The sequence below is a fragment of the Georgenia ruanii genome, assembly GCF_009193175.1.
Lineage (GTDB): Bacteria > Actinomycetota > Actinomycetes > Actinomycetales > Actinomycetaceae > Georgenia > Georgenia ruanii.
This window is the reverse complement of record NZ_VUKE01000016.1, coordinates 1-54,336: the sequence shown is the minus strand read 5'-3', so window position 1 is coordinate 54,336 and position 54,336 is coordinate 1. Positions and strand designations below refer to the sequence as shown.

Sequence of the window (54,336 nt, the reverse complement as noted above, 5' to 3'; positions counted from 1 at the left end):
TCGCTGGTGCGGCAGGCGCGCGGCGTGACCCTGGACATCGGCTCCGGGGTCGGCCACAACCTGGCACATCTCCCTGCCGCGGTGGCCGAGGTGCACCTGATCGAGCCAGACCCTTACATGCGCACGCGACTCGCAGCGGGCATGGATGAGTCCATGCAGCTTCATCCGGTGGGTGCCGAATCGCTGCCGCTGGACGACGAGTCGGCCGACATCGGCATCACCACGCTCACGATGTGCAGCGTCGATGACGTCGACGCCGTGGCTCGGGAACTGCACCGGGTACTGCGGCCCGGCGGGAAGCTTCTGGTGATGGAGCATGTGCGCAGCGCGGATGACCGAGTTGTGCGTCGGCAGGATCGTCTCGACCGACTCTGGCCAGCGTTCAGTGGTGGCTGCCACATCAACCGGGACACCGGAGCCTCGCTGCAAGCGGCCGGTTTCGACACCGCAGCGCTGCGACGTGTGGAACTGCCCGGAACCCCGGCAGTGACTCGCGAACTCATCATTGGCGCGTTGGCGCGCCGCTGAGACGACGCACCCCTGCCGCAATCGAACACGGCAGGGGTGAGGTCTATTGAGGCTCCTGATTATCGCTTGAGGTTGACGAGCTCCTGAAGCAGCTCATCGGAAGTGGTGATCACGCGCGAGCCGGCCTGGAAGCCGCGCTGGGCGATGATGAGGTTGGTGAACTCCTGAGAGAGGTCCACGTTAGACATCTCCAGAGCTCGGCTGCTCAGCGAACCACGACCACCGGTTCCCGCTGTGCCAACCTGCGCCTCTCCCGAGTTCACCGTGCTGCGGAATGCGGTACCGCCAGCCTTCTCGAGACCAGCCGCGTTAGCGAAGTTTGCCAATGCGATTCGTCCGACTGGCTCCTTGAAGCCGTTGGAGAACGACCCGATCAGCGTGCCGTCTGCGTTCATGCTGAACGACTGCAGCGTGCCGGCCCCCATGCCGTCCTGACTCTTCGCCTCGAGAGTGCTCAAGTTTCCGAACCCGCTGACGCGCGAGAGGTCAATAGTGACTCCGCCGACCTTCCACGGGGCAACGGGGCTCATGTCGAATGTTCCAGCAGGAACCGCCTCGACAGGAGGTGTGGCGTTCGGGTCGGCCTTAACTGCTGGGACCGGAGTAAGCGTCAGTTCGACGGCTGTTGCGGCGCCATCCCCGGCGTTTACCTTCCATGAGCCGTCAGCCTGCTTGGCGAAAGTGACCTTCAAATCACGGGCAACGCCAAGCTCGTTGTAGATCTGAATGGTTCGGTCTATCGTGGTTCCACCAGCAACTTCCGCAGGAAGGTTGCCCTCGAAGACTGCCTCCGCCGTCGCCCGCGCTCCCATCGTCGTGGAAACAGGCAGCGAGATATTTCCGAACTTGGTGGGATCGACTTTCCCATTCGCGTCGACTCCCCACCCCTGCACCAGCGCCCCACCCGGCGTCGTGAGCTGCCCCAGCGCATCAAGCGTGAACGCACCCGCGCGCGTGTACAGCTGCTCGGTGCCGCTGTTGATGATGAAGAACCCGTCGCCGGTGATCTTCATGTCGAGAGGGCTGCCGGTCTGCTGCGTCGCCCCGTCGGTGAAGTTGTTGGTGATCGCTGCGACCTGCACCCCCAGCCCGACCTGCGCCGGGTTGGTGCCGCCCTGGCCCGCCTGCGGCGCGCCGGCGTTCTGAAGCACCTGCGACAGGGTGTCCTCGAACTGCGTGCGGGCGGCCTTGTAGCCGGTGGTGTTGACGTTGGCGATGTTGTTGCCGGTCACGTCGAGCATGGTCTGGTGCGACCTCAGGCTCGAGATGCCGGAGAAGAGCGAGCGGAGCATGGGGAAGGTCCCTTCTGGTGGGGCGGGTCAGGCCTGGACGGTGTTGCCGGACGACGTCGTCTGGCTGGTGGAGGGGTTAGGGGCCGGGTCGGCAGGCTTGCTGACGACGCCGGAAATGTAGTGCAGCGACACGTACGCGTCGCCGATCTTCAGCAGCGGGTCCGCGCTCGTGAGGTCGACGGACTTCACCAGCCCCTCGACCGTCTTGCCCTTGTCGTCGACGTAGCTCACGTACTGCCCGACCAGCGCCGCGGCCGAGCTGCGCTGCTGCAGCGCGAAACTCTGCTGGGCCATGGTCGTCAGCGAGACGAGCTGCTCCATGGTGGACAGCTGCGTCGTCTGCGCCATGAGCTCTGAGGTGTTCATCGGCGCGCTGGGGTCCTGGTACTTCAGCGACGCGACGAGCAGCTGCAGGAACGCGTCCTTGTCGAGCGTCTGCTCCCCCGCGGCGGTCGCGGCGGCATCGGTGTTGCGGGTCGCGCCGACGTTCGCGTAGAAGTCTGACGCGCCGGACACGGCGGGGACGGACATGGTGTCTCCTTACGCGAAGAGGTCGATCCCGCCGGGGCGCGTGGCACCGGTCGGCATGGTGGAGGTGGACGACGGCGGAGCTTGGGTTTCGCCGCGCGTCGCGGTGGCGGGCCGTGCCCCGCCGGGCTGGTCGCCGCCGTCATCGGGTCCCTGACCGCCGGTCTGCAGGCCCGACTGCCGGTCGCCCCGGTCCTGACCGAGCTGCAGGTCGGCGTTGAGCCCGGTGGCCGCGAGGTCGCGCCGCAGGTCTGTCAGCGCCACGCGTAGCGCCTCGCGGGAGGCGTCGGTGGCGCCGAGCAGCTCGATGCGCACGCCCTCGCCGGTGATGTGGGCGCGCACCCGCACCGGCCCGAGGTCCTCGGGGGTGACGTGCACGGTGAGCACGTGGGTGCCCTCGGGTGCCTCGCGCAGCCGTGCGAGCGGGCCGACGAGCTGGTCGGTGAACGGCACCGGCGCCGCGGCGGTCACCGGGGCCGCCGGCTCGGCGGGGGCCGCGGCGGCGGTGCCGGTGACGAGCACCTGCGGGGTGGCCGAAGGCGCAGCGGGGGTCGCCGGGGCAGCGACCGACGCGTCCGGGGCCGATGCCGGCGAGGTCGCGGGCCGCGTCGCCGTGTCGGCCGGTGCCGGGGTGGTAGCTGGTCCGGCGATTGGCGTGGCAGAGCCGTTCGCTCGATCGGCGACCGGGCTCTCGTCGCCGAGCGCAGTGTCGGGGGACGCCGGTCCGGCGACCGAACCGGAACCCGGCATCGCGGCGAGGTTGGCTGCCTCGCCGCCGGCCGTCGGCGAGGGGGTCAGTGTGGGCGTGGTCTCGGTTCCTCCCGCGGTCGTTCCGGGTGCGACCGCAGCTAGCTCGAACGAGCCAGCAACGCCCGCGGCTGGGACGGGGGCGGAGGGCGAGGTGGAAGCGGGAATGCCTCCAGCGACCGGGCGCAAGCTCGGGCCGTCCACCCCGTGCAGGTCCGCTTCACCGTCGGTCACGACGGTCGCCCCAAGGTCGGCGACAACAGTCACCGCCTCCGAGACAGTCATAGCGACTGACGCGGTCACCGCATCGCCCGGGACGGCGTCGCTCTCGGAAGCCATTTGGGTGACGTCCACGCCGGCTGTCGGCACCGGCGTCGTTGGCACAGTGAGCACCGTCGCAGCTGCCGCCGCCGTTGTGCCGGGGAGGACCACACCATCAGCGCCCGGCTTCGCAGCCGCGTCGTCGGCGGCGTCCGTCGTCGGGTCCTGTGCACCGGAGGGGGAACCGCTGGTGCCCCTGGCCATGTCGTGCTCGGGTCGGGCCTTCGGGCCCCCGGCTTCGCGCGGTCCGCCGGGGCGCTTCGCGGTGCGGTCGGCGTCCGGCTTCGCGGCGCGGGCGTCGCGGGGGTCCAGCGCGGCCGCTAACGCTGAGGCGAACGCGTCATCGCTTCCTCGGCGAGCGGCACCGCGCGCCGCTGCCGGCGGAGTGGTCGTCGCCGGCGCGGGCGCCGGTGGCAGCATGCCGATGCTCATCACAGGCCTCCCGTCGAGAGCTGCAGGGCCAGGCGCGCCGAGTCGAGCGCTGTCGCGCCGGAGGTGCCGAGGCCGGGGACCGCCAGCGAGGCAAGGGCGGCAGTCGCGGCGTTGCCACCGGCCGCCCCGAGACCGGTGAGCCCAGCCGCACCGAGCGCCCCGGCACCGGAACCGGACGTCCCGCTCGGCAGCACCCGGCGGATGGTGTCGATGTCCTTGTCCGTCTCGAACAGCTCGCGGACGGACACCTTCTCCCCCGGCTGCGGCGCGTGCAGGATCTTGTTGTCGCCGAGGTAGATGGCGATGTGGCCGCCGCCGCGGGTGACGATGAGGTCGCCGGGCTGGGCCTGGGCCAACGACGCCACCTCGGTGCCGATGCGCATCTGCTCGCGGGCGGTGCGCGGCACCGAGACGCCGATGTCGGCGAAGGCGCGCTGGACCAGGCCCGAGCAGTCCATCCCGGACGCCGACTCGCCGCCCCACACGTAAGGCACGCCGAGGTACTTCGACGCCGCGGCCACGAACCCCGCCCCGGTCCCGGCCGGCGCGCCGGCGAAGGAGCCAAGCAGCTGGGACGTGGAGAGCCCGGAGCCGGACGAGCCCGTGGCCGCCATCGCGCTGTTCAGCGCCGCGGCGAACGTCGCGTCGGAGTTGACCTCTTGCGCTGCACGGGCGGAGGAAGAGTCAGCGGCGCCGGACGCGGAGTACGCCCCGGTCACCTGCGCGATCCGCGCCTCGATCGCCCCGATGCGCGCCTGGACGGCGGCCACCCCGCTCACGGCCGCTCCTCCCGCCGCCGGGCCGCCCGCTGGGTGGCCAGCTCGTCGAGGACCTGCTGCTCGGCGCGCAGCTCGGCCACGGTCTCCTCCGCGCGGTGCCGCTCGGCCAGCTTCTCGACCGTCTTGGACCGCTTGCGCGCCGTCGTCCACTGCGCCTGGGCCTCGGCCTCGAGTCCGCGCGCGGTCTCCGTGGCGGCTTGGGCGGCCAGCACCAGGGAACTCATCGACGCCCGGGCGGCCACCGCCGCCCGCCAGGTCTGCGGGTCGGCGCTGCCGGCGAACACGGTGCCGGCGAGCTTCTCGCGCGCGTCGGCGGTGCGCCGCTCGGCGCCGCGCCGGTCGGTGGCGCGCCGCGCCAGCTCGGCGGCGGCGTGGTCCTCCTGCAGGCGGCGCAGCCGGCCGAGGCCGGCGAGGCGGAAGGTACTCATGCGGCGACCCCCAGCTGGGACACGAGTGCGGCGAGCTGCTGCCAGGACCGCGCGGCCGGCGCGGCCTCGTCCATGCCCTGGCGCAGGAAGGCGTCGATGGCGCCGGCATGGTTGACCGCGGCGTCCACCTGCGGGTTGGACCCGGCCACGTACGCGCCGACGTCGAGCAGGTCCTGGGCCTGCCGGCGCGCGGCGAGCACCCCGCGCAGCGCCGTCGCCAGCCGCTTCTGCTCGCCGCTGGTGACCCGGGAGGCCACCCGCGAGACGGACCCGACGGCGTCGACGGAGGGGAAGTGCCCGACGACGGCGAGGGACCGGTCGAGCACCACGTGCCCGTCCAGGATGGAGCGGGCGGCGTCGGCGATCGGTTCGTTGTGGTCATCGCCGTCGACCAGCACCGTGTAGATCCCGGTCACCGACCCGGTCGTGCCGGTGCCGGCCCGCTCGAGCAGCTGGGCCAGCATGGAGAAGGTCGACGGCGGGTACCCCCGGGTGGCGGGCGGCTCCCCCACCGACAGCCCGATCTCGCGCTGCGCCATGGCGGCCCGGGTCAGGGAGTCCATCATGAGCACGACGTCGGCCCCGCCGTCGCGGAAGTACTCCGCGATGCGGGTGGAGGTGAAGGCCGCGCGCAGGCGCACCACCGGCGGCTCGTCGGAGGTGGCCACGACGACGACGGAGCGCGCCAGCCCCTCCGGCCCCAGGTCGTCCTCGAGGAACTCGCGCACCTCGCGGCCGCGCTCGCCGACCAGGGCGATGACGTTGACGGCGGCCTCGGTGCCGCGGGCGACCATCGACAACAGCGAGGACTTGCCCACCCCAGAGCCGGCGAACAGCCCGATGCGCTGTCCGCGCCCGACGGTCACCAGCGTGTCGAGCACCCGCACGCCCAGCTCCAGCGGCGTGTCCACGCGGGCGCGGTCCAGCGCCGACGGCGCATGCCCGGCCACCGGCACCGTCTCCACCGCGCCGACCGGGCCGCGCCCGTCGATCGGTCGGCCCAGCCCGTCGAGCACCCGCCCCAGCAGCGACGGCCCCACGCCCACCGACAGCGGCCGGCCGGTGCCGCGCACCGGCGCGCCCACCCGCAGCCCGTCCGTCGGCCCCAGCGGCATGCACCGGGCCACCGCCTGGTCCAGCGCGACCACCTCGGCGCCGATCACGGCCTTGCCGGCGTCGATGTCCACGAGGTCCCCCACCGCGCACGGCAGCCCGCTGACCTCGATGGACAGCCCGACGACGGAGCGCACCGTGCCCACCCGGGTGGGCGCGGCGGCGGCGAGGGTGCGGGCCCAGCGCGGGGTGTCGAGCAGGAGCGTCATCGCCGCACCTCCAGCGCGGCGCGGGCGCGGGCCAGCGCGGCACCGAGGCGCGCGTCGAGGTAGCCCTCGGTCAGCTCGCTGACGGCGTCGCCGCGGGCCAGCGACGGGTCCGGGGCCAGCTCGACGCCGGCCGGGATGTCCAGCTCGCCGGGGTGGGCCTCGAGCATGGCGCGCAGGTGGGCGTGGTCCTCGGGGTTGAGCCGGACCCGGACGACGTCGTCCTCCCCGGCCTCGCCCAGGGCCCGGGCGAGGGCGGTGCGGGCAGAGGTGTCGTCGTCGGCCAGCTCGGCTGCCATCAGCGCCTCGGCCAGCTCGACGGCGGCGCGCGCCAGCGTCTCCACCGCCTCGGTGATCACCGGGGCGGTGCGCGCCCGGGCGGCGGCCGCGGTGGTGGCGAGCACGGCCAGGGCGGCCTCGGCGTCGGCACCCCGGCGGGCGACCCGCTCGGCCTCCTCGGCAACGCGGCGCCGCTCGGCTTCGGCCGCCTGCTCGGCGGCCGCCCGGGAGCCGGCGGTGAACCCGGCGGCGTAGCCGGCCGCGTACCCGCTGGCGCTCGCCGTCGACGCGGCGGCGGTGGGCAGCGCGGCGGCGGTGAACCGGGCCGGGGCGAAGGCCTCCTCAGCTGACATAGTCGTCCTCGCCGTCGCGACGGATGACGATCTGCCCGCTCTCCTCCAGGGTGCGGATCACCGTGATGATCTGCCCGCGGGCCTCCTGGACCTCGGAGAGGCGCACCGGCCCGGCGAGGTCCATCTCCTCGCGCAGGTTCTCCCGGGCGCGCTCGGAGAGGTTGCGGCGGGTCTTGTCCGAGACCGTGGTGGGGGCGCCCTTGAGGGCGACGGCCAGGGTGGCGATGTCGACCTGGCGCAGCACCAGCTGCACCGCGCGGTCGTCGAGCAGGATGATGTCCTCGAAGGTGAACATCATGCCGCGGACCTGGTCGGCGAGCTCGGAGTCGCGCTCGCCGAGGGCGTCGAGGATCTGCTTCTCGGTGCCGGGGTCGGAGCGGTTGAGGATCTCCACCAGCGGCTGCACGCCGCCGACCGCGGTCATGTCGCCCGGGGTGAGCACGGCGGTGGCCTTGCGCTCGATGTTCTCCGCGACGATCTTGACGACCTCGGGCGAGGCCCGCTCCATCAGCGCGATGCGGTGGGCGACGACGGTGCGCAGCGCCGGGTCGAGGCCGGTCATGATCGCTGAGGCCCGGTCCGGGCGCAGGTGGGCAAGCACGAGCGCGATGGTCTGCGGATGCTCGCCGGTGAGGAGGGACTGCACCTGGCGGGCGTCGGCGTGCTGGAGGAAGTCGAAGGGCTGCCCGGCCATCATTGTGCTCAGCCGGTTGAGCACCCCGGCCGCCTTCTCCGGGCCGAAGGAGGCCTCGAGCAGGCGCTGGGCGTAGCTCAGGCCGCCGTGGCCCATGGTGGGGGCGCCGGTGGAGATCTGGCGGTGGAACTCCGCCATGACGGCGTCCGCGGTCCCCTGCGGCACCTCCTCGATGCGGACGATCTCCGCGGTGATCTCCTCGACCTCCTGCTCGGAGAGCTCGGCGAGGACCTTGGCCGCCCGCTCGTGGCCGATCTGCAGGAGCACGACGGCGGCCTTCTGCACCGGGGTCAGCTGCGTCGCGACGGGGCTCATCGGCGCACCGCCAGCCACTCGCGCAGCTGCTTGGCCACCATGGCCGGGTCCTCGGTGGCCAGCGCGGCGATCTCGGCGCGCATGCCGTCCGCCTCGGTGGCCGGTGGCAGCTTGACCGGCTCGGGGATGGCGGGCAGGTAGGCGGTGTCCTCGAGCGGGTTGTCGAGGACGGCGGCCTCCTCGGCCTGCTGGGCCTGAATGAGCTTGAGCTCGCCGAGGTCGATCTCCTCGCGGCGCTCGCGCCGGGCCCGGCGCACGAACATCGCCACGATCAGCACGATGACCAGCAGCACGACGCCGATCGCGATGTTGCGGATGAGGGCGTTGCGCGCCGCCGCGGCGGCCTGGGCCTGCTCGGCGGCCAGGGCCTGGGCGGCGGCGTCGGCGGTGGTGGTGTCGAAGGCCATCCGCGAGACGGCCACCTGGTCCCCGCGGGCGGGGTCGATGCCCGCGGCGGCGGAGACCATGGTCTCCAGCTCGTTGAGGCTCAGCCCGGCGCCGGCCTTGGCGTCGACGACGACGGAGACGGACTGGCGGGCCACGCCGCCGGGGTTGACCGTGGTCTGCTCGGTGACCTTGTTGACCGGATTGTTCTTCACCGAGTCCTCTGAGGTGTAGTTGCCGTCGCCGCCGCCGTTGGGCACGGCGATGTTGTCCGGGCCCAGCACGCCGCCGACCGCCTGGCCGGTGCCGGTGTACTGCTCGGTCTTGGTCGACTCCGACAGCGGCGGGGTGCCGTCCGCGGGGGTGAAGGTCTCGGTGGTGCGCTGGGTCTCGTCCCGGCTCAGCTCGGCCTGGACGGAGACGACGGCGTTGCCCACGCCGACCACCCGGTCGAGCATGGCCTGGACGCTGCGGGTGACGCCGTCCTGGTAGTCCGAGGCCCCGCCCGGGCCGCCGCCCGTGCCGGTGGAGGAGAGCACCCGCCCGGCGGCATCGACCACGGTCACGCCCGCGGGCTTCATGTTCGGCACGGCCGCGGAGACGAGGTTGACGATCGCGTCGACCGAGGCGGACTCGAGCTGCTTGCCGGGCTTGAGGTCGACGAACACCGAGGCGGTGGGGTCGGCGGCCTTGTCGACGAAGACCGACTCCTCCGGCAGGGCGAGGTGCACGGTGGCGGCGGCGACGCCGTCGATCGCCCGGACGGTGTTGGCCAGCTCGCCCTCCAGGGCGCGCTGGTAGGTGACCTGCTGCTGGAAGTCCGAGCTGGTCATGCCCATGCCGTCGAGCAGGGAGTAGCCGTCCTTGGAGGTGGGCACGCCGGAGGCGGCCAGGGCGATGCGCTCCTTGTACAGCTGGTCGCGCGGGACCAGGACGGTGCCGCCGCCGTCGGCGAGCTCGTACGGGACGCCGTCGGCCTCGAGCTGGTCGACGACGGCCTGGGCGTCCTCGGGGGCGAGGTTGGAGAAGACCGGGGCCATGACGGGCTTGGTCGCCCAGGACGTCAGGGCTACGACGCCGAGCACGAGGACGGCCAGGCCGAGGGTGAGCAGGGTGCGCTGGGGCAGGCTGAACTGGTCCCAGCTGGCTTTGGCCTTGCCGAAGAACCCGGTGACGGCGGCGGGCATCAGGCCTGCATCCGCATGATTTCGGTGAAGGCGTCAACGGCCTTGTTGCGCACCGCGGCGGTGAGCTCGAGGGCCACCTGCGCCTCGGTGGCGGCGATGGTGTAGTCGTGGATGTCCTCGAGCTGGCCGGTGACGGCCTGCACGGCCAGGGTGGAGGACTTCTGCTGGGCGGAGGCCAGGCCGTCGACGGCGGAGGCGAGCGAGACGCCGAAGGAGGCGCCGCCGTCGGCCCGGCCGGGCTCGAGGGCGTCGGTGAGGTAGCCGGTGGGGGCAACGTTGGCGACGGCGCCGAGGCCGCCGATGGGGGAAACGGGCATCAGTTCCTCCCGATCTGCAGGGCCGCGGTGTAGGTCTCCTTGGCGCGGTCCACGACGGCGGCGTTGGCCTGGTAGCCGCGCTGGGCCATGATCAGCTGCGTCATCTGGGCGGCCATGTCGATGTCCGGGTAGCGCACGTAGCCGTCGTCGTCGGCGAGCGGGTGGCTGGGGTCGTGGACCAGGCGGCCCTCGGGGTCGCCGAGCTCGATGCCGGCCACCTCGACGCCGCCGGCCTCGCCGTAGTCCATCGCCTGGGCGACGACGTAGCGGGCGCGGAAGGCCTCGCCGTCGGTCGGGGCGGCGTTGTTGATGTTGGCGAGGTTGTCGCTGACCGCGTCGAGCCACTTGCGGTTGACGGTCATGCCGGTGCCGGCGATGCCGATCGCGCCGAAGACGGTCATCAGTTGCTCCTCATCGCGGTGCGGATGCTGGAGAACTGTCCGTCGATGGCGCGGGTGGCCACCTGGTAACGCAGGTTGGTGTCGACGTTGCTCAGGGTCTCGGTGTCGAGGTTGACGTTGTTGCCATTGGTCCGGGTGGGCTCGAGGGAGCGTTCCACGCTGGCCTCGGCGGCGCCGGTGCCGCGGTCGACGGCGCGGGCCAGGGCGTCCTCGAAGGAGACGCGGCCGGCGAGGAAGCCGGGGGTCTGGACGTTGGCGATGTTGTCGGCGATCACACGCTGGCGCAGCGCAAGGGCATCCAGGGCGCTTTTCATCGCCACGGATGTCACGGAGTCGAACATGCCGAGTGGTCCCCATCCAGCTCGCGGGTGTGATCGGCCGATCCGTGGCCTGCTTGTCTGAGCGATCCGTGCTCGGTCGGTCATATCGGCAGGTCAGCGAGCTGGATGAGGGGTTGATGGGGAGAAGTCCCCATGTTTTCCCGTTGCCGCCTTGTTCGGTTTCTGTTAGGCGACTCTTCGGCGCGTCCTTGCGGTGGAATGTCCGGTTGGTGCTAGCCGGTGTTACTCGAGGTCGGTGCCGTCGTCCATCACTCAGCCCGCCATGTCGACGTAGACGGGCCGGGCCGGGCCGTTGGCGCGCATGGCTTGGACGGCGCGGGCCTGGCGCCGGCTCATGGAGGCGGCCTCGGTGATCTGGCGGGCAACTTCCGTGTGGCGTTCGAGGAGGGCCTCGGCTCTCGTGCGGAGCGAGGCCGGCATCGGGCCGAGGCCTTCGGGCGGCGTCCAGGGGTCGCGCCGGCTGGGCGTGTGATCGCCGGTCAGGCTGGCTTCGGCGTCGGCGACGTCGAGTTCGAGCTCGGTGAGGGCGTCGACCCAGCGGGCGTGAAAGGCGTCGTCGCCACGGCGGTGTCCGCCCTCACCGCACCAACGCCCCTCCCCCTCTCGCGAGACGTCAACTTCTCGACGGGGTGCGGCGGGATCGGCGGCGTTCGGCTCAGGCAACACCGAGGTCTCCCCGCGGCTGGTAGCCGGCGGGCGCGGCCGGGGCGAACGCCTGCGCCGCGGCGCGTCCCGGCGCGGTGCTTGCCGGAGCAGGTGCGGTCGCCGCCCCCGTACCGACCGCCTGCGAGGCGGCCTCGTGCCATGCGTCCCGCAGCGGGGCCACCAGGTCGCGGCATGCCCTCACCCGCGCGATGTCGCGGGCGATGTTGGCCCCGACGAGCTCGGTGAGCAGATAGCCGTAGAGGTCCATCAGCCCCCGGGCGCCCTCCCAGGCCGAGACGTCGAGGCTGCTACGCAGCTCGTGGATGATTTCCTGGGCGTGGGTGAGCTGGTCGTTGGCCGCAGGTCGGTCTTCCTCCTTGAGGGCCTCGACGGCGCGGTCCAGATCAAGCACGAGCCGGTCGTAGAGCATGATGAGGAGCTGCGCCGGTGTGGCGGTGGAGACGGCCTCGGCGCGAAAACGTCCCAGCAGGGCGGCCTGGTTCATCATGGCTCCTTACTTGCCCGTGTTCGCCTGCGGCAACGTAGCGAGCTGGCCGGCGAGCCAGCTCTGCTGAGACTGCATCCGGCTGAGGGCGACCTCGAGCGCCGAGTAGGTGCGCTGCAGGCCCTCGCGCCGCAGTTCCAGGCGACGGTCCCAGTCGGCGATCTGACGGCCAAGATCCTTGACGGCGTCCTCCTGGGCCGTGACCTTGAGCGTCAGCGTGCCATCGATCGGATCCGATGCGCTCTCCGCCACATCTTGGACGCGCGCGGCGATCGCCATGGCCATCTTCTGGGTACCATCCGGGTCCTTGGCCATGGCGGCGTCGAAGGCTGCCTGGTCGAATGTGATGGCGCCGTATCGGTCGAGTTTGATGCCGATCTCCGACGGGGAGCGGCCCTCCACCGGGTAGGAGACGGCGTTGCGGACGCTGTCCGCAAGCCCGCGGATGGCGGAGTCTCCGGAGAACAGCCCGCCGGTGACGACGGTGCGGCCGTCAGCGTCGGTGGTGGTCGTCGAGGCTGTCCGGGAGGCGATATCCGAGAGCACGACGCCGACCGAGCCGACGACGTCCGAGACAAGCTTGCGCATCGCATCGGCGTCCGGGCTGACCGTGAGGACCGCCGGCGAGCCGGCGCTGGTGGTCGCGCCGACCGTGACGTCCACGCCGGTCATGACGCCGGCGAAGGTGTTGGTCGCGCTGGTGAGCCGGACCGGGTCGGCGGAACCGGCGCTGGGCCACAGCGTGATCTGGGCGTCCTGGGCGGCGATGAGCGGCCTGGCCGGGTCGTCGGCGGCGGGGGGGATACCGTGCGCCAGCCGGATGGCGGCGGCGCCGGCGTTCTCGGTGACTGTCCCCTCACCGTCGTCGGTGACGTAGCCGAGGGCGACGGCGTCGCCGGCGTACACGTCGAAGGCGTTGCCCTGGCCGGAGATGCCGGACAGCTGGAGGCGGTACTCCGGCTCACCGCCGGCGACGCCGTTGCTGACGCGGACCTTGACGGCGCTGAGGCCGAGGTCCTTGGCCGCGTTGATCGCCTTGGCGATGTCGTCGAGGTCGCCGGTTGCGTCGACGGTGTAGACCTTGCCGTCCCGGACGACCGTCAACCGTGGCGGCGTTCCGAGATCGGCTCCGCCGAGATTCACCATCGACACCTGGCCGGCGCTGAGCCGGTCCACGCTGAACTCGAGGGACCCGGCGGCCGCAGCGCCGGAGGCGGACGCCGTCGCGGCGGCGGAAGAGCTGGCGACCCTGTGAACCTCCCACGAGGTGACCTTCGCTGCGTTGGCGGCGTTGGTGCCGAGCGAGGCTACCTTGGTGTTGAGCGCCTGGAGGGCCGAGACCAGGTTGCTGGTCTCGGTGGACTTCTTTTTGAGCAGAAGCTGGGGCGCCGCCTCGAGCTTCATGAGGTTGTTGATCAGCTCGGTGGTGTTGATTCCGCTGATCAGGCCGTCGATCGCCATGCCCGCCATCGCGTCCACCTTTCCGGTCATGTGGGTGCGGCCGACGACGGGGTGTTCACCCGCCGCCGGCCGCGGTCATGCTGGGATACCGGGACCCACCCGGCGCAGATCAGCGCAGGAGCTGGAGAACGCCCTGCGGGATCTGGTTGGCCTGGGCCAGCATCGCGGTGCCAGCCTGAGAAAGGATCTGCGAGCGGGTGAACGCGGTCATCTCCTGCGCCATGTCGGTGTCGCGGATGCGGCTCTCCGACGCGGACAGGTTCTCGATCGAGACGTTGATGTTCTTGACCGTGTGCTCGAATCGGTTCTGGTAAGCACCAAGGTTGGCTCGGGCCGTGGAGATCTTTTCAATCTGCGTGTCGATGGCGCGAATCGCACTCTGGGCCTTGGTTGCATTATCAAAGGAGATCGCGGCCGCGGCCGTGGTGGTGCCTGCAGCAGGAAGCGAGTCCGCGGCCGGAGCAGTGCCATCAGACTTGAGGTGCACGAACGTGGCCGTGGCGCCCGTTCCGCCAGTGCGCGACAGAACCTCAAGCTTGCCGTCCGCGTTGACGCTTGCGACATACGAGGCACTGAACTGGTCGTTCCCGTTCAGCGTCGCGACGATGTCACCGACGGAGGTGGGGAGCGTTGTGGTCCCCACTGTGACGTCGAGGGGAGTCGCCGCCACCCCTCCCACACCGTCGGGATCAAAGCTGAAGCGGAAGATGTCGTCAGCAGCGATGGAACCTACGTCGACGGTAGACGTTTGACCGGCCTGCGCCTTCAGTGCGTTCGCGACCGCGAGCACGTTGGCACTGCTGATGTCTACGCCGATCTGGCTATTGTTGTTGCCATCGGCACCAACCTGGAAGGTGAGGGTGGTGCTACCAAAATCCGCCCCGCCATCGAGCAGCTTGGTGCCATTGAAGTTCGTGGAATTACCGATCCGCTCGAGTTCCTTGACGAGCTGGTTTGCCTCGGCGGTGATGTTCTCGCGGGCCTTGTCGTTGTTCGAATCGTTCGCGGCCTGAACGCCGAGGTCACGCAGGCGCTGCAGGATCGAGTGGACCTCAGTCAGTGCACCCTCAGCGGTCTGAACGACGGAGATACCGTCCTGGGCGTTGCGGGCAGCGACCTTGAGACCACCGACCTGCGAGCGCAGGCCCTCGGAGATGGCCAGACCGGCAGCGTCATCCGCCGCCCGGTTGATGCGGAAACCGCTGGACAGCTTCTCCAGCGACTTGCTCAGGTCGTTCTGGGTGTTGGACAGGTTGCGGTAGGCGTTAACCGCCGCAATGTTGTTGTTGATGGTGAGAGCCATCGTTCCTCTTCTTCCTGAAGTGGGTCCTGAAACTGCCCATCCGTGGGCGGTCAGCCAGTCAGATCGGCCGGATCAACTCAGGTGTGAGGAATTCGAGCGGGACTTCCGTCAGACGACGTCCACCGCGGCACGAACCGGCAGGGGCGCCGCTACACCCCGAGCAAGGGCCGAGCTTGCCCGCTCCGCAACAGCGGCGTAGTACGCCTGACGCCGACGCTCCGCCACACCAGGCGCGGCCGACGGCGCGGGCGCGAGATCGGGCTCGAGCGACGTATTCATCGCGTCACGCAGCATCCCGAGCGCTTGGGTGCGCAGCTGGCTGATCCGCGACTGCGTCACGCCCATCTCGGCGGCGAGCTCGACCACCGGCCGGTCATGGAAGAACAGCTCCTCCACCACGTGCCGGAGTCGCTCAGGCAGCTCGACGACCCCAGCACCGAGATAACGCAGCCGCTCGTCGATGAGCGCCCGCTCCTCTGGGCCAAATCCGGCGGCCGTCAGCGACTCGGCCGCACCGGCCCCTTCCGCGTCTATGCTGAGAACGCGCCGTTCAGCATCGCTTCGCGTTGCGTCCACGTCGGCCACATCAACGCCAAGCGCCTCAGCCAGTTCGTCGCGGGATGGTGTTCGCCCGAGTGCCGCGGTAAGCCGTTCAGCGGTCTCCGTCAGCTGCCGGGCCCGGTGCCGAGCCCCGCGCGACGCCCAGTCCATTCCACGCAGCTCATCGACGATGGCGCCACGCACGCGCATGGCCGCATACCTGCTGAAGGGAACACCGAGCTCGGGATTGAACGCGCGGGCCGCCTGGACGAGGGCCAACGAGCCAGCTGCAGCGAGTTCATCACGCTGCACGTGCGCCGGTACGCGACGGATCATCTCGGAGACGAGGTAACCGACGAGCGGGAGGTTCTCGACTATGAGCACATCCTGCTCTAAGCGACCGTACGTCACGGCGAATCTCCCTCGGGGGAACCCGGCGTACCGGCAAGGCCGGGACGATCGGACGGCTGTCAGTGGGCATTCTTGCGTCGTCTTCGTGAACGAACGGCGAACGCACCGAAGCCACGATTCTCGCCATCCCCCGAGGGCGTGAACTCCAGCAACCGGACGCTCTCACACCGCAAATGTTCCGGGCAAGCACCGTTTCATCGGTGTGTCGCAGATCACACCAGGAATTGCTCAACGCCTGCTCAGTCCATCAGAAACCGCTCCATCGTCACGTGTCGGGGGATTGCCCCGACCGATGTGCTCATACACCTTCTCCCCCGACCGATGAATGAGTTGACCAGGCACCAGCGACCAGGAGGTGGATGCGTGCCACTGAAGGCCTTGTCAGACATCCTCTGGCGCGAACGCGAACTCCTCGAGCAGCTCCTCTTCAAGCTCGAGGTCGAGCAGCTCTTCCTCATCACGGGGCGGACCACGCGGCTCCCCCTGGCCACCCGCGAGGTTGAGGAGGTCCTCGAGACCATCCGGGCGGCTGAGCTCGGGCGCACCGTCGAGGTGGGCGAAGCGGCGCGCACTCTCGGTCTGCCGACCGGGGTGAGCCTGCTGGACCTCGCACACGCGGCCCCCGCACCCTGGGACGCCATCCTCCTGGAGCACCGCAAGAACTTCGTCCGACTCACGGCGGAGATCAGCGAGCTCGCCCAGAGCAACCGCGACCTTCTCGCCACCACTCACCGCGCCACCCAGGAGACGCTGATGAGCCTGCGGGAGAGTGTGCACACCTACGACCCCAGCGGAGCCGCCGCCGCCAGCGCGACCGGCGCACAGCTGCTCGACGAGACCTTCTGAGGAAGCCCACCCAATGAGCACCTTTTCCGCTCTTAACGGCGCCCTGACGTCGCTGATCGCCCAGCGCCAGGCGCTGGAGATCGCCGGGCAGAACATCGCCAACGTCAACACGCCGGGCTACACCCGTCAGCGTGCCAACCTCCAAGCGATCGAGGGCACGGCGCCGGCGTCGATGCTCGGGGCATCCAGCTCTGTGAACGGAGGCGTCCTCGTGACTTCGATCGACCGGCTCGGCGACGTCTTCCTCGAGGCACGGGTACGCCAGGAGACCTCCTCCGCCGCCTTCCTCGACGCCGTGGCGGAGACCTACTCCCGGCTCCAGTCGACCATCGCCGAGCCCGGGGAGAACGGCCTGGCCGCACAGCTCGACACCTTCTTCAACTCCTGGCAGGACGTCGCCAACCGTCCCGACGACCCCGCCGCCCGCGCCGTCCTGCTCGAGAACGCCAACACGCTGGTCGCGCGGATCGCGAGCGGCTACCGCGCCGCCGCCTCCCAGTGGGAGTCGACCCGGGCCCAGACGCGCGCCCTGGCCACCGACGTCAACACCGCGGCCGACGCCGTCGCCGACCTCAACGCCCGGATCAAGGCCATCACCGTCTCCGGCGGCAGCCCCAACGCGCTGATCGACCAGCGCAACCAGGTCCTGGCGCAGCTCAGCGGGCTCGTGGGCGCCGAGGCCCGCCTACGGGAGGACGGCACCGTCGATGTGATGGTCGGCGGCAACGCGCTCGTCCGCGGCGAGAAGGCCAACCACGTCGACGTCACCGGCGCCGACACCTTCGACACGTTCCTCAGCGATCCCTCGACGCAGACGCCGGCCCTGGTCTGGAAGGCCTCCGGCAGTGCCATCGGCGCGACAGGCGGGCGCCTCACCGGCCTGCTCACCGTGCTCACGCCGGCCACCGCCGACGGAACCGGCGGACCGATCGCCGAGCTCGCCCACAGCTACGACGCACTGGCGGCGCAGCTCGCCGAGAGGGTCAACACCGCCCATGCCCAGGGCGTCGCCCTCAGCGCGACGGACAAAACGCAAGCCTCCAAGTTGCCCTTTTTCACGGACACGAACCCCGTGACGGCGACGAACCTTGCCGTGGCCATCACGAACGTCAACGACATCGCGGCCGGGGCGCCCGGGATGGGCGCTCGTGACGGTTCTGTTGCCGATGCGATTTCGCGGGACCTCTCGGCTCGCAACCCGCCGGTGCCCGGCCACATCGCCGCCTCCTGGTCCCGGACGGTCGTCGACCTGGGCGTCAACGCCCGCACCGCCACCCAACGCTCAACCAACGCCGAGGCCTCTCGCGCCGTCGCCGAGGGGCTACTCACGTCCCAGGCCGGCGTCGACCTCGACGAGGAGACCGTCAACCTCATGGCCTACCAGCGCGCCTACGAGGCGGCGGCCCGTGTCATCACCAGCGTGGACGAGATCCTCGACACGCTCATCAACCGCACCGGCGTGGTCGGGAGGTAATCATGATCGGCCGAGTCACTCAGCAGGGCCTCAAGCAGGCATCGCTGGCGAGCCTGCAGAGCAACCTCTCGCGCATGTCGCAGCTGCAGGAGCAGCTGTCGTCTGGCAAGCGGATCCTCAAGGCGTCCGACGACCCGGCCGGCATGGTCGACGCGATGCGCATCCGCTCCGACCAGCGGGCGAACGCCCAGTACGGGCGCAACGCGGCCGACGGCGTGGGCTGGCTCAGCACGGTCGACAGCGCACTGCAGGGCTCGACGGCGCTGCTCACACGCGCGCGCAACCTCACCGTCCAGGGCGCCAACACCGGTGCACTGGGCCAGGCCGCCCGCGATGCCCTCGCTACAGAGATTCGAGCGACGGCCGAGGCCCTGCGCGAGCAGGCGAACGCCCAGTACCTGGGGCGGTCCGTCTTCGCCGGCACGTCCGACGCCGGTGAGGCTTTCGGTCCCGGCTCGGAGTACCTCTTCCGTGGTGCGACGCCAGATACGGGCGCCGCGTATCCCACCGTCGAGCGCCGCATCTCCGACAACACCACGGTTCGGGTCGACTCCAACGGTAAGACCGTGTTCGGCGAAGGTGCCTGGCCCGAGTACGTCGGCGGTGGCGAGATGACGCCGGCGGATGCAGCGAAGGCCAACGTGTCCGTCTTCGCGCTGCTCGAGCGCGCGGCCCAGGCGATCAGCGACGGCGCGACCGATGTCGCCGACTATCTCGGCGCCATCGACACGCGCATTAACGCAATGCTCGGCGAGGTCGCCGCCGTCGGCACCCGGTACAACCAGGTGCTGGCAGCTCAAGAAACGATCGAGGGCAACAAGGTCACGCTCAAAGCCCAGCTGACGGACGTCGAGGACGTCGACCTCGCCGAGACGATCGTCGAGCTCAAGGCACAAGAGGTCGCCTACCAGTCCGCCCTCAGCGCAACCTCGCGCGCCCTGCAGCCGAGCCTGCTGGATTTCCTCCGATGAGCGCCGACGTCCCCGACACCGCCGCCGCCCCGGCCGCCGTCCTGACCTTCCTTGATCCGCCCCCGGGTCTCGGCCACCTAGACCGCTTCGCCCTGACCCCGCTCGACGAGGCGGGCCAGCTCTTCACGCTGCGCAGCGTCGACGTTCCGGAGACCCGGCTCTTTCTCCTCGACCCCGAGCCGTTCTTCCCCGACTACCAGCCGCAGCTGGCGCGGGAGACCCTCTCTCGGCTGGGTCTGGACGGCAAGCAGCGGCCCGCCACGGTGCTCGTTGTCGTCCACCCGGCCACCGAGGAGCACCCGCACACCGCCAACCTCCTCGCGCCGGTGGTCATCAACCCGGCCACTGCCACCGCGGTGCAGGCGGTGCTCGAGGGCGACGACTGGCCGCTGCGCGCCCCACTCGCTGCGGCTTAGGGCACCACCGAGGAACGTCTAAGGATCCGATGCACCACATTTCCGCCCAACGAGCCCCTGGCGAGCTTTCTTCACCTCTGGCGGGCGCGATCGCCGTCGCTTCCCTGCTGCTGACCTTGGGGATTGTCGGATGGGCGGTGCTTCTCACACTCATCACGCCGGGCGACAAGTCAGATTTCTTAGCTCCGATACTTACTGCCTTCGGCGTCTTCATGGCATCCTTCGCCATCTACACCTGGCGTAACAAGGAGGCGCGCGGGCAAAGTCTGACCCGGCCTGCGTTGCGCAGGTTTGTGCTGTCGGTCAGTCTGTGGGCCCTTCCGGTCGTGTGCGCTTCGTTTCCCACATGGCAGCCATGGATGCTCTTGATCGGCGCTGCGGCCGCCGTGGTGGCGAACGCGCAGACTATTGCTCGTGTACCACCACGAAGTGAACCGGATTCGAAGACGAAACTCTAAGGTTCAATCCTCACGTATGTCCATCACCCCTGCGACGGACGTGACTGCTGCGGAACTCACGTATCCGGTGTCAGCCTCGGCGCCTGCCGGATCCCGAACCGCTGCTTCAGCGCCCGCTGGGCCGCATGCCACCCGCCCATCCCGTGCACGCCGGGCCCCGGGGCGGTTGACTCCGAGCACAGGTACACGCCCGGCACGCCGCCGTCGTAGTAGTCCCACGCCAGCCGGGGGCGGGAGATCATCCGCCACATCGTGATGGCCCCGGCCGCGATGTCCCCGCCGACGTAGTTGGCGTTGTGCTCGTGCATCCGGGCCGCCGGGATGCAGCGCGAAGCCACCACCACGTCCCGGAAGCCGGGGGCGAATCGCGAGATCTGCCGGATCATCGCCTCGGTCATGTCCACGTCGGACCCGGCCGGCACGTGGGCGTAGGTCCACAGCGGCCGCAGCCCGTCCACCATCCGCGAGGGGTCCATCACCGTCGGGTCCGACAGCAGCCCCATCGGCAGTTCGGGGTGGCGCCCGGCCGCCACCGCGTTCTCGGCCGCGGCCATCTCCGCCCTCGTGCCGCCCAGGTGCACGGTCCCCGCGGAGCCCACCCGCAGGTCCGCCCACGGCACCGGCCCGGACAGGGCGAAGTCCACCTTGGCGACGGCGTCGCCGAACGGGAACCGCTCGAGCCCGGCGCGCACCGACGGGCGCATCCGGTCGCCCCAGATCTGCACCAGGGCCGCCGCGCTGACGTCGAACAGGTACGCCCGCGCCCGCGGCAGTTGGCGCCAGTGGGTCACATGGGAATCCACCCGCAGCTCCCCGCCGTGCGCGCGGAGGTCCGCCACGAGGGCGTCGGTGATCGCCTGCGATCCCCCGACCGGAATGGGCCAGCCGGTCGAGTGCGCCAGCGCCCCGAGCATGAGCGCGGTCCCGGCCGCGGCGAGCGCGGGCAGCGGGGAGATGGCATGGGCGGCCACGCCGGTGAGCAGCGCCGGCCCCTCCTCCCCGCGCCAGCGCAGGTTCCACGCCGCGGTGCCCTGCTCCAGCGCGGCCAGCCCGAGCCCCAGCGCCCCCATGAGCCCGCGGGGCCGCAGCGCCTCGCGCGGGATGGACCGGTGGTCGCCGAGCACCACCGCGGCGACGGCGTCGGAACCGGCCACCAGCGGGCCCATGAGGGATCGCCAGGCGGCGCCGTCGGCCCCCAGCCCCTCGACGGTGCGCTCGAGGTCCTTATAGGCCAGCGCCGCCGGCCGCCCCTCGAGCGGCTGGGCGTAGGAGATCTCCGGGACCTTCAGCTCGACCCCGCGCCCGGGCAGGTCGAACTCGTGCAGGAACGGGCTCGCTAACGCGAGGGGATGGACGGCGGAGCAGAGATCGTGCACCATCCCGGGCACCAGCCCGAGATCGAGGGTGCGCGCGCCGCCGCCGAGGGTCGACTCCCCCTCGAGGACGAGCACGTCCAGCCCGGCGCGCGCGAGGGTGACCGCGGCCGCCAGGCCGTTCGGCCCGGCGCCCACGACGACGGCGTCTCGCACCTCGCGCGGGCCCGGCATGGCTTACCTCTTGTAGTCGGCGCGGATGACGACGGCGATGTCGGTGCTCTGCGTGGCGCTGGCGCTCTCCACGAGGTTGCTGATGCCGAGGATCTTGCCCACCTCCTGCGCCGTCGGCCGGAGCTCTGCGTTGTTGTAGTACAGCGTGGTCGTCTGCGGCGCGCCAGAGCGGTAGTCCGCGGCGGTGCCGGAGGCGAAGCCCTCGCTGCTCAGCTTGGCGACGAGCTCGCCCGCCAGCCCGTTGATCCCGGCGCCGTTGAGGACGGCGATGCCGGCGTCGTGGTCGACGGCCGCGCTGGCGCTCTCCTCCTCGGTCGGGGTCGGGGAGGGCTCCGGCGTCGGCTCCGCGGCGGGCTCGCTCGGGGCCTCGGACGGCGCCTCGCTCGGCGCGGACTCGGATGGCTCGGCGGCCGGTGTCGTCGGCGCCTGGCTGGCCGACGGCTGCGCGCCGCCGCTGCCCCCGCCCAGCAGCGTGATGGCACCCCAGGCGAGCAGCGGGGCGAGGATGACGACGGCGAGCACGGGCAGCAGCGCGCGCCACACCGACCCCGGGGAGCGGTGCACGCCCTGGGGGCTGCGGTTTCGACCGGCGCGGTCGAACTCGTCCTCGGGGTAGTCCTCGTGACGCTGCGTACTCACGCTGTGCAGGTTATCCGCTCACGCCTGCCCCGGCCGATTCCGACTCGGCGGGTGTGGTGCGCTCTCGCGGCGGCGAGCGGAGTTGTGAAGGCGGAACTCAGATGCCGGTGAGGCGGCGCGAGGACCGCTCGCGCTGGCGCGCCGAGCGCATGCGGCGCAGCCGCTTGACGAGCATGGGGTCGGCCGCGAGCGCGGCCTCGGAGTCGAGGAGCTGGTTGAGCACCTGGTAGTAGCGGGTGGCGCTCATGTCGAACAGCTCGCGGATCGCGGTCTCCTTGGCGCCGGCGTACTTCCACCACTGGCGCTCGAAGGCGAGGATCTGCGCCTCGGTCTCGCTCAGCCCGGCGGGGACGGCGGACTCCGCGGGCGTGGCGGCCTCATCGGCGTGCGCGGTCATTCGTCCTCCCTCCGGGTGCACCCCCGTTAACGAGCGGGGACCTCACGAGTCTAGGCGTCTAACGACAGTTGTGTCATTCGTCCGGGGTGCGGCTCACGCGTCGATCGCGTCACGAGGCGGCGAGCCGCCGTCGTCGAAAGGCACCGCGTTACCCTGCCCGGGTGAGCGCCGCACCCACCACCACCTTGCGACCCCTCGCCGAGGTCATGGACCCGGGCTGGGCGGCCGCCCTGGCGCCGGTGGAGGCGCAGATCCACGCGATGGGCGCGTTCCTGCGCGAGGAGATCGCCGCCGGGAACGGCTACCTGCCGGCCGGGACGGACGTGCTGCGCGCCTTTACCTACCCGCTCGAGCAGGTGCGGGTGCTCATCGTCGGCCAGGACCCCTACCCCAAGCCGGGGCACCCGATGGGGCTGTCCTTCTCGGTGCAGCCGGACGTGCGCCCGATCCCCCGCTCGCTGCAGAACATCTACCGCGAGCTGCGCGACGACCTCGGCCTGCCCACCCCCGACCACGGCGACCTCACCGCCTGGTCGCGCCACGGCGTCATGCTGCTCAACCGGGTGCTCACCGTCCGGCCCGGCACCCCCGCCTCGCACCGCGGCAAGGGGTGGGAGGCGATCACCGAGCACGCCATCCGCGCCCTGGTGGCCCGCGAGGCGCCGCTCGTGGCGATCCTGTGGGGCCGCGACGCCGCCACCCTGCGGCCCATGCTGGGCACGACGCCGATCATCACCTCCGCGCACCCCAGCCCGCTCTCTGCCTCGCGCGGGTTCTTCGGCTCGCAGCCGTTCTCCCGGGCCAACGCCCTGCTCGCGGAGCAGGGCGCCGATCCGGTGGACTGGTCGCTCGCCTGACCGTCCCGCCCCCAACTCGCCTGCGCCCGGGCACGCCCGGGGCAACGCTTGACTCGTGGTGGGGACGCACTTTGCCGCTCTGGACATGCCGAAAAGTCCGTCCCGTGTATGTGTCGCCCGGCACCGCACGTCCGGTGCATGATCGAGGCAGTGGACCGCGCCCCGGCGCCACGTTGACGCCCGACCCAGGAGGCTGGCATGGAGCCCACCCGCTCGACCGCACGACCCGCGCTCGTCGAGGAGGCGCTCATCCACCGCGGTCTCGTCCAGCCTGAGGGGGTCAACGCCACCGAGGACGCCCGGGTGCGCGACGTGCTCGGCGGCGGGCGGGCGGCCGGCGCCCCGCGCACCGACGCCGACGTCAAGCGCTACGGGCCCGACGCCGAGCTGGTCGGCGCCGGCCCGGACGACGAGGAGGACCTGGTCTACGGCGACTCCGGCCAGGACGACGGCTACATCGACTGACCCGCCGCGCGGGCCCGGCGCCCGTGCGCGAGGTGGTACAGCCCGGCGGACAGGGCCACCACGACGGCGACGGTCAGGTACATCTCCCGGTACCCCGCCGCGCCGACCACGACGCCGAGGACGATGGGCCCCAGCCCGGTGCCGACGTCGAGCATGAAGTAGAAGGTCGAGACCGCCACGCCGATCCGAACCGGCGGCACCTGCCCGACGGCGATGGCCTGCCCGGCGGAGACGAACGTGCCGAATCCGAGGCCTACGAGCGCCGCGGCCAGGACGAGGCCGGCGTCGGTGGTGACCCGGGCGAGCAGCAGCAGGCCCAGCGCGAAGGACGCGATGGCCGGGTAGACGACGACGTTGTCGCCGCGCCGGTCCTGCACGCGGCCCACCAGGAGCCGGGAGACGAACAGCACCGCGGCGTAAGCGAGGAAGAACGCCCCGGTCCCCTCTGCCAGGCCGAGCCCGGTGCCATAGGAGTTCACGAAGGTCACCACGCCCGAGTAGCCGACGCCGAGCACGAGCATGACGCCGGCGACGGGCAGCACCCGGGCGTCGAGCAGATCGGCCGGGTGGAAGCGGCGCAACCGCGCCCGGCGCGCGGGATCCAGGCGGACGACGGGGGCGCGCAGCACCAGCGCGAGCACCATGGCGAGGCCGGAGGCGATCACCGCGGCGGCGAAGAGGGCGGTGTATCCGGGCCCGCGCACGAGCAGCAGGGCGAGGAACGGGCCCGCCGCGGTGGACAGGGTGGTGCTCAGCGCGAAGTAGCCCGTGCCCTCGGCGCGCCGCAGCGGCGGGATGAGGCCCTGGGCGATGCTGATCGCCGCCGTGCTGCCCACGCCGAAGGCGACACCGTGGACGCACCGGACAACCAGCAGCGCGGGCAGCGCCGTGGCCGGCAGGTAGCTCAGCGCCGCGAGGACGTACACGACCAACGCGATCACCAGGACGCGCTTGCGGCCGACGAGGTCGACGAGGTTGCCGGCGAACAGACGGCCCGCGGTGGACCCGACGATGAACATGCCGGCCGCCAGCCCGGCGAGGGCGTCGCTGGCGCCGAAGCGCTCGACGGCGTACAGCGCCATCGTCGTCATGAGCAGCATGTAGACGAGGCCGACGCAGAAGTTGACGAGCGCGGCGAGGACGAAGTCCGGGGTCCACAGCGGCTCGGCCGGCCTCGTCCGGGTCACGACGACATACCTCCTGGTCTCGGGCGCACCGGGAGACGCTACCCCCGACCACCGACGGCCCCGGCCCGGCCCCGCCACGTCCCCGGCTGGCACGCTGGATCGCCCCGCGTGTGCGGTCGCTGCCTGATCCGGCGGCGGCACGCGTGGCGGGCGACCACGCCAGTGCGGGTGACCACGCCAGAACCGTGCGGCTCGTTTTCGCGCCACCAAGTCCCCGCGAGTCGCGGCCGGCGGAGGCGTTCGCGCAGATCGGTTCCGCCCTCGACCGTAGGGGCGGCCGGGTTTGTGGCGCGATCGGGCCTCAGCGCATCGCGGCGATCTGGATCAGGTTGCCGCAGGTGTCGTCGAAGACGGCGGTGGTCACCGGGCCCATGTCGGTGGGCGGCTGGGTGAAGCGCACGCCGAGGCTGCTGAGCCGCTCGTACTCGGCGGCCACGTCCTCGACCGCGAAGGAGGTGAACGGTATCCCGTCCGCCACGAGCGCCTGCTTGAACGGGGCGACGGCCGGGTGGTCGGAGGGCTCGAGGACGAGCTCGACGCCGTCGAGCGCCTGCGGGGAGACGACGGTGAGCCACTTGTGCTCGCCGATCGGGACGTCGTTCTTCTTCACGAACCCGAGCACGTCGGTGTAGAAGGCCAGCGCCTTGTCCTGGTCGTTCACGAACACGCTCGCGAGGGTGATCTTCATGGCCTCTCCTTGGTCCAGCGATCGGTCAGACCCACGAGCGGACGCGGGTCGAGGTGGTGGAAGGTGTAGCGCCCCTCCCGGCGCGCGGTCACCAGAGCGGCATCCTCGAGCACCCGCAGGTGCTGGGACACCGCCTGCCGGGAGGAGCCCAGGCCGTGCTTCATGGACAGGCGGGCGCAGAGCTCGAACAGGGTCTGCCCGTCCCGGTCGGTCAGCTCGTCGAGGATCGCCCGACGGGTGGGATCCGCGAGCGCCTTGAAGACGTCGGCCACGACCCGCACCATAGGCAAGTATTCACTTGCCAGTCAAGGTCTCGGGCCTCCGCTTCGAGGCGGTACAGGGGTTTCGAGCGCGAGGGCACCGAAGCGTCGGGCGCCGCGACCGCACGCGACGCGAACACCGCGAGACCACTCGGTGAACAGTCGCGGGCGCCCGTGCGCCACGACCTGCCGAGATGCCCGACGGAGGGGCGGAACGAGCCTCGGAGCCTGGACGGCCAGTATTTCGGTCGGAATCCGTCGCTAGTATTCCGGCGGCACGACACGCCGCACACCTCCCCCGATTTTCAAAGAGGACCACCTCATGTCGCAGACGCCTCCGCCCTTCGGCGCGCCCGACCAGTCGCCTTACGCCCCGCAGCCCGACCAGTCCCCCTACGCCCAGCAGCCCGGCCAGGCCCCGTACGCCCCGCCCGCCGACGCGTCGCCCTACGCCCCGGAGCACGGCGCCCAGCCCGGCTACGGCGAGGCCCAGGCACCGTTCGCCCCCGGTCAGCCCTACGCCGGGGGCGCCCAGCAGCCCGGCCGCCCCGGCAGCGGCCTGGCTATCGCGGCGTTCGTCATCGGCATCGTCGCGTTCCTGCTGGCATGGATCCCGATCATCAACATCGTGGCCATCGTCGGCGGGATCGTCGCCGTCATCCTCGGCGCCCTTGCCCTGTCGAAGGCGGCCAAGGGCCAGGCGGGCGGCAAGGGCTTCGCGATCGCGGGCCTCGTGCTCTCGGGCATCGCCATCGTCGGCGGCATCCTCATGAACGTCATCTTCGGCGCCGCCATCTCCTCGGCGGTGGACGACGCCGTGCAGGAGTCGATCGCGGACACCGAGAACCAGCTCGAGGACCTGGGCACCGACGTGTCGGCCGAGGAGGAGACCGCGTCGGCCGCGGCGCTGCCCCTGGGCCAGAGCGCGGAGGTGGGCGACTACACGGTCACCGTGCGGAGCGTGAACCCCGACGCCAACGAGATCATGGCGGACGCGAACCTCTACAACGATGCGCCGACCAACCAGTTCGTGCTCGTCGAGGTCAGCGTGGCCTACCACGGCGACGCCGAGGGCGACGCGTGGCTCGACCTCAACCACGTCTTCCAGGGCGCGGACTCGCGCCAGTACGACTGGGCCAGCTGCGACGCCATCGAGCCGAACTCGGTCATGGACGTGCCGACGCTCACCGCCGGTGGCACCGCCGACTACCAGGTGTGCATGGACGTCCCGGCGGCCGCCATCGAGGGCGGCACGGTGTTCGTCGAGGAGGCCTTCTCCTTCGACGGCGCCCGCGCCTACTGGGCCGCCAAGTAACCCAGCAGCGCGAGAGGGGGTGCCGGCCGATGGCCGGCACCCCTCTGTCGTTTCCAGGGCCTTCCCGTGGGGCGGACCTCGCGACGACGATCGGTGCGACGCCGAGTCGGCGCGTACCTCGGAGCGACATGTGCCCCACAATCCGCGGCGGCTCGTCACCATCGGACGCGGGCGGCCTGACGGACGTCGGCGGCGGCATGCCCGGCGGCCGGGTGCGGGTCGATGACGACGCCATTCGGGCGAGCACAGCAGGCCACGTAGCCTGTCAACGTGCCGGAGGAACGAAGGTCGCGCGCCGACCTCGCCCGGCGCCCGAACCCCGACTACCGCACCGGCGCCGTCACCCGTGCCGTCCGCGTCGCCACCTGGGCGATGTTCTTCGCCGGGGTCATGGCGATCGCGGTGCGCTACCCGAGCCTGCCGGCCACCATCCCGACCCACTTCGACGCCGCCGGGACGCCCGACGGCTACGGACCCCGCGCGACCCTGCTGTGGCTCCCGCTCGTGTGGCTCGTCCTCCAGGCCGGCATCGAGGCCCTGTCGCGGCACCCACGGATCTTCAACTACCCGGTGCGGGTCACCGAGGACAACGCCCAGCGCCTCTACCGCGAGGGCGAGCGGCTCATGGTCGGCCTGGGCGCGGGGATGGCGGTGACCTTCCTCGGCGCAATTCTGATGGTGCTCGACGGCGCGGCGGCCGGGCACCTGGCCCTCGGCCGCGGCCCGGTGCTCCTCGGCGCCGGGCTCGTCGCCCTGCTGGTGACGTGCGTCGTCGGCATCGCCCGCATGCTGCGGTGACGCGCCCCGTCCGGGAGGCGGCTATCTCGGCCCGGCGGCCGGGAGGAAGCAGGCCCGCACGTCCTCGTCCGACATGTCGACGCGCTCGAGGAGCCCCCGTACCGCTTCCTCCATGGTGAGCCCCGTCGGGTCGTAGCCGGCCGGCAGGAAGCCTTGACGCTGCAGACACTCGGCGATCACCACGGCGAGCCCCCGGTTCTCCGGGTCGACCTTCATGTTCCAGGCCAGCTCCTCCAGGTGCGCCCGGGTGCTCTCGTAGCACGCGTCCACGACGGGGAGGCCGCTGACGCCCTCCGCCCAATCCGGGTCGACCCCGGCGTCCTGCAGGCACGCCCTCCAGCGCCGCCGGGCCTCCGCGATCTCTGCGTCGGTGATGCGGCGGTCCGCGAGCACCTCGAGCTGGAACGCGGAGGCACCGCGCCGCGCCTCGGCCAGCTCCGCGGCGTAGGGGTTGGTGTCCGGCGCGAAGAGCATCACCCCGCCGACGACGACGGCGACCACGCCGGCGCCCAGCCACTCCTTCGCGCGCCGTCGCATGCGCCGACGGTACTGGTTACCGACGGCGATGAGCGGCAAATCTGAAGGGCCGCCAAGCATCGGATCGATACGGCGCGCGCGCATGCGGCGGCGCGGCGGCGCGCCGGCTCGGCGGCTCGGCGGCCATCCCCGCCACGCGGGGTCCACCCTCCGGATGACGACGCTGCGCCCGTATCCGACTGGGCGGTGACGCGGCGGCCCCCGGAAACCGGCGAGAGTCGGCGACATGAGTCACGTCAGCGCCGATCAGCCTGTCCGCCGCGCCTCCGCGCGCGGCGTCGTCCTCGTCCTGGTCGTCCTCGCGGTCGTGGCCGTGGCGGTCCGGCTCACGACGGGCGACGGCGTGGAGTCCGCCTGGGCGACGCTGCGCGGTTCTCACGCGGGTCAGCCCGCCGCGGCCACCGCGCTGGACGCCGACCTCGACAGCCGCTTCCACGCGGCCCAGCAGGACGCGGCGTCCGCCGGCGTCGAGCTCCGGATCACCTCCGGCTGGCGCAGCGCCCGCGACCAGCAGCGGCTGGTGGACGAGGCCATCACCCAGTACGGCTCCGCCGAGGCAGCCCACCGGTGGGTGCTCCCGCCGGAACGGTCGGCCCACGTCGCCGGCCTGGCGATCGACGTCGGCCCCGCCACCGGGGCGCAGTGGCTCGAGGCGCATGGCAGCACCTACGGCCTGTGCCGGGTCTACCTCAACGAGCCCTGGCACTTCGAGCCCCTCGTCGCGCCCGGGACGACGTGCCCGGAGCTGCAGCCGGACGCCGGCTCGGCGCTGGACTGAGCCAACCGACGCGACTCGAGAGGCGGCAGAAGGAGCTTGAAGCACGAGCAGAAAAGAGAGAGGTCCGGCGCATCGATGTGCCGGACCCTCCCGATGGAGCCGCCTGTCGGATTCGAACCGACGACCGTCCGCTTACAAGGCGGGTGCTCTACCAGCTGAGCTAAGGCGGCGAGGCCGGGGACGAGTCTGCCACGAACTGGGTGCCGGCTCGGCACGCAGCTCGTGGCGCGGACCGAGTTCGGTCGCAGCTCGTGGCGCACCATCCCGGCGCCAAGCGCGCCGCCGGGCGGGGGCCTCCCTCGCCCCGACCCGGCGGGTCCTCCCCTGCCCCGACCCGGCGGCCCGGCGACCTGCTCACGCAGGGCCGGGTCCGCCGTCGGGAATCACCGCCTCACTTGGCCGCCTTGACGGCGTCGGCGAGGGCACCGGGCTCGGACCAGTTCTTGAACTCCTTGCCGTTGATGAGCACGGTGGGCGTGCCGGAGAAGCCGTCCTTGCGGAACTGCTCGGTGGTCGCGCCCACCCAGTCCGTGAAGGTGCCGGCGCCGACCGTGTTGGCGACGTCCTGCGGGACGCCGGCCTTGACGGCGGTGTCGATGATGGCCTGCTCGTTCGGCTCGGTGGAGGCCACGCCCTCGGTGGCGCCGGAGGTGGTGTACAGGTCGTACAGGGCGGTGTGGAAGGTGTTGAAGGCCTCCGGCGCCTTGTCGGCGACCGTGGCGGCCGCCGCGGCGGCCCGGCCGGAGAAGCCGGAGAAGTTGCCGGTGCGGTCGAGGATGGCGACCGGGTGGTAGATCACCGTGGCGTCACCGGCCTTGACGAGCTCGTTGATGGAGTCGGCGTTGATCTTCTCGAACTGGGCGCAGTACGGGCAGGTGTAGTCGAGGTAGACGTCGAGCGTGGGGGCGCCCTCGTTCGCCGTGCCGGCCTTGAGGGACGAGCCGAGCGAGATGCCGCCGTCCTTGACCTGGGTGTTGGCGGGGATCTCCTTGACGGAGGAGATGGCGGGCTGGCTGCCCTGCCGCACGATCGCGAACACGGCGACCGCGACGACCACGATGAGGACGATGACGCCGGTGATGAGGAGGTTGCGGTTGCGCCGCTCGCGCCGGGCCTGCGCCTCGCGCAGCTGGCGGGCCTGCTCGCGGGCGGCCTCGCGCTTCTCGGCCTTGGACATGTTGCTGGACATGGGGGTGCTTCCTGTCGGTCGGGTGGGCGGTGCCGGCGACGCCGGCGCGGGCACCCGCGCGGGCCGACGGCCTCAGCTGCGGGCGCAGGCCACCCGCGGCGGGCCGCGCCGGTGCGGGCGCCGCCACGCCTCCCGCGGCACCGGCGCGAACGCGGCACCGAGGACGACGGCGAGGCGCGGGCGCACCGGCAGCCGCACCGGGCGGGGCCGCAACCGGCGGACCAGCCGGCGGGCGACCGCGACGACGACGGAGCGGGCCGCGCCGAGCACGCCCGCGGCCCCGGTGAGCAGGGCCAGGTGGGCCAACACCGCGGGGACCGCCACCGCGACGACGACGGTGAGCACCTGCCCGGTGGTCGCGCCGACGGCGAGGAGGCCGTTCGGGCAGCCGTCGTCCGGACCGAGGAGGGCCAGGGTCAGCCCGGCCTGGGTCCAGCCGCCGGGGACGGGCACGCAGTGCACCGTGGCGGCCCCGGAGAGGAGGGCCAGCAGCAGCGGTGCGCACACGGCCAGGGCGAGGACGAGCCCCACCTGCCACCGACCGCGCATGCCCACCGTCCCAGGGTAGAGCGAGGGGTCGGGACCGTGGTCCTGTGGGCGTCAGATCCCGAACGGCGGCCCGGGCAGCGGCGCCCAGCTGGGCGGGGCGGGCGCGAGCACCACCGTCTGAGCCACGAGCAGCGCGGCCACGACGAGCACCAGCACCACGAGCAGGGTGCGGAACCCGCGGGTCGGGGTGAGCACGTCGACCATCGCGCGGGCCCCCTGGCGGGCGGTCCAGCCACCGGGGGTGAACCAGGCGGCGAGCAGGGCGGCGGCCGCGGCGATCCCCAGCACCAGCGGCGGGCCGAGGCGGGGGTCGCCGAGCGAGGTGAGCACCCACCACGTCGCGCCGCCGACGACGGCGCCCACCACCACGCCGGGCAGCACGCTGAGCGCGCCGCGCAGCAGGTGCCAGGGCAGGCCGGCGAGCATGCGGGCGTCGTCGCCCGGGCGCGGCCCCCGGCGCAGCCGGGCCGCGCGCCGCGACCGCCCGGCCCACCCGGTGGTGGCGGTGAGCAGGAGCAGCGCCGCGGCGGCGACGAGGAAGGCGCCCGGGAAGGCGGTGGCGACGGCGGCCACACCGACGCCGACCGTCGCGACGACGAGCGTGCGCCGGCGCGGCGGGCGCGCCCACGCGGGCGGGGCCTCGCCCGGCTGCGGCTGGCCGGGGTAGCCGGGCGCGGGATAGCTCTCCGGGTATCCGGGCCCTGGGTAGCCCTGAACCTGTCCCTGCCCCGGATACGCCTGGCCGGGATAGCCCTGCGGGGGCTGCCCCTGCACGGTATGACCGCCGGGACCGTAGCCGTGCTCGGCCGGGTAGCCCGGGGCCCCGGGATGCCCCACGGGCGAATACACGGCGGTGCGGTCGTCTGCTTGATGGGCCGGCGGGTACGACGTCAGGGCGCCCTCGGGCCGCCGGGGCGGGTACGACGCCGGCATGACCGGCGGGTCGGCGGGCAGCGCCTGGGTGGCGGGCTGGACGGGCATCGCCCGGGTGGGTGGGTCGGCGGGCAGGGCGCGCGTCTCCGGCGTCGCCATCGCGCGGGTGGCCCGGCCCGCGGCGTCCGCGGCCCCGGTCGGTGCGTGACTATCCGCCGCCGGCAGGGCCGCGGTCGGGTCCGCGGCGGGCAGCGCCGCGGTCGCGCCGGGCGCGGGCAGCGCCGCCGTCGCACCCGTCGCGGGCATCGCCGCCGTCGCGTCCGTGGCGGGCAGCGCCGCCCTCGCATCGGTGGCGGCCGCGCCGGTCGGCAAACCCATCGCGGCGGCCCGCGTGCCGTCGGTGAACGGCGCCGTGGCCGGGCCGCCGTCGAGCGCCGGGGTGCCCTCGCCGCCCGCCAGCAGGCCCGCCCCGGCCGCCAGCGCCCCGGCGGCGCCGACCTGCAGCGCCTGGGTGAGCTTGTCGTCGCCCCACTGCCCGTCGAGCACCGCGAGCACGCCGTCGGGGCCGAGGCGGCGCCCCGGCTGGGGGTCGAGCGCGCCGCGCAGCGCCTTGGCGACGACCGGCTCGAGCCCCTCGGTGTCCGCCTGCCCGGTGGTCACCCGGGCGAGGACGGCGCCGGTGGGCCCGCGCCCGAACGGCGGCCGGCCGGTGGCGGCGAAGAGCAGGACCGCGGCCCAGCCCCACCAGTCGCAGGTGGGCGACGGCTCGGCGCCGGCGATGACCTCGGGGTCGAGGTAGCCCGGGGTGCCGGTGACCATGCCCGTCTGGGTGAGGCGGGCGTCGTCGGCCACCTGCGCGATGCCGAAGTCGATGACCACCGGCCCGTGCTCGCTCATCATGACGTTGCCGGGCTTGAAGTCGCGGTGCACGACGCCGACGGCGTGGATGGCGCGCAGCGCCTCCGCCAAGCCGTGGGCGAGGTGGGACAGCTCGGAGGGGCTGAAGGGGCCGTCGGCGGCGACGTCCTCCTCGAGCGTGGGCCCCTCCACGAGCTCGGTGACGACGAAGGCCTCGGCGTCCTCCACCTCGGCGTCGAGCACCCGGGCGATGCCGGCCTCGCGCACCCGGTGCAGCAGGGAGACCTCGCGCGCCAGCCGCTTGCGGGCCTGGGGGTCGGCCGAGATGTGCGGGTGGAGGAGCTTGAGGGCCACGTGGCGCCCGTCGGCGTCGACCGCCTCGTGCACGGTGCCCATCCCGCCGGAGCCGAGGCGCCGCAGCAGGCGGTACCCGCCCACCTCGCGCTGCTCTCCGTCGGCCGTCGTCATGGGCTCCAACCTACCTACAGCACCCGCTCGGCGACCGGCGGCAGGAGGGCGTGCCATTCCCCAGCGACTCGGGTCCCACCCGCCCTGAGCGAGCGCCGAACACGGGGGTTGGCGGACCGGCGTTCCCACCCCCGCCGTGACCGGCGCCACATGGCCGGGCGACCCCGCGCGGCCGCCGGTAGCGTGGCGAGCGGATCACAGAAGGAGCTGACAGCCCCATGCCTGCCGGAGAGTATGAGTTCGTCGTCGTCGCCAACCGCCTGCCCGTCGACATGACGGTCGAGGATGACGGGTCGCTGAGCTGGGAGCGCTCCCCCGGCGGCCTGGTCACCGCCCTGGCGCCCATCATGCAGAAGAACGGCGGCGCCTGGGTGGGCTGGTCCGGCAAGGCGGGCCTCGAGCACGACCCCTTCGACGCCGAGGGCATCCACGTGACGCCGGTGACCCTCAGCGCCCAGGAGATCGCCGACTACTACGAGGGCTTCTCCAACGGCACCCTGTGGCCGCTCTACCACGACGTGATCGTCCCGCCGGAGTTCCACCGCAACTGGTGGAACGCCTACGTGGCGGTCAACCGCCGCTTCGCCGCGGCCGCCGCGGAGGCGGTGGCCCCGGGCGGGACGGTGTGGGTCCACGACTACCAGCTGCAGCTGGTGCCCTCCGTGCTCCGGCTGCTGCGCCCGGACGTCAAGATCGGGTTCTTCAACCACATCCCGTTCCCGCCGGTGGAGATCTTCGCCCAGCTGCCCTGGCGCCGGCAGGTCGTCGACGGGCTGCTCGGCGCGGACCTGGTGGGCTTCCAGCGCCCCGGGGACGCCTCGAACTTCCTGCGCGCGGTGCGCCGCCTCACCGACCTGCAGGTCCGCGGCCCGCAGGTGACCATGCCCGGCCACTGGTCGCGCCCGGACCGGCAGGTGCGCGCCCAGGCGTTCCCCATCTCCATCGACTCCGCCGCCTTCGACGAGCTCGCCCGCACCCCGGACGTCATCGCCCGCGCCAAGCAGATCCGCAAGGAGCTCGGCAGCCCGGAGATCCTGCTCCTGGGGGTGGACCGGCTCGACTACACCAAGGGCATCCGCCACCGCCTCAAGGCCTTCGGCGAGCTCCTCGAGGACGGCCAGCTGCGCGTCCCGGAGGCCACGCTGGTGCAGGTGGCCAGCCCGTCGCGGGAGCGCGTCGAGCAGTACCAGCTGCTGCGCGACGAGGTGGAGGTGACCGTCGGGCGCATCAACGGCGACTTCGGCACCCTCGGCCGCGCCGCCGTGCACTACATGCACCACTCCTACCCGGCCACCGAGATGGCGGCGCTGTACCTGGCCGCCGACGTCATGCTGGTCACCTCCCTGCGCGACGGGATGAACCTCGTCGCCAAGGAGTACGTCGCGGCCCGCTCCGACCTCGGCGGCGCCCTGGTGCTCAGCGAGTTCACCGGCGCCGCGGACGAGCTCGGGCAGGCGCTGCAGATCAACCCGCACGACATCGCGGGCACCAAGGCCACCATCATGCGGGCGATCACCATGGACGCGCGGGAGGGTCGACGGCGGATGCGCAGCATGCGCCGCCGGGTCATGCAGCACGACGTCCAGCGGTGGGCCGACGACTTCCTCGGCTACCTCGCCATGTCCGTCCCCAGCGAGCGAGAGAGCGTATGAGCACCGACGACACCACCCCCGACGACGCCGCCGATCTGGCCGACACCGACGCGGAGGCCCGCGGGGCGGGCGCCGCGGAGGTGGGCGCCGAGGACCCCGGCGTGCCCGGCCCCGGGGTGGTCGCCCCGCTGTTCACCGCCCACCTCGAGGAGATCCTGGACTCCGCCGTGCGCGACCTCGCCGCCGCCCCGACGATCCTCGTGGGGCTGGACTTCGACGGCGTCCTGGCCCCGCTCGTGCTCGACCCCTCCACCTCCCAGGTGCTGCCCGAGTCCGCCGCGGCGATCCAGGACCTCACCGGCCTGCCCGGGGTGACGGTCGCCGTCGTCTCCGGCCGCGAGGCCGCCACCCTCACCGCCCTCGCCGACGTCCCCGCCGGCACGCGCATCATCGGCAGCCACGGCGCCCAGTGGGGCACCGTCGTCGCCGGCCCCCGCGGGCGCGAGCTGCGCGCCGACCCGGTCGCCCTCACCGAGGGGCAGACCGCGCTGCTCGCCCGCCTGGTGCGGGAGACCGAGGCGATCGTCGACGGCGTCCCCGGCGCCCACGTCGAGGTCAAGCCGGCCGCCGCCGTGCTGCACACCCGCGCCGCCGCCCGCCCCGACGCCGAGCGGCTCACCCAGGCCGCGCTCGACGGGCCCGCGACCCACCCCGACGTCCACGTCATCGTGGGCAAGGAGGTCGTGGAGATGTCGGTGCTCAGCGTGACCAAGGGCGACGCCCTGGTCCAGCTGCGCACCGAGCTCGGCGCGGACGCCGTCCTGTACGCCGGCGACGACACCACCGACGAGGACGCCTTCGCCGTCCTCGGCGAGGGCGACGTGGGCATCAAGGTCGGCCCCGGGGAGACCGGCGCGGCCTACCGGGTGACCGACCCGGAGGAGTTCTCCGCCGTCCTCATGCGCCTGGTCACGCTGCGCGGTGGGCCGTTGGACACCTCCGCGTAACCTCCGTGTGCGACGATAGCGACGGCGGGTGTCGCGGCCAGGTGCCGCGACACTGCTGTGTCAGAGCGGACACGACCTGACACCTTCACAACGGATCGTCCGGCACGTACCTGCCGGTGGAGGAGAGACATCACCATGGCCTCAGTCACCTTCGACAAAGCCACCCGGGTCTACCCCGGTTCCGAGCGTCCCGCGGTGGACGCCCTCGACCTCGAGATCGCCGACGGCGAGTTCCTCGTCCTGGTCGGCCCGTCCGGCTGCGGGAAGTCCACCTCGCTGCGGATGCTCGCCGGTCTGGAGGACGTCAACTCGGGCCGGATCTACATCGGCGACCGCGACGTCACCGACGTCCAGCCCAAGGACCGCGACATCGCCATGGTCTTCCAGAACTACGCGCTCTACCCGCACATGTCGGTGGCCGACAACATGGGCTTCGCCCTGAAGATCGCCGGCACCCCCAAGGCCGAGATCGAGACCCGGGTCAAGGAGGCCGCCCGGATCCTCGACCTGACCGAGTACCTCGACCGCAAGCCCAAGGCGCTCTCCGGCGGCCAGCGCCAGCGCGTGGCCATGGGCCGGGCGATCGTGCGCCAGCCGCGGGTGTTCCTCATGGACGAGCCGCTGTCGAACCTCGACGCGAAGCTGCGCGTGCAGACCCGCACGCAGATCGCCTCGCTGCAGCGGCGCCTGGGCGTGACGACGGTCTACGTCACCCACGACCAGACCGAGGCGCTAACCATGGGCGACCGCATCGCGGTGCTCAAGGACGGCCTGCTGCAGCAGGTGGGCACCCCCCGGGAGATGTACGACACCCCGGCCAACGTCTTCGTCGCCGGCTTCATCGGCTCCCCCGCCATGAACCTGGGCGACTTCCGGGTGGAGAACGGCGAGGCCGTGCTCGGCGAGGCGCGGGTGCCGCTGACCCGGGCGACGGTCGACGCGCTGGACGCCGCGGACAACGGCAAGGTCATCCTGGGCTTCCGGCCGGAGTCCCTCGACCGCGTCCCCACGGGTGGGCCGGGCACCATCCCGGTGAGGGTCAACCTCGTCGAGGAGCTCGGCTCGGACGCCTACGTCTACGGCGAGCTCTCCGGCTCCCGCGAGCTGGCCGAGCACCTGGGCTCCGGCGAGGACTCCGACCAGGTCATCGTCCGCATCGACCCGCGCAACGTGCCCGACAAGGGCGAGACCATCCACGTGCGCATCCGCGAGGGCGAGCAGCACGTGTTCTCCTCCGCGACCGGCGAGCGCCTGCCGCAGTGACGCGCTGACCCCGGCCGTCGGCCGGAGCGGGGCGGGCCGGTTTCGGCCCGCCCCGTTCGCGTCCCCGGGGTGCGGGAGCGGTCGCCCCCGGCGGCGGCGGGCGGGCGCCCCGGCAGGAGTCGGCGTCTCGTGCCACAGTGGACCTCTCGCCGCCCGCGGTGATTCGGACGAACCTCACAGGTCCGCCGGCGACCGCCGCGCCCGGCACTGTCGTCCCCGGTTGGAAGAATGGCCCCATGGCACAGCAGCTCCAGATCACCGCCGCGCGGGTGGACCCGGCGCTGCTGGACCTGCCGTGGGAGGTCCCGCTCGAGGAGTGGCCCGCCGACGTCCTCGCCGCCCTGCCGCGCGGCATCTCCCGGCACGTCGTGCGCTTCGTCAGGCTCTCGGGCCGGGTCATCGCCGTCAAGGAGATCGGCGAGACGGTGGCCTACCACGAGTACGAACAGCTCCGGGCGCTGGGCCGGCTGCAGGCCCCGGCCGTGCAGCCGCTGGCCGTCATCACCGGCCGCACCAGCCCCACCGGCGAGCCGCTCAACTCCGCGCTGGTCACCGAGCACCTGCAGTACTCCCTGCCCTACCGCGCCCTGTTCAGCCAGTACGTCAGCCCCCAGACGGCGGGCCGGCTCATCGACGCCCTGTCGGTGCTGCTCGTGCGGCTGCACCTGCTGGGCTTCTACTGGGGCGACGTGTCGCTGTCGAACACCCTCTTCCGCCGCGACGCCGGCGCCTTCGCGGCCTACCTCGTCGACGCCGAGACCGGCGAGCTGCACCCGCAGCTCACCGACGGGCAGCGCAACTACGACGTCGACCTGGCCCGCACCAACATCATCGGCGAGCTCATGGACCTCCAGGCCGGCGAGGCGCTGGAGGAGGACGTCGACGTCATCGACGTCGGCAACCAGATCGTCGAGCGCTACGAGTCGCTGTGGGCCGAGCTCACCGCCCAGGAGTCCTTCGAGGCCGGCGAGCGGTGGCGGGTGGAGGCGCGCATCGACCGGCTCAACGAGCTGGGCTTCGACGTCGGCGAGCTGACCATCACCACCGACATCGACGGCACCACGGTGAGCATCCAGCCCAAGGTGGTCGACGCGGGCCACTTCCACCGCCAGCTCATGCGCCTGACCGGCCTGGACGTCCAGGAGAACCAGGCCCGCCGGATGCTCAACGACCTCGACTCCTACCGCGCGGCCCGGGACCGGCAGAACGACGACCTCACGATGGTCGCCCACGACTGGCTCGACGAGGTCTTCACCCCCACGGTCAAGGCCGTGCCCCGCGAGCTGCGCGGCAAGCTCGAGCCGGCGGAGATCTTCCACGAGGTGCTCGAGCACCGCTGGTTCATCTCCCAGCAGCAACGCCGCGACGTGCCCGTGGCCGAGGCGGTGCGCTCCTACACCGACACGGTGCTGCGCCACCGGCCCGACGAGCGGGCCTTCCTCCACCACGGCGGCATCGCGGACGAGGCCACGGACGCCTGACGCCCTGACCTACCGCCGGGTGCGGCGCACGACGGCGGACAGCGCCGCCCCCGCGGCCAGCGCCCCCACCGCGGCCACCGCCCCGCGCAGCAGCCGCCGCTGCACGGCCGGCTCGCGCACGGCCCGGCCGGGCACGCTGGACTCGAAGGCGATCTTCGCGGCGGTCGCGGCCGCCTTGTCCAGCCGGGCGGGCTCGTGCACGACGGCGCCGGGCAGGTCCGCCGGCGACGTGCGGCCCTCGAGCACCTCCGTCACGGCCGCCGGCAGCCCGAGCGCGGCGACGAACGCCGCCAGCCCGTCGGCGCCGCGCAGGCGCAGGGCGGCCGCGACGGCGTCGGGGTCGGCGCCGGGCACCGCGGCCGCGAAGGCCGCCGCGTCCGCGCCGTCGCCGAGCAGCTCGTGGGCGAGCTCGCGCACCTCCGGGGCCTCGGCGCCGGTCGCGCCGCCGTAGACGTACAGGCTCTGCATGGCCCAGCTGAACACCGCCGTGCCCTCGGGCTCGTCGTCGTCCACCTCGGGGCCGGGCAGCAGCAGCGCGGTGCGGTCCTCGGCGTCGACCTGCAGGCGCAGCACGGGGTAGGCGTCGGCGTCCCAGCCGAGCACGCCGAGCTCGCGGCCGGGCCCGGTGGTGACGAGCAGGCGCCGGGTCTCCTCCGCCACCGGCTGCTCGAGGACGGTGACCGTGCGCTCGAGGAGGGTGGCGTGCAGCGGCGCCTGGTGGGCGGGCATGGGGGTGAGCACCACGGTGCGGGCGTCGTGGTCGACGTCCTCCTCGGTGACGACGGGCAGCGCGGCGGCCTCGGCGTCGGCCGGGCCAGCGGCCCCGGCGGCCTCCGCGGCCCCCACGCCGGCCGGGCCGGGCGCCTCCCCGGCCACCCGCCGCGCCGGCACGCCCTCCATGAGCACGTCGACGTCGAAGGCCGCGGTCAGGGCGTCGGCCAGGTCGGCCGCCGCCGGGCCCTGCTCCAGCGCGTCGTCGACGTTGCGGGCCACCCGGCCGGCGGCGTCGGTGAGCAGGGCGATCGAGAGCAGGTGCTCGGTGCCGGGGTACCACTCGAGGCGGGCGACCACCGTGGCCGCGGCCAGGTGGCTCGCCACGTCCAGCGGCTCCAGGGCCGCCGCGACGATCACGGCCTCGGTGCGGTTCCAGGTCTCGCTGCTCACGCGGGCTCCTTCTCTCAGGCCTGGTGGCGGTGGCGCGCCACCTCGTACAGCGCGATGCCGGTGGCGACCGCGGCGTTGAGGGACTCCACCGACGCGGCGATCGGGATCGAGGCCACGACGTCGCACGCCTCGCGCACCAGCCGGCTCAGCCCCTTGCCCTCCGAGCCGGTCACCAGCACGAGCGGCTCGGTGGCCAGCTCGAGCTGGCCGACCGTCGTCGCGCCGCCGCCGTCGAGGCCGACGACGAAGCAGCCGGCCTCCTTGAGCTCGGTCAGCGCGCGCACGAGGTTGGTGGCGCGGGCCACCGGCACCCGGGCGGCGGCGCCGGCGGAGACCTTCCACGCGGCGGCCGTCACCCCGGCCGAGCGGCGCTCGGGCACGAGGACGCCGTCGGCGCCGAAGGCCCCGGCGCTGCGCAGCACCGCGCCGAGGTTGTGCGGGTCGGTGACGCCGTCGAGGGCGACGACGAGCGGCGGGTGGCCGGCCCGCTCGGCGCGCGCGAGCAGGTCGGCGACGTCGCGGTAGGCGTAGGGCGGGACCTCGATGGCGACGCCCTGGTGGACGGCGCCCTCGGTGAGCCGGTCCAGGTCGCCGCGGGTGACCTCGACGAGCGGGGTGCCCAGCGCGGTGGCGGTGCGCACCACCTCGGCGACCCGCTCGTCGGTGGCCAGGGTGCCGGCGAGGAAGACCTTGGCCAGCGGGATGCCCGAGCGGACGGCCTCGGTGACCGGGTTGCGCCCGGCGATGAGCTCGTGATCGCGCCCGACGCCCAGGGCGGCGCGGACCTTCGCCGTCGCCACCTCGCTGCGGGCGGCCTCGCGGGCGCCGTCGCCCCGCCGCCCCGCGACGGGCCGGCCGGTCTTGGCCGCCTGCCGCTCGGCGGCGGCCTTGCGCTTGCCGGCCGGGTGGTGCTCGCGGTCCTCGGCCTTGGGCGTGGGCCCGCGGCCCTCGAGGCCGCGCCGGCGCTGGCCGCCGGAGCCGACGACCATGCCCTTCTTCGAGCCCGGCTTGCGCACGGCGCCGCGGCGCTGGGAGTTGCCTGCCATCAGTTCGTTCCCTTCAATTGCCAGCGCGCGCCGTCGGGGCCGTCCTCGACGACGACGCCGGCCTCGGCCAGCTGGTCGCGCAGCGCGTCGGCCCGCTGCCAGTCCTTGTTCTTGCGTGCCGCGACCCGCTCGGTGAGCACGGCGGTCACGAGGGCGTCGAGCGCCTCCCGCTCGGCGCTCTCCGCCCCGCCCGCCGCGGCGGTGCGCCACGGCTCGGCCAGCGGGTCGAGCCCGAGGACGTCGAGCATGGCCCGCACCTGCAGCTGGGCGTCGCGGGTGGCGACGTCGTCCTGCTCGGCCAGGGCGGTGTTGCCGGCGCGCAGGTGCTCGTGGACGACGGCGAGCGCGGCGGAGATGTTGAGGTCGTCGTCCATCGCCTCGACGAAGGCGGCGGGGAGCTCGGCGGGGCCCTGGGCGGCGATCTCCGCGGCGGGCACCTCCCCGACCCGCTCGACGGCGCGGGTGACGAAGCCGGCGAAGCGCTCCCACGAGCCGGTGGCCTCGCCGACGGTGACGTCGGAGAACTCCACGGTGGAGCGGTAGTGCACGGTGCCGAGCGCGTAGCGCAGCACCGGGGCGCTGGTCCGCTCGAGCGCGTTGGCGACGACGAGGGAGTTGCCGAGCGACTTGCTCATCTTCTCCCCGCCCGCCGTCACCCAGGCGTTGTGCACCCAGTGGCGGGCGAAGCCGTAGCCGGCGGCGTGGGACTGGGCCTGCTCGTTCTCGTGGTGCGGGAAGCGCAGGTCGATGCCGCCGCCGTGGATGTCGAAGGTGTCCCCGAGGTAGCGCCGGGCCATCGCCGAGCACTCCAGGTGCCAGCCGGGCCGGCCGCGGCCGAACGGGGTGGGCCACGACGCCGTCTCCGGCTCGCCGGGCTTGGGCGCCTTCCACAGGGCGAAGTCGTGCGGGTCGCGCTTGTCCGGCTCGGCGTCGTCGTCGGCGACGGTCATGTTCTCCAGCGCCTGGCGGGTGAGCGAGCCGTAGTCGGGCAGGGACCTGACGTCGAAGTAGACGTTGCCCTCCTCGCCGCGGTAGGCGTGGCCGCGCTCGACGAGGCGCTCCATGAGCTCGGTCATCTCGGTGACGTGCCCGGTGGCGCGCGGCTCGTAGGTGGGCCGCAGCACCCCCAGGGCGTCGTAGGCGGCGGTGAACTCCTGCTCGAAGCGGTAGGCCCACGCCCACCACGGCACCCCGGCCTCGGCGGACTTGGCGAGGATCTTGTCGTCGATGTCGGTGACGTTGCGGACGAACGTCACCTCGTAGCCGCACCGGCGCAGCCAGCGCACCAGCACGTCGAACGCGATCGAGGCGCGCATGTGACCCACGTGCGGGGCGCCCTGGACGGTGGCGCCGCACAGGTAGATGCCCACCTTGCCCGGGTGGAGGGGCTCGAGGAGGCGCACCGACCGGGTGGCGGAGTCGTAGAGTCGCAGGGTCACGGGCCCAGGCTACCGGGGCGGGCTGAGGCGGCGCCGCGCCGGGCACCGAGGCGATGTTCACCCCGCGGACGCCCTCGACCACTAGGTTGCGTGTCGTGACGAACCGTTCCGTCCCCGAACCGTCCGTAGCAGCGGCGGGAGGCCCGGCCACGCCCGGCGAGGTGCGGCGTCGTGCCTTCGGCTGGCCGGTCCTCGCCTGGGGGCTGTGGGACTGGGGCTCGGCCGCGTTCAACGCGGTCATCACGACCTTCGTCTTCACCGTCTACCTCACCTCCGACGCCTTCGGGCCCGGGGCGGACGCGAAGCTGGGCTGGGTGCTCGCCGGGGCTGGCTTCCTCATCGCCGTCTTCGCGCCGGTGAGCGGGCAGCGGGCGGACCGCTCCGGCCGGCGCACGCTCTGGCTGGCCATCAACACGCTGCTGGTGGTGGCGGCGTCGGCGGGGATGTTCTTCGTGGCGCCCTCGCCGGACCTCCTGTGGCTCGGCCTGCTGCTGCTCGCCGCCGGGAACATCTTCTTCGAGTTCGCCTCGGTCAACTACAACGCGATGCTGAACCAGATCGCCACGCCGGCCAACGTCGGCCGGGTCTCCGGGCTGGGCTGGGGCCTGGGGTACATCGGCGGCATCGTCCTGCTGCTCGTCGTGTACTTCGGGTTGATCAGCCCCGAGGTGGGCCTGTTCGGCATCACCGGCGCGGACGGGATGGACGTGCGGGTCACCATGCTCATCTGCGCGGCGTGGACGCTGGTGTTCTCGCTGCCGGTCATCCTCACCCTCCGCGACCGGCCGGGACCGCGGGAGCGCCACGCGCGCACCGGGCTGATCGACTCCTACCGGCTGCTGTTCCGCTCCGTCGCCGACCTGTGGCGCACCGACCGCAACACCGTGTACTTCCTGCTCGCCAGCGCCGTCTTCCGTGACGGGCTGGCCGGGGTGTTCACCTTCGGCGGCGTCATCGCGGCGGGCACGTTCGGCTTCAGCGCCGGCCAGGTGATCATCTTCGGCGTCGTCGCCAACCTCGTCGCCGGCGTGGCCACCATCCTCTTCGGCGCCCTGGACGACCGGCTGGGCCCCAAGCGCGTCATCGTGCTGGCGCTGGCCGCCATGGTGGTCGCGGGCACCGGGGTGTTCGTCCTGCACGACGCCGGCGCCACCGCCTTCTGGGTGCTCGGCCTGATCCTGTGCATCTTCGTCGGGCCGGCGCAGTCGGCCTCGCGCACGTTCCTGGCCCGGCTGATCCCGGCGGGCAAGGAGGGCGAGGTGTTCGGCCTCTACGCCACCACCGGGCGGGCGGTGAGCTTCCTCGCGCCGGCGGCGTTCTCGGTGTTCCTCGGGCTCGGGGCGGCGGTCACCGGCCTGCAGGGCGGCGCCACCCAGTACTGGGGCATCCTCGGCATCGTCCTCGTGCTCGCGCTGGGGCTGGCGCTGCTGCTCCCCGTCCGCCCGGGCACCCGCACCCGCACGGCGCTGGACGGCGCGGCGTAAGTCCTCCTGCGGCAGGTGGTGCCCGGGGAAACGAGCGCGTCGGCCTGGTGCGCCAGGTACCCATGCCGGGCGGCGCCGAACTGACCGCCTGCGCGCCCGCACGGCCGGCCCTGGGCGATCTGGACGGTAGGCGAGATGGCACCCGTGACCGGCACCGGTCTACCGTTGCTCGCGGTGACCGGGACGCCCCTTCTCGCCGCGTCGGCGGGTCGGCCGCGACACCGGCCATCGAGCCACTCCAAGGCTGGGGTGGAAGGGCGGATCGACGGGGGACAGTCATGGCCTACGGCATCGTGCATCACTTCCCGGGTGGGACGAAGGAGCAGTACGAGGCGTCGATCGCCGCCGTCCACCCGGGCCCTGACCAGCTCCCCGACGGGCAGATCTTCCATGCCGCAGGCCCGTCATCGGGTGGGTGGACGGTCATGGCCGTCCACGACTCACAGGAGAGCTGGGAACGCTTCCGCGACGACATCCTCCTTCCCGCGATGCGAAAAGGCATCGCGGGTGGCTTCACGTCCATGCCCGAGGAGACCACCGTCGACGTGTACAAGGTCCTGCCCTAGCGTTGCCGGGCCCGCGCGGCGGCGGTCCGGCGCTCGGACATGAGAACGACGGGGCCGGTTCATCGATGTGCCGCATATCGCCAGCCGGTCAGGCCTCGGACACCGGCGCCACGAGTGCCGTCGCGACCGCGGCCAGGCCCTCACCGCGGCCGGTGAAGCCGAGCCCGTCCGTGGTGGTCGCGCTCAGGCTCACGGGGGCGCCCAGGGCGCGGCTCATGGCGTCCTGGGCCTCCGCGCGGCGCGGGCCGATCTTCGGGCGCTGCCCGATGACCTGGACGGAGACGTTGCCGATCGTGTAGCCCGCCGCGCGCACCCGGCGGGCCGCCTCGGTGAGCATGCTGGCGCCCGAGGCCCCGGCCCAGCGCGGATCGGTCGTGCCGAACTGGGAGCCGAGGTCGCCGAGCCCGGCGGCGGCGAAGAGGGCGTCGCAGGCGGCGTGCGCGGCGACGTCGCCGTCGGAGTGCCCGGCCAGGCCCGTCACGCCGGGCCAGGTGAGGCAGGCGAGGGCCATGGGCCGCTCCCCCTCGGCGGCGAAGGCATGGACGTCGGTCCCGATCCCGGTGCGCGGCAGCATGCGGCTCACGGTAGCGGGGGGCGGGTGGTCGAACCGGACCCGCCGCCGTGGCCGCTCCGCAGGCGCGACGGGCGCGGTCAGCGCTCGCCGTCGAGCAGCACGCGCGCGAGGGCCAGGTCCCGCGGGGTGGTGATCTTCAGGGCCCGGTCGTGCCCCGGGACCACCCACACCGCCTCGCCGAGCGCCTCGACCAGGCCGGCGTCGTCCGAGGCGGCCCGCGCCTCGTCGAACGCCCGGGCGGCCCCGGCGGCGTGCGCCGCCTCCAGCAGCGCCCGGTCGAAGCCCTGGGGCGTCTGCACGGCGCGCAGGGCGGCCCGGTCCACCGTGGCGGTCACCGGCGCGGCGCCGCTGCCGTCCGGCGCGCCGACGGCCTTGATCGTGTCGGTCACCGGCAGCGCCGGGACCACGGCCCGGTGCCCGGCGCGCACGGCGGCCTCCACCCGCGTGACGACCTCGGGCGGGGTGAGGCAGCGGGCGGCGTCGTGGACGAGGACGACGTCGACGCCGTCGTCCAGCGCGGCCAGCCCGGCGGCCACGGAGGCCTGGCGGGTCGCACCGCCGGGCACGATGCGCACGGGCAGGCGGGTACCGGGCACCCGGGCGCCGGCGAAAAGTGCCTGGAACCCGCGGACCTCGTCCGCAGGGACGGTCACGACGACGGCGCCGACGCAGCCGGCCAGCGCCAGGCCACGGGCGGCGCGCACCACCAGCGGCACGCCGGCCAGCTGCACGAGCGCCTTGGGCATGTCGTGGCCGAGCCGGGTGCCCGACCCGGCGGCGGTGAGGATGGCGGCGGTGCTCATCGCGGCCCGGGACGCAGAACGCGCGTGGCGACCACGGTCACCACGCGCGCGTTGCGGATCGTCACGTCGAGGATCAGGAGGCGAGGACCTCGTCGAGCATGGCCTCGGCCTTGGCCTCGTCGGTCTTCTCCGCCAGCGCGAGCTCGGAGACGAGGATCTGGCGGGCCTTGGCGAGCATGCGCTTCTCGCCCGCGGACAGGCCGCGGTCGGTGTCGCGCCGGGACAGGTCCCGCACGACCTCCGAGACCTTGATGATGTCGCCGGAGGCGATCTTCTCGACGTTCGCCTTGTACCGCCGGGACCAGTTGGTGGGCTCCTCGGTGTACGGTGCGCGAAGCACCTCGAACACCTTCTCGAGCCCCTCGGTGCCGACGACGTCGCGCACGCCGACCAGATCGACGTTCTCTGCGGGAACCTGGATGGTGAGGTCACCCTGCGCGACGCGCAGGTGCAGGTAGAGCTTCTCCTCCCCGCGGATGGTCCGCGTGGAGATATCCTCGATCAGCGCCGCCCCGTGGTGCGGGTAGACAACGGTCTCGCCGACAGCGAAGGTCATTTTCAGGTGCTCCCTCAGTCGTGAAGAGCTCCATTCTAACACGGAAAAATGGCGTAATTCTGCGGCTCGTGAGCAAAGAGACAGCCTCGGTCCGCCGGGACGGCATCGCCGCGGCCCCGCGGGCCGACCTAGTGCGCCGACCTGCGCAGAACCTCCGGTAACCTCCCCCCTGGGGAAGTGCCGCGCGGCGGCTGCCCCGCCGGACATCGACGAAGGAGACCTCCCGTGGCTCGCACCATCCGCCGCACCGCCATCGCCGCCGCCATGCTCGGCGCCGCGCTCGTCCTGGCGGGCTGCTCGGCGACCAACCCGATCACGACGCAGTACTCCTACGCGCCCAGCGACGGCGTGCGGGTACAGCTCGCGGACGGCGTGAGCGTGGAGAACCTCATGGTGCTCACCGAGGGCGAGGGCCAGCTCGGGCACGTGCTCGGCGCGGTGGTCAACCGCTCCACGCAGGACATGCGCGTCTCGCTGCGGATCGGCGACGGCGGCGCCACCGTCCCGGTCCAGGTGCCCGCGAAGGGCGAGGTCAACTTCACCGACGAGAAGGTCACCACGCCGTCCGTGGCCGTCCCGCCGGGCGGCGTGCTGCCGGCGACGGTCAGCGCCGATGACACCGGCGTCGTCAGCGTCGACGTCCCGGTCCTGGACGGCACCATCCCGCCGTACGACAAGTACCTCCAGCAGAACCAGGCCTGACCGGGCCCGCTGCGGGCCCGTGGGCACCGGCGCCGCCTCGCGCCGGCCGGCGGCCTCCGCCCGCCCGCCGGCGGGCGCCGCGTGGGCGCTGGTGACCGCCCTGACCGTGCACAACGCCGAGGAGGCCCTCACCATGGGGCCCTTCCTGCGCTCGGGCGCCGCGGTCGGCCCGGTGGCGCCCGGACCGGACCTGCTCGTCCCGTTCCTCGTCGTCGTCACCGCGCTGACGGTCGGCGCCTGGCTGCTCGCCGGCGCGGCGACGGCGGGGCGCCGCTGGGCCGGCGACGCCTTGGCCGTGCTCGCCGTCGTCATGGTCGTCAACGTGGTCGTGCCGCACGTGCCGGGAGCGCTGCTCACCGGCGGCTACGTGCCGGGCGTGGTCAGCGCCGTCGTCGTCAACCTGCCGGTCGCGCTGGCGTACCTGCGCCGCGCCCGGCGCCGCCGTCAGGGCGCCGAGACGAGCTTGTAGCCGAGCCCGCGCACCGTCTGCAGCATGGCCGGGCGCGCCGGGTCCTCCTCGATCTTCGCCCGCACGCGCTTGACGTGGACGTCGAGGGTCTTGGTGTCGCCCACGTAGTTCGGGCCCCAGATGCGGTCGATGAGTTGGCCGCGGGTGAGCACCCGGTCGGGGTTGCGCAGGAACAGCTCGAGCAGCTCGAACTCGCGCAGCGGGATGGCCACCGTCTCGCCGTCGACCTGCAGCTCGTGGCGGTCGACGTCCATCCGCACCCGCCCGACGGTGAGCACGGCCGGCTCGCCCAGGTCGTCCCCGCCCCCGCCGCGGCGCAGCACGGCGTGCACCCGGGCGACGAGCTCGCGGTAGGAGTACGGCTTGGTGACGTAGTCGTCCGCGCCGATCTCCAGCCCGACCACCTTGTCGATCTCGCTGTCCTTCGCGGTGAGCATGATGACCGGGACGCTGCCCCGCTGGCGCAGGTGCCGGCACACCTCGGTGCCGGACAGCCCGGGCAGCATGAGGTCGAGCAGCACGAGGTCGATCCCCCCGCGGTCGTAGGCCGTCAGCGCCTCGAGGCCGTCGGCGACCGGCACCACCTCGAAGCCGTCCCGCTCGAGCTTGAACGTGAGCGGCTCGCGGTAGGACTCCTCGTCCTCGACGAGCAGGATGGTCGTCATCAGCGCGTTTCCTCCATGGCACGGCTGGGCCGGGGGCCCGGGGTCGTGGTCGTGTGCGCGGCCGGCGCCGCGGCGTCGTCATCGTCGGGGGCGCCCGCGGGCGGCTGGGGCCCGTAGGCCTCCGGCAGCACGAGGGTAAAGGTCGAGCCCTTGCCCACGGTGGACCATACGTCGACCCGGCCGCCGTGGTCGTTGGCGATGTGCTTGACGATGCTCAGCCCCAGCCCGCTGCCACCGGTCTCGCGCGAGCGGGCGGCGTCGAGGCGGTAGAAGCGCTCGAACACCCGCTCGCGCTGGTCCTCCGGGATGCCCGGGCCCTGGTCGACGACGGCGACGCGCACCTGGCCGGACCCGCACGAGACGCCGACCGACACCCGGGAGGTCGGCGGGGCGTAGCGGATGGCGTTGTCGAGCAGGTTGCGCACCGCGGTGGTGAGCAGGGCCGGGTCGCCGTAGACCTTCACCCCCTGGGCGCCGCCGAGGACCAGGGTGACCTTGCGGGCCTGGGCCTCCACCCGGACCCGGTCCACCGCCTCGGCGACGACGTCGTCGACGTCGACGAGCTCGGGTTCGACCAGGGCGTCGGGCTCCTGGAGGCGGGAGAGCTCGATGATCTCCTGGACCAGGGCGGCGAGGCGGCGCGACTCCTTGCCCATCCGGCCGGCGAAGTGGCGCACCGTGTCCGGCTCGTCGGCGCTGTCCGCGATCGTCTCGGCGAGCAGGGAGATCGCCCCGACGGGCGTCTTGAGCTCGTGGGAGACGTTGGCGGTGAAGTCCCGGCGCATCTCCTCCACGCGGCGGGCGGCGGTGCGGTCCTCGGCGAGGACGAGCACCCGGCCGCCCTTGAGGGGCGCCACGCGCACCTGCATGCGCAGCGTGCCCGAGCCCTCCAGGCCGCGGGCGAGGGTGAGCTCGGCGTCCCGGATGATGCCGTCGCGGCGCAGCCCGGCGACCATCTCGCGCACCTCGTGGTGGGCCAGGGCGTCGTTGCGGACCAGGCCGAAGCCGTAGGCCGAGGCGGAGGCGCGCAGGACGTCGTCGTCGGGCTCGAGCACGATGACGCTCTGTGGCAGCACGGACAGCACCGAGATGGCGTCGTCCTCGATGCCGCCGCGGTCGGCGCGGGGGCCGCGGCGCTGCTCGCGCTCGCTGAGCCGGAAGCTGAGGACCCCGACGGCGCCCACCAGCACGCCGAGCAGCGCCACGCCGGCGAGCAGCCACATCTGGTCCACGCACGAAGATTAGGCCCGCCCCCGCCAGTTCACCGAGCCACCGCCGGCCGCTCGCCTGCCGTTCACCGGCGCGGCACCGCGTGTACACCTGTGCGGTCTTGGCTACGGTACAGAGTGGTATGCGCCCGAACGGGACGTGTGACATCAAGGTATGTGGGCCCGGATGGGCTGCGTGAACGAGGTGAGGAGCCGTCGTGCGGGAGATCTTCAAGCAGGAGATGCAGGAGCTGGCCTCGGGCCTCGTCACCATGGCGGAGCACGTCGCGACGGCGATCGAGAAGGCGGACCGGTCCCTGCGGGAGCGGGACCTGCAGCTGGCCGAGGAGGTCATCGACGCCGACAACATGATCGACGAGCTCGAGCGGCAGATCGACGACCTGGGCATCTCGCTGCTCGCGCGCCAGCAGCCGGTGGCCACGGACCTGCGCGTCGTCGTCTCGGGCCTGCGCCTGTCCGCGACCCTCGAGCGGATGGGTGACCTGGCGCGCCACGTCGCCTACGTGGCCCGGGGCCGCTACCCCGAGCACGCATTGACCGGGCGGATGCGCGACGTCCTGGCCGAGATGGGCGTGCAGGCGGTCAAGGTGGGCGAGCAGGTCTACGAGCTGCTCAAGACCCACGACCTCAGCCTGGCCGCCGTGGTCGAGGCGGAGGACGACGTCCTCGACCGCCTGCACCGGGAGTCCTTCCAGGTGCTTCTCGACGACGACGAGTCGCTCACCCGCCAGCAGGTCGTCGACGCGGTGCTGCTGGGCCGCTACCTCGAGCGCTTCGGCGACCACGGCGTCTCGGTGGCCCGCCGCATCTCCTACCTGGTCACCGGTGACACGACCAACGCCGTGCACGTGCCGATGTCCCAGGACCAGCCGGGCCAGACGAGCGAGCGCCTGGGCTGATTTCCCGTTCGACGGAGGGCGCGCCGCTTCCCGCGGCGCGCCCTCCGTGGTTCGTGCCGCAGCCGGCGGGCGTCGTCCCTGCTTGGTCGGCGGGCGTCGTCCCTGCTTGGTCGGCGGGCGTCGTTCCCGCCTCAGCCGGCGGCGAGCTCGCGCAGGATGGCGGCGAGGTCGTCGGCCACCGGCGCGGGCTCGGCCACGCTGCGGCGCAGCAGCCCGACGGGCTCGGCGGTCCCGCGCGCCGGGACGTCGAGGCGCACGAGCACGCCGTCGTCGAGGTCGACCTGCGGGGTGCGCTCGGGGGTGAACCACACGGCGTCGGAGCGGCGCACCAGCGCCCGCGCCACCGCGACCTCCAGGGTCTCCACGCACCCCGGCGGCAGCCGAAGCCCCTGCCGCTGCAGCAGTGCTTCGGTGTGGTGGCGCGGCACGGTCCCGGCGGTCGCGACGACCAGCGGGTGCTCGAGGACGGCGGCCAGCGGCACCGGGCCCGGACGCCGGGTCAGGGGGTGGTCGGGGTGGACGACGACGGCGAGCGACTCGGCGTAGAGCAGCTCGAAGGACAGCCCGCGCATGGTGGCCGGCTCGGCCATCCGCCCGATGACGAGGTCGAGCTCGGCGGCGCGCAGCGCCTCGAGCAGGCCCCGGTTCGCCCCCGAACGGACCTGCACGCCCGCGCCCGGGTGCCGGGCCCGCAGCCGGGCCACGGCGTCGGGCAGCAGCACGCTGGCGACCGTGGGCAGGGCGCCGACCCGCACCGGCACGGCCGCCGGCGCCCCCGCCCCCGCCAGCGCGCCGGCCGCGGCGCCGAAGGCCTCGGTGACCCCGACGGCGTGGCGCAGGAACTCCTCGCCGGCGGCGGTGAGCCGGGCGCCGTGGCGGCCGCGGTCGAGCAGCCGCGCCCCGGCGAGCGCCTCGAGCTCGTTGAGGGTCTTGGTGACGGCGGGCTGGCTGAGGCCGAGGCGGTCGGCCGCCCGGCCCAGGTGCTCCTCCTGGGCCGCGGCGACGAAGCAGGACAGGTGGCGCAGGCGCAGGCGACGCAGCAGGTGGGCGACGTCCGGCGGGACGTCCTCCGGCAGGAGACCGTCCGGCGACGCGTTCATGACGCGAAGTTATGAAACATCGGGCATTTGGTCAATTCACATCACCGCCGCTCAGTTATAGAGTCGCGGCATCCCGCGGCGGACCTCCCGGCCCGCCGCCGGGCACGGCGGCGGCCCACCCGCGCCGACCGGCCGCGACGCCGCAGCCGAGGGGGCGCCGTCGTCCCGTCCGCACGACCCGTCACCCGACTGGAGAGTCATGATCATCGCTCCCCCCGGCGGTGCACTCGGCGAGTTCGTCGAGCGCGACCACAACAACCACCCGCAGGCGCTGACGCCGGGGTACCGCACGAGCGTGCTGCGCGCCCCGCGCAACGCCCTCATCGTCGCCCGCAACACCATCTCCGAGATGACCGGCCCGGTGTTCCAGCAGGGCGAGCTCGGCGAGCTGGACAACGACCTCATCCTCAACTTCTCCAAGGACAGCCTGCCGATCGGCGAGCGCATCATCGTCCACGGCTACGTGCGCGACGAGTTCGGCAACCCGGTCAAGGGCGCCCTGGTCGAGGTGTGGCAGGCCAACGCCGGCGGGCGCTACCGGCACAAGAAGGACCAGTACCTCGCGCCCATCGACCCCAACTTCGGCGGGTCGGGCCGGATGCTCGCCGACGACAACGGGTACTACTACTTCCGCACCATCAAGCCCGGCCCGTACCCGTGGTTCAACAACACCAACGCCTGGCGCCCGGCCCACATCCACTTCGCCATCAGCGGCGACGGCTGGGCCCAGCGCCTGGTCACCCAGCTGTACTTCGACGGCGACCCGATGATCGAGCGCTGCTCGATCGCCCAGACCGCCCCGCGCGACCTGCTCAACACCCTCATCGCCCAGGAGGACCCGGCGAACAACGTCCCGTTCGACGCGCGGACCTTCCGCTGGGACATCACGCTGCGCGGGCGGCGGGCGACCTTCTTCAACAACGTCAACGGGGTGAAGCGATGAGCGGCATGGCGGCACGTCCGATGGTGGTCCGCCACCCCGAGACCCCCTCGCAGACCGGCGGGCCCTACGTCCACATCGGGCTGGCCCCGGCCCAGGCCGGGTTCGATATCTTCGAGAACAACTTCGGCAACGTGCTGACCACGCCGGAGACCGCGGGCGAGCGCATCCGGCTCGAGGGCCGGGTGCTCGACGGCTCGGGCTCGCCGGTCAACGACGCCCTGCTGGAGATCTGGCAGGCCAACGCCGCGGGCAAGTACGCCCACCCGGGCGACACCCAGGACAAGGCGCTCGACCCGACGTTCCGCGGCTTCGGCCGCACCGGCACCGACTTCGACACCGGGATCTACACGTTCGAGACGATCAAGCCCGGCCCCACGCCGTCCCCCAAGGGCGGCGAGCAGGCCCCGCACATCCTCGTGCTGATCTTCGCCCGCGGGATCAACGTCGGCCTGCACACCCGGGTCTACTTCGACGACGAGGCCGAGGCCAACGCCGCCGACCCGCTGCTGAACAGCATCGAGTGGGTGGTCCGCCGCGACACCCTCATCGCCCGGCGCGGCGAGCGCGACGGCGAGGTCGTCTACACCTTCGACGTGCGCCTGCAGGACACCCCGGACGGCGGCGGGGAGACGGTGTTCTTCGACGTCTGAGCCGGTCGCTCGGCCCGACGACGAACGGCCCCGGTGGGGCGGTCTGCTGACCGCCCCACCGGGCCGTTGGCCTGGCTGGCGCCCTGTGTCGTGCTCGTCGCTGCCGAGCGGGGCGCGGCGCCCTGGCCGTCGCTACCGGGGGCCGTCGCTATCGGGCGGCGCCGGGCGCGACCGGGATCACTTGCCCTGGTTGGCCACCGCGGCGATGGCGGCCTTGGCGGCCTCCGGGTCGAGGTACGTGCCGCCGGGGACGGTGGGCTTGAGGTCCTCGTCGAGCTCGTAGAGCAGCGGTATTCCGGTCGGCACGTTCAGCCCGGCGATCGCCTCGTCGGAGACGCCGTCGAGGTGCTTGATGATCGCGCGCAGGGAGTTGCCGTGGGCGGCGACGAGGACGGTCTTGCCGGCCTTCAGGTCCGGCACGATCGCGCCGTCCCAGTACGGCAGGGCACGCTCGAGAACGTCCTTGAGGCACTCGCTGCGCGGGATGGGCTCGCCGGCGTAGCGCGGGTCGGCGTCCTGGGACCACTGCGAGCCGAGCGCGATCTCCGGCGGCGGCACGTCGTAGGAGCGGCGCCACTGCATGAACTGCTCCTCCCCGTACTCGTCGCGGATCTCCTTCTTGTTCTTGCCCTGCAGCGCGCCGTAGTGGCGCTCGTTGAGGCGCCAGTCGCGCTTGACCGGGATCCAGTGCCGGTCGGCGACGTCGAGGGAGAGGTTCGCCGTGTTGATGGCGCGGCGCAGCAGCGAGGTGTGCACGATGTCGGGCAGGACGCCGGCGTCGACGAGCAGCTGCCCGCCGCGACGGGCCTCCTCGACGCCCTTCTCGGACAGGGGCACGTCGACCCAGCCCGTGAAGAGGTTCTTGGCGTTCCACTCGCTCTCGCCGTGGCGGAGCAGTACCAGCGTGTAGGTCATGGCTGTCATTCTCCCATCCGGTGGCGAGGACGTCCTCGGGACCTCCGCCCAGCGGCCCCGGGGCACCCGGCGCCGCCCAGGCACGACGGCGGCCGGCCACCTCCGGGGAGGGTGGCCGGCCGCCGCCGGGATGACCTCAGTGGGCCTTGTCGTAGGCCTCGCGGATCTCGGCCGAGATCCGGCCGCGCTCGGAGACCTCGTAGCCGTTCTCGCGGGCCCACTCACGGATCTTCCCCGCGTCGCCGGAGTCGCTCGCGCGCGCGGTCCCGCCGCGGCGGGCGGGGGTCTTGCGCCCGCCCGAGCGGCGCGCGTGGCCGACCCACTCCGCGAAGGACTCACGCAGGGCCTTGGCGTGCTCCTCGGTCAGGTCGATCTCGTAGGAAATGCCGTCGAGAGCAAAGGTGACGGTCTCGTCGGCCGTGGCCCCGTCGATGTCGTCGACGAGCATGACCTGAACTTTCTGCGCCATGGGATGTCTTTCTTCTCGCTCTTCCCCCGGGAGAGCTCCCGCGGACGCGATCTGATATCGCGTTGATCGGAAGCGTAATTGTTCGCCGAAGAAATGTCATCTTCGGGACGCACCTAGGAGCGTGGGTCGGTAAGGGCATGGCGACGCGCTGACCGCGGTCATTGGGTCGGTTCGCGAACATCGTGAGTGCTCGAGGCGGTGAGGGCGGTCCTGGCAGGGCGGTCATGGCCGGGAGGGCCG

Annotated in this window: 60 protein-coding genes and 1 tRNA gene (1 of these 61 only partly in view); 22 read left to right on the top strand and 39 right to left on the bottom strand. The window is 72.7% G+C overall.

Going from position 1 to position 54,336, the window contains the following annotated elements; all coding sequences use genetic code 11:
- A protein-coding gene (locus GD880_RS15225; RefSeq protein WP_152232469.1) for a class I SAM-dependent methyltransferase crosses the window boundary here: on the top strand, positions 1-528 show its 3' portion. 108 nt of this gene lie to the left of the window's left edge; only the last 528 of its 636 coding nucleotides appear in the window; its start codon lies beyond the left edge, outside the window; its stop codon occupies positions 526-528.
- A 59-nt stretch (positions 529-587) separates the two neighbouring features.
- Here the strand turns inward: GD880_RS15225 and GD880_RS15220 are convergent, their stop codons facing one another.
- From GD880_RS15220 to GD880_RS15140, 17 genes are all read right to left on the bottom strand, one after another.
- Positions 588-1,820, bottom strand: coding sequence for a flagellar hook protein FlgE (locus tag GD880_RS15220; RefSeq protein ID WP_152232468.1), 1,233 nt, complete (start codon positions 1,818-1,820; stop codon positions 588-590).
- Positions 1,821-1,847: 27 nt separating this feature from the next.
- Positions 1,848-2,351, bottom strand: a complete 504-nt coding sequence (locus GD880_RS15215) for a flagellar hook capping FlgD N-terminal domain-containing protein (protein ID WP_152232467.1) — start codon at positions 2,349-2,351, stop codon at positions 1,848-1,850.
- A gap of 9 nt (positions 2,352-2,360) precedes the next feature.
- Positions 2,361-3,848 carry a flagellar hook-length control protein FliK gene (locus tag GD880_RS15210; RefSeq protein ID WP_152232466.1) on the bottom strand — a complete coding sequence of 496 codons (1,488 nt, stop codon included), beginning with the start codon at positions 3,846-3,848 and terminating at the stop codon, positions 2,361-2,363.
- Positions 3,848-4,627, bottom strand: a complete 780-nt coding sequence (locus GD880_RS15205; protein WP_152232465.1) for a C40 family peptidase — start codon at positions 4,625-4,627, stop codon at positions 3,848-3,850. The genes GD880_RS15210 and GD880_RS15205 overlap by 1 nt, the downstream gene beginning before the upstream one ends.
- A complete protein-coding gene (locus tag GD880_RS15200) occupies positions 4,624-5,055 on the bottom strand; it encodes a flagellar export protein FliJ (RefSeq protein ID WP_152232464.1) in 432 nt (143 codons plus the stop codon). The genes GD880_RS15205 and GD880_RS15200 overlap by 4 nt, the downstream gene beginning before the upstream one ends.
- Positions 5,052-6,377: a FliI/YscN family ATPase gene (locus GD880_RS15195; RefSeq protein WP_152232463.1), complete on the bottom strand. Its 1,326-nt coding sequence runs from the start codon at positions 6,375-6,377 to the stop codon at positions 5,052-5,054. The genes GD880_RS15200 and GD880_RS15195 overlap by 4 nt, the downstream gene beginning before the upstream one ends.
- Entirely contained in the window at positions 6,374-7,006 is a 633-nt protein-coding gene (locus GD880_RS21130; protein ID WP_152232462.1) for a FliH/SctL family protein, read from the bottom strand. The genes GD880_RS15195 and GD880_RS21130 overlap by 4 nt, the downstream gene beginning before the upstream one ends.
- A complete protein-coding gene (fliG, locus tag GD880_RS15185) occupies positions 6,996-8,015 on the bottom strand; it encodes a flagellar motor switch protein FliG (RefSeq protein ID WP_152232461.1) in 1,020 nt (339 codons plus the stop codon). The genes GD880_RS21130 and fliG overlap by 11 nt, the downstream gene beginning before the upstream one ends.
- On the bottom strand, positions 8,012-9,586 hold the full coding sequence (fliF, locus tag GD880_RS15180; RefSeq protein ID WP_152232460.1) for a flagellar basal-body MS-ring/collar protein FliF: 1,575 nt from the start codon (positions 9,584-9,586) through the stop codon (positions 8,012-8,014). Before fliF ends, fliG begins: the two co-directional genes overlap by 4 nt.
- Entirely contained in the window at positions 9,586-9,903 is a 318-nt protein-coding gene (gene fliE, locus GD880_RS15175; protein ID WP_152232459.1) for a flagellar hook-basal body complex protein FliE, read from the bottom strand. Before fliE ends, fliF begins: the two co-directional genes overlap by 1 nt.
- Entirely contained in the window at positions 9,903-10,304 is a 402-nt protein-coding gene (gene flgC / locus GD880_RS15170; protein WP_152232458.1) for a flagellar basal body rod protein FlgC, read from the bottom strand. The genes fliE and flgC overlap by 1 nt, the downstream gene beginning before the upstream one ends.
- The gene (locus GD880_RS15165; RefSeq protein WP_152232457.1) at positions 10,304-10,645 is read right to left on the bottom strand and encodes a flagellar basal body rod protein FlgB; all 342 of its coding nucleotides are present in this window, start codon (positions 10,643-10,645) and stop codon (positions 10,304-10,306) included. The genes flgC and GD880_RS15165 overlap by 1 nt, the downstream gene beginning before the upstream one ends.
- Positions 10,646-10,897: 252 nt before the next feature.
- The gene (locus GD880_RS15160) at positions 10,898-11,311 is read right to left on the bottom strand and encodes a hypothetical protein (RefSeq protein WP_193314550.1); all 414 of its coding nucleotides are present in this window, start codon (positions 11,309-11,311) and stop codon (positions 10,898-10,900) included.
- Positions 11,301-11,795 (bottom strand): flagellar export chaperone FliS, encoded by a 495-nt coding sequence (gene fliS / locus GD880_RS15155; protein WP_152232456.1) that lies wholly within the window; start codon positions 11,793-11,795, stop codon positions 11,301-11,303. The genes GD880_RS15160 and fliS overlap by 11 nt, the downstream gene beginning before the upstream one ends.
- A gap of 9 nt (positions 11,796-11,804) precedes the next feature.
- Complete coding sequence (fliD, locus tag GD880_RS15150) at positions 11,805-13,265, bottom strand: flagellar filament capping protein FliD (RefSeq protein ID WP_152232455.1); 1,461 nt, start codon at positions 13,263-13,265, stop codon at positions 11,805-11,807.
- A gap of 100 nt (positions 13,266-13,365) precedes the next feature.
- Positions 13,366-14,559 (bottom strand): flagellin N-terminal helical domain-containing protein, encoded by a 1,194-nt coding sequence (locus tag GD880_RS15145; RefSeq protein WP_152232454.1) that lies wholly within the window; start codon positions 14,557-14,559, stop codon positions 13,366-13,368.
- Between the two features lie 108 nt (positions 14,560-14,667).
- Positions 14,668-15,510, bottom strand: a complete 843-nt coding sequence (locus GD880_RS15140; RefSeq protein ID WP_152232453.1) for a sigma-70 family RNA polymerase sigma factor — start codon at positions 15,508-15,510, stop codon at positions 14,668-14,670.
- A gap of 363 nt (positions 15,511-15,873) precedes the next feature.
- Here GD880_RS15140 and GD880_RS15135 point away from each other — a divergent pair, with 363 nt between their 5' ends.
- The 5 genes from GD880_RS15135 to GD880_RS15115 are packed head-to-tail and all read left to right on the top strand — an operon-like array spanning position 15,874 to position 19,675.
- Positions 15,874-16,356 carry a flagellar protein FlgN gene (locus GD880_RS15135; protein WP_152232452.1) on the top strand — a complete coding sequence of 161 codons (483 nt, stop codon included), beginning with the start codon at positions 15,874-15,876 and terminating at the stop codon, positions 16,354-16,356.
- A gap of 13 nt (positions 16,357-16,369) precedes the next feature.
- Positions 16,370-17,830, top strand: coding sequence for a flagellar hook-associated protein FlgK (gene flgK, locus GD880_RS15130; RefSeq protein WP_152232451.1), 1,461 nt, complete (start codon positions 16,370-16,372; stop codon positions 17,828-17,830).
- Between the two features lie 2 nt (positions 17,831-17,832).
- Positions 17,833-18,801: a flagellar hook-associated protein FlgL gene (gene flgL, locus GD880_RS15125; protein WP_152232450.1), complete on the top strand. Its 969-nt coding sequence runs from the start codon at positions 17,833-17,835 to the stop codon at positions 18,799-18,801.
- Positions 18,798-19,217 (top strand): flagellar assembly protein FliW, encoded by a 420-nt coding sequence (locus GD880_RS15120; RefSeq protein WP_152232449.1) that lies wholly within the window; start codon positions 18,798-18,800, stop codon positions 19,215-19,217. The genes flgL and GD880_RS15120 overlap by 4 nt, the downstream gene beginning before the upstream one ends.
- A 29-nt stretch (positions 19,218-19,246) precedes the next feature.
- A complete protein-coding gene (locus GD880_RS15115; RefSeq protein ID WP_152232448.1) occupies positions 19,247-19,675 on the top strand; it encodes a hypothetical protein in 429 nt (142 codons plus the stop codon).
- A 56-nt stretch (positions 19,676-19,731) separates the two neighbouring features.
- Here GD880_RS15115 and GD880_RS15110 read toward each other — a convergent pair whose 3' ends face one another.
- The 3 genes from GD880_RS15110 to GD880_RS15100 form a co-directional block, all read right to left on the bottom strand.
- A complete protein-coding gene (locus GD880_RS15110) occupies positions 19,732-21,222 on the bottom strand; it encodes a phytoene desaturase family protein (RefSeq protein ID WP_152232447.1) in 1,491 nt (496 codons plus the stop codon).
- A 3-nt stretch (positions 21,223-21,225) separates the two neighbouring features.
- Positions 21,226-21,861 carry a LytR C-terminal domain-containing protein gene (locus tag GD880_RS15105; RefSeq protein WP_193314549.1) on the bottom strand — a complete coding sequence of 212 codons (636 nt, stop codon included), beginning with the start codon at positions 21,859-21,861 and terminating at the stop codon, positions 21,226-21,228.
- Between the two features lie 97 nt (positions 21,862-21,958).
- A complete protein-coding gene (locus GD880_RS15100; RefSeq protein WP_152232445.1) occupies positions 21,959-22,258 on the bottom strand; it encodes a DUF3263 domain-containing protein in 300 nt (99 codons plus the stop codon).
- A 185-nt stretch (positions 22,259-22,443) separates the two neighbouring features.
- Here GD880_RS15100 and GD880_RS15095 point away from each other — a divergent pair, with 185 nt between their 5' ends.
- On the top strand, positions 22,444-23,115 hold the full coding sequence (locus GD880_RS15095) for a uracil-DNA glycosylase (RefSeq protein ID WP_152232524.1): 672 nt from the start codon (positions 22,444-22,446) through the stop codon (positions 23,113-23,115).
- 198 nt (positions 23,116-23,313) lie between these two features.
- Positions 23,314-23,580, top strand: a complete 267-nt coding sequence (locus tag GD880_RS15090) for a hypothetical protein (protein WP_152232444.1) — start codon at positions 23,314-23,316, stop codon at positions 23,578-23,580.
- On the opposite strand, the gene GD880_RS15085 is transcribed toward GD880_RS15090, so the two are convergent.
- From GD880_RS15085 to GD880_RS15075, 3 genes are all read right to left on the bottom strand, one after another.
- Positions 23,568-24,767 carry an MFS transporter gene (locus GD880_RS15085; RefSeq protein WP_226909705.1) on the bottom strand — a complete coding sequence of 400 codons (1,200 nt, stop codon included), beginning with the start codon at positions 24,765-24,767 and terminating at the stop codon, positions 23,568-23,570. The genes GD880_RS15090 and GD880_RS15085 overlap by 13 nt on opposite strands.
- A gap of 301 nt (positions 24,768-25,068) precedes the next feature.
- Complete coding sequence (locus GD880_RS15080) at positions 25,069-25,455, bottom strand: VOC family protein (protein ID WP_152232443.1); 387 nt, start codon at positions 25,453-25,455, stop codon at positions 25,069-25,071.
- Positions 25,452-25,739: an ArsR/SmtB family transcription factor gene (locus tag GD880_RS15075; RefSeq protein ID WP_152232442.1), complete on the bottom strand. Its 288-nt coding sequence runs from the start codon at positions 25,737-25,739 to the stop codon at positions 25,452-25,454. The genes GD880_RS15080 and GD880_RS15075 overlap by 4 nt, the downstream gene beginning before the upstream one ends.
- 298 nt (positions 25,740-26,037) lie before the next feature.
- Here GD880_RS15075 and GD880_RS15070 point away from each other — a divergent pair, with 298 nt between their 5' ends.
- Positions 26,038-27,030, top strand: coding sequence for a DUF4190 domain-containing protein (locus GD880_RS15070; RefSeq protein WP_152232441.1), 993 nt, complete (start codon positions 26,038-26,040; stop codon positions 27,028-27,030).
- 270 nt (positions 27,031-27,300) lie between these two features.
- On the top strand, positions 27,301-27,828 hold the full coding sequence (locus tag GD880_RS15065) for a DUF1648 domain-containing protein (protein ID WP_226909703.1): 528 nt from the start codon (positions 27,301-27,303) through the stop codon (positions 27,826-27,828).
- 21 nt (positions 27,829-27,849) lie between these two features.
- Here the strand turns inward: GD880_RS15065 and GD880_RS15060 are convergent, their stop codons facing one another.
- Positions 27,850-28,365 (bottom strand): hypothetical protein, encoded by a 516-nt coding sequence (locus tag GD880_RS15060; RefSeq protein ID WP_152232440.1) that lies wholly within the window; start codon positions 28,363-28,365, stop codon positions 27,850-27,852.
- Between the two features lie 226 nt (positions 28,366-28,591).
- Here GD880_RS15060 and GD880_RS15055 point away from each other — a divergent pair, with 226 nt between their 5' ends.
- Entirely contained in the window at positions 28,592-29,143 is a 552-nt protein-coding gene (locus GD880_RS15055) for a M15 family metallopeptidase (RefSeq protein ID WP_152232439.1), read from the top strand.
- 94 nt (positions 29,144-29,237) lie between these two features.
- On the opposite strand, the gene GD880_RS15050 is transcribed toward GD880_RS15055, so the two are convergent.
- From GD880_RS15050 to GD880_RS15035, 4 genes are all read right to left on the bottom strand, one after another.
- Positions 29,238-29,313 (bottom strand) — tRNA-Thr (locus tag GD880_RS15050).
- Positions 29,314-29,534: 221 nt separating this feature from the next.
- On the bottom strand, positions 29,535-30,332 hold the full coding sequence (locus GD880_RS15045) for a DsbA family protein (RefSeq protein ID WP_152232438.1): 798 nt from the start codon (positions 30,330-30,332) through the stop codon (positions 29,535-29,537).
- Between the two features lie 72 nt (positions 30,333-30,404).
- Positions 30,405-30,887 (bottom strand): hypothetical protein, encoded by a 483-nt coding sequence (locus GD880_RS15040; RefSeq protein ID WP_152232437.1) that lies wholly within the window; start codon positions 30,885-30,887, stop codon positions 30,405-30,407.
- A 45-nt stretch (positions 30,888-30,932) separates the two neighbouring features.
- A complete protein-coding gene (locus tag GD880_RS15035) occupies positions 30,933-33,080 on the bottom strand; it encodes a serine/threonine-protein kinase (RefSeq protein ID WP_193314548.1) in 2,148 nt (715 codons plus the stop codon).
- Positions 33,081-33,298: 218 nt separating this feature from the next.
- Between GD880_RS15035 and GD880_RS15030 the strand changes: the two genes are divergently transcribed.
- From GD880_RS15030 to GD880_RS15015, 4 genes are all read left to right on the top strand, one after another.
- Positions 33,299-34,732, top strand: coding sequence for an alpha,alpha-trehalose-phosphate synthase (UDP-forming) (locus tag GD880_RS15030; protein WP_152232435.1), 1,434 nt, complete (start codon positions 33,299-33,301; stop codon positions 34,730-34,732).
- Positions 34,729-35,679, top strand: a complete 951-nt coding sequence (gene otsB, locus GD880_RS15025) for a trehalose-phosphatase (protein ID WP_152232434.1) — start codon at positions 34,729-34,731, stop codon at positions 35,677-35,679. Before GD880_RS15030 ends, otsB begins: the two co-directional genes overlap by 4 nt.
- A gap of 135 nt (positions 35,680-35,814) precedes the next feature.
- Positions 35,815-36,942, top strand: coding sequence for an ABC transporter ATP-binding protein (locus GD880_RS15020; RefSeq protein ID WP_152232433.1), 1,128 nt, complete (start codon positions 35,815-35,817; stop codon positions 36,940-36,942).
- A 236-nt stretch (positions 36,943-37,178) separates the two neighbouring features.
- The gene (locus GD880_RS15015) at positions 37,179-38,423 is read left to right on the top strand and encodes a DUF4032 domain-containing protein (RefSeq protein WP_152232432.1); all 1,245 of its coding nucleotides are present in this window, start codon (positions 37,179-37,181) and stop codon (positions 38,421-38,423) included.
- 9 nt (positions 38,424-38,432) lie between these two features.
- On the opposite strand, the gene GD880_RS15010 is transcribed toward GD880_RS15015, so the two are convergent.
- From GD880_RS15010 to cysS, 3 genes are read right to left on the bottom strand one after another with little or no spacing between them, the layout of a single operon-like run.
- Positions 38,433-39,587: a hypothetical protein gene (locus tag GD880_RS15010; protein ID WP_152232431.1), complete on the bottom strand. Its 1,155-nt coding sequence runs from the start codon at positions 39,585-39,587 to the stop codon at positions 38,433-38,435.
- Positions 39,588-39,601: 14 nt separating this feature from the next.
- Complete coding sequence (gene rlmB / locus GD880_RS15005) at positions 39,602-40,633, bottom strand: 23S rRNA (guanosine(2251)-2'-O)-methyltransferase RlmB (protein ID WP_152232430.1); 1,032 nt, start codon at positions 40,631-40,633, stop codon at positions 39,602-39,604.
- Complete coding sequence (gene cysS / locus GD880_RS15000) at positions 40,633-42,072, bottom strand: cysteine--tRNA ligase (protein WP_152232429.1); 1,440 nt, start codon at positions 42,070-42,072, stop codon at positions 40,633-40,635. Before cysS ends, rlmB begins: the two co-directional genes overlap by 1 nt.
- Positions 42,073-42,125: 53 nt before the next feature.
- Between cysS and GD880_RS14995 the strand changes: the two genes are divergently transcribed.
- A complete protein-coding gene (locus tag GD880_RS14995; protein WP_152232428.1) occupies positions 42,126-43,556 on the top strand; it encodes an MFS transporter in 1,431 nt (476 codons plus the stop codon).
- Positions 43,557-43,834: 278 nt separating this feature from the next.
- Positions 43,835-44,122 (top strand): hypothetical protein, encoded by a 288-nt coding sequence (locus GD880_RS14990; RefSeq protein ID WP_152232427.1) that lies wholly within the window; start codon positions 43,835-43,837, stop codon positions 44,120-44,122.
- A gap of 88 nt (positions 44,123-44,210) precedes the next feature.
- Here the strand turns inward: GD880_RS14990 and ispF are convergent, their stop codons facing one another.
- From ispF to GD880_RS14975, 3 genes are all read right to left on the bottom strand, one after another.
- Positions 44,211-44,696 (bottom strand): 2-C-methyl-D-erythritol 2,4-cyclodiphosphate synthase, encoded by a 486-nt coding sequence (ispF, locus tag GD880_RS14985; RefSeq protein WP_152232426.1) that lies wholly within the window; start codon positions 44,694-44,696, stop codon positions 44,211-44,213.
- Between the two features lie 77 nt (positions 44,697-44,773).
- Positions 44,774-45,499 (bottom strand): 2-C-methyl-D-erythritol 4-phosphate cytidylyltransferase, encoded by a 726-nt coding sequence (gene ispD, locus GD880_RS14980; RefSeq protein ID WP_152232425.1) that lies wholly within the window; start codon positions 45,497-45,499, stop codon positions 44,774-44,776.
- 73 nt (positions 45,500-45,572) lie between these two features.
- Complete coding sequence (locus tag GD880_RS14975; protein ID WP_152203991.1) at positions 45,573-46,055, bottom strand: CarD family transcriptional regulator; 483 nt, start codon at positions 46,053-46,055, stop codon at positions 45,573-45,575.
- 225 nt (positions 46,056-46,280) lie between these two features.
- On the opposite strand from GD880_RS14975, the gene GD880_RS14970 reads away from it, so the two are divergent.
- Complete coding sequence (locus GD880_RS14970; RefSeq protein WP_152232424.1) at positions 46,281-46,757, top strand: hypothetical protein; 477 nt, start codon at positions 46,281-46,283, stop codon at positions 46,755-46,757.
- 19 nt (positions 46,758-46,776) lie between these two features.
- Positions 46,777-47,226 carry an HXXEE domain-containing protein gene (locus tag GD880_RS14965; RefSeq protein ID WP_193314547.1) on the top strand — a complete coding sequence of 150 codons (450 nt, stop codon included), beginning with the start codon at positions 46,777-46,779 and terminating at the stop codon, positions 47,224-47,226.
- Here the strand turns inward: GD880_RS14965 and GD880_RS14960 are convergent.
- Both GD880_RS14960 and GD880_RS14955 read right to left on the bottom strand, forming a co-directional pair.
- A complete protein-coding gene (locus tag GD880_RS14960; protein WP_152232422.1) occupies positions 47,202-47,891 on the bottom strand; it encodes a response regulator transcription factor in 690 nt (229 codons plus the stop codon). The genes GD880_RS14965 and GD880_RS14960 overlap by 25 nt on opposite strands.
- Positions 47,891-49,114, bottom strand: coding sequence for a sensor histidine kinase (locus GD880_RS14955; RefSeq protein ID WP_152232521.1), 1,224 nt, complete (start codon positions 49,112-49,114; stop codon positions 47,891-47,893). Before GD880_RS14955 ends, GD880_RS14960 begins: the two co-directional genes overlap by 1 nt.
- Positions 49,115-49,317: 203 nt before the next feature.
- Between GD880_RS14955 and phoU the strand changes: the two genes are divergently transcribed.
- Positions 49,318-50,019 carry a phosphate signaling complex protein PhoU gene (gene phoU, locus GD880_RS14950; protein WP_152232421.1) on the top strand — a complete coding sequence of 234 codons (702 nt, stop codon included), beginning with the start codon at positions 49,318-49,320 and terminating at the stop codon, positions 50,017-50,019.
- A 131-nt stretch (positions 50,020-50,150) separates the two neighbouring features.
- Here the strand turns inward: phoU and GD880_RS14945 are convergent, their stop codons facing one another.
- Positions 50,151-51,119 (bottom strand): LysR substrate-binding domain-containing protein, encoded by a 969-nt coding sequence (locus GD880_RS14945; protein ID WP_152232420.1) that lies wholly within the window; start codon positions 51,117-51,119, stop codon positions 50,151-50,153.
- Between the two features lie 199 nt (positions 51,120-51,318).
- On the opposite strand from GD880_RS14945, the gene pcaH reads away from it, so the two are divergent.
- Together pcaH and pcaG are read left to right on the top strand one after the other, a co-directional pair.
- Positions 51,319-52,062: a protocatechuate 3,4-dioxygenase subunit beta gene (pcaH, locus tag GD880_RS14940; RefSeq protein WP_152232419.1), complete on the top strand. Its 744-nt coding sequence runs from the start codon at positions 51,319-51,321 to the stop codon at positions 52,060-52,062.
- Between the two features lie 5 nt (positions 52,063-52,067).
- Positions 52,068-52,712 (top strand): protocatechuate 3,4-dioxygenase subunit alpha, encoded by a 645-nt coding sequence (gene pcaG, locus GD880_RS14935; protein ID WP_226909702.1) that lies wholly within the window; start codon positions 52,068-52,070, stop codon positions 52,710-52,712.
- A 177-nt stretch (positions 52,713-52,889) separates the two neighbouring features.
- Here the strand turns inward: pcaG and GD880_RS14930 are convergent, their stop codons facing one another.
- Together GD880_RS14930 and GD880_RS14925 are read right to left on the bottom strand one after the other, a co-directional pair.
- On the bottom strand, positions 52,890-53,627 hold the full coding sequence (locus GD880_RS14930; RefSeq protein ID WP_152232417.1) for a phosphoglyceromutase: 738 nt from the start codon (positions 53,625-53,627) through the stop codon (positions 52,890-52,892).
- Between the two features lie 136 nt (positions 53,628-53,763).
- Positions 53,764-54,096, bottom strand: a complete 333-nt coding sequence (locus tag GD880_RS14925) for a histone-like nucleoid-structuring protein Lsr2 (RefSeq protein WP_152232416.1) — start codon at positions 54,094-54,096, stop codon at positions 53,764-53,766.
- Positions 54,097-54,336: the final 240 nt, after the last annotated feature.

Coding starts and splice junctions, on each gene's coding strand:
- pcaG (WP_226909702.1), top strand. CDS start 52,068: ATGGCGGCACGTCCGATGGTGGTCCGCCACCCCGAGACCCCCTCGCAG.
- pcaH (WP_152232419.1), top strand. CDS start 51,319: ATGATCATCGCTCCCCCCGGCGGTGCACTCGGCGAGTTCGTCGAGCGC.
- GD880_RS15055 (WP_152232439.1), top strand. CDS start 28,592: ATGAGTCACGTCAGCGCCGATCAGCCTGTCCGCCGCGCCTCCGCGCGC.
- GD880_RS14945 (WP_152232420.1), bottom strand. CDS start 51,119: ATGAACGCGTCGCCGGACGGTCTCCTGCCGGAGGACGTCCCGCCGGAC.
- GD880_RS14955 (WP_152232521.1), bottom strand. CDS start 49,114: ATGTGGCTGCTCGCCGGCGTGGCGCTGCTCGGCGTGCTGGTGGGCGCC.
- GD880_RS15215 (WP_152232467.1), bottom strand. CDS start 2,351: ATGTCCGTCCCCGCCGTGTCCGGCGCGTCAGACTTCTACGCGAACGTC.
- otsB (WP_152232434.1), top strand. CDS start 34,729: ATGAGCACCGACGACACCACCCCCGACGACGCCGCCGATCTGGCCGAC.
- GD880_RS15145 (WP_152232454.1), bottom strand. CDS start 14,559: ATGGCTCTCACCATCAACAACAACATTGCGGCGGTTAACGCCTACCGC.
- fliE (WP_152232459.1), bottom strand. CDS start 9,903: ATGCCCGTTTCCCCCATCGGCGGCCTCGGCGCCGTCGCCAACGTTGCC.
- GD880_RS15100 (WP_152232445.1), bottom strand. CDS start 22,258: ATGACCGCGCACGCCGATGAGGCCGCCACGCCCGCGGAGTCCGCCGTC.
- GD880_RS15045 (WP_152232438.1), bottom strand. CDS start 30,332: ATGTCCAGCAACATGTCCAAGGCCGAGAAGCGCGAGGCCGCCCGCGAG.
- GD880_RS15165 (WP_152232457.1), bottom strand. CDS start 10,645: ATGTTCGACTCCGTGACATCCGTGGCGATGAAAAGCGCCCTGGATGCC.
- GD880_RS15115 (WP_152232448.1), top strand. CDS start 19,247: ATGCACCACATTTCCGCCCAACGAGCCCCTGGCGAGCTTTCTTCACCT.
- GD880_RS15015 (WP_152232432.1), top strand. CDS start 37,179: ATGGCACAGCAGCTCCAGATCACCGCCGCGCGGGTGGACCCGGCGCTG.
- GD880_RS15070 (WP_152232441.1), top strand. CDS start 26,038: ATGTCGCAGACGCCTCCGCCCTTCGGCGCGCCCGACCAGTCGCCTTAC.
- GD880_RS15060 (WP_152232440.1), bottom strand. CDS start 28,365: ATGCGACGGCGCGCGAAGGAGTGGCTGGGCGCCGGCGTGGTCGCCGTC.
- ispD (WP_152232425.1), bottom strand. CDS start 45,499: ATGAGCACCGCCGCCATCCTCACCGCCGCCGGGTCGGGCACCCGGCTC.
- GD880_RS14930 (WP_152232417.1), bottom strand. CDS start 53,627: ATGACCTACACGCTGGTACTGCTCCGCCACGGCGAGAGCGAGTGGAAC.
- GD880_RS14925 (WP_152232416.1), bottom strand. CDS start 54,096: ATGGCGCAGAAAGTTCAGGTCATGCTCGTCGACGACATCGACGGGGCC.
- GD880_RS15220 (WP_152232468.1), bottom strand. CDS start 1,820: ATGCTCCGCTCGCTCTTCTCCGGCATCTCGAGCCTGAGGTCGCACCAG.
- GD880_RS14990 (WP_152232427.1), top strand. CDS start 43,835: ATGGCCTACGGCATCGTGCATCACTTCCCGGGTGGGACGAAGGAGCAG.
- fliF (WP_152232460.1), bottom strand. CDS start 9,586: ATGCCCGCCGCCGTCACCGGGTTCTTCGGCAAGGCCAAAGCCAGCTGG.
- GD880_RS15110 (WP_152232447.1), bottom strand. CDS start 21,222: ATGCCGGGCCCGCGCGAGGTGCGAGACGCCGTCGTCGTGGGCGCCGGG.
- fliG (WP_152232461.1), bottom strand. CDS start 8,015: ATGAGCCCCGTCGCGACGCAGCTGACCCCGGTGCAGAAGGCCGCCGTC.
- flgC (WP_152232458.1), bottom strand. CDS start 10,304: ATGACCGTCTTCGGCGCGATCGGCATCGCCGGCACCGGCATGACCGTC.
- GD880_RS15090 (WP_152232444.1), top strand. CDS start 23,314: ATGGAGCCCACCCGCTCGACCGCACGACCCGCGCTCGTCGAGGAGGCG.
- GD880_RS15020 (WP_152232433.1), top strand. CDS start 35,815: ATGGCCTCAGTCACCTTCGACAAAGCCACCCGGGTCTACCCCGGTTCC.
- GD880_RS15200 (WP_152232464.1), bottom strand. CDS start 5,055: ATGAGTACCTTCCGCCTCGCCGGCCTCGGCCGGCTGCGCCGCCTGCAG.
- GD880_RS14960 (WP_152232422.1), bottom strand. CDS start 47,891: ATGACGACCATCCTGCTCGTCGAGGACGAGGAGTCCTACCGCGAGCCG.
- GD880_RS15080 (WP_152232443.1), bottom strand. CDS start 25,455: ATGAAGATCACCCTCGCGAGCGTGTTCGTGAACGACCAGGACAAGGCG.
- GD880_RS14975 (WP_152203991.1), bottom strand. CDS start 46,055: ATGACCTTCGCTGTCGGCGAGACCGTTGTCTACCCGCACCACGGGGCG.
- ispF (WP_152232426.1), bottom strand. CDS start 44,696: ATGCTGCCGCGCACCGGGATCGGGACCGACGTCCATGCCTTCGCCGCC.
- GD880_RS21130 (WP_152232462.1), bottom strand. CDS start 7,006: ATGTCAGCTGAGGAGGCCTTCGCCCCGGCCCGGTTCACCGCCGCCGCG.
- fliD (WP_152232455.1), bottom strand. CDS start 13,265: ATGGCGGGCATGGCGATCGACGGCCTGATCAGCGGAATCAACACCACC.
- GD880_RS15035 (WP_193314548.1), bottom strand. CDS start 33,080: ATGACGACGGCCGACGGAGAGCAGCGCGAGGTGGGCGGGTACCGCCTG.
- GD880_RS15030 (WP_152232435.1), top strand. CDS start 33,299: ATGCCTGCCGGAGAGTATGAGTTCGTCGTCGTCGCCAACCGCCTGCCC.
- GD880_RS14995 (WP_152232428.1), top strand. CDS start 42,126: ATGTTCACCCCGCGGACGCCCTCGACCACTAGGTTGCGTGTCGTGACG.
- GD880_RS15075 (WP_152232442.1), bottom strand. CDS start 25,739: ATGGTGCGGGTCGTGGCCGACGTCTTCAAGGCGCTCGCGGATCCCACC.
- GD880_RS15210 (WP_152232466.1), bottom strand. CDS start 3,848: ATGAGCATCGGCATGCTGCCACCGGCGCCCGCGCCGGCGACGACCACT.
- fliS (WP_152232456.1), bottom strand. CDS start 11,795: ATGAACCAGGCCGCCCTGCTGGGACGTTTTCGCGCCGAGGCCGTCTCC.
- rlmB (WP_152232430.1), bottom strand. CDS start 40,633: ATGGCAGGCAACTCCCAGCGCCGCGGCGCCGTGCGCAAGCCGGGCTCG.
- flgL (WP_152232450.1), top strand. CDS start 17,833: ATGATCGGCCGAGTCACTCAGCAGGGCCTCAAGCAGGCATCGCTGGCG.
- GD880_RS15195 (WP_152232463.1), bottom strand. CDS start 6,377: ATGACGCTCCTGCTCGACACCCCGCGCTGGGCCCGCACCCTCGCCGCC.
- GD880_RS15120 (WP_152232449.1), top strand. CDS start 18,798: ATGAGCGCCGACGTCCCCGACACCGCCGCCGCCCCGGCCGCCGTCCTG.
- flgK (WP_152232451.1), top strand. CDS start 16,370: ATGAGCACCTTTTCCGCTCTTAACGGCGCCCTGACGTCGCTGATCGCC.